General features: G+C 69.3%; 48 protein-coding genes and 1 tRNA gene (1 of these 49 running past the window's edge). 34 read left to right on the top strand and 15 right to left on the bottom strand.

Translation table 11 applies throughout. From position 1 onward, the window contains the following. The 9 genes in view from JW876_04390 to JW876_04350 are tightly spaced (at most 10 nt apart) and all read left to right on the top strand, a layout consistent with a single transcriptional unit that may run on beyond the window. Positions 1 to 133, top strand: the 3' end of a protein-coding gene (locus tag JW876_04390; GenBank protein ID MBN1884747.1) for an ABC transporter ATP-binding protein. 920 nt of this gene lie to the left of the window's left edge; the window shows 133 of its 1,053 coding nt (coding positions 921-1,053); its start codon lies off the left edge, out of view; its stop codon occupies positions 131 to 133. Between the two features lie 4 nt (positions 134 to 137). Then, entirely contained in the window at positions 138 to 506 is a 369-nt protein-coding gene (locus tag JW876_04385; protein MBN1884746.1) for a LysR family transcriptional regulator, read from the top strand. Then, positions 499 to 687, top strand: a complete 189-nt coding sequence (locus JW876_04380; protein ID MBN1884745.1) for a hypothetical protein — start codon at positions 499 to 501, stop codon at positions 685 to 687. The genes JW876_04385 and JW876_04380 overlap by 8 nt, the downstream gene beginning before the upstream one ends. Before the next feature lie 10 nt (positions 688 to 697). After that, positions 698 to 1,183: a hypothetical protein gene (locus JW876_04375; GenBank protein ID MBN1884744.1), complete on the top strand. Its 486-nt coding sequence runs from the start codon at positions 698 to 700 to the stop codon at positions 1,181 to 1,183. Beyond that, positions 1,180 to 2,421: a molybdopterin molybdotransferase MoeA gene (locus JW876_04370; protein ID MBN1884743.1), complete on the top strand. Its 1,242-nt coding sequence runs from the start codon at positions 1,180 to 1,182 to the stop codon at positions 2,419 to 2,421. The genes JW876_04375 and JW876_04370 overlap by 4 nt, the downstream gene beginning before the upstream one ends. After that, a complete protein-coding gene (locus JW876_04365) occupies positions 2,415 to 3,230 on the top strand; it encodes a radical SAM protein (GenBank protein MBN1884742.1) in 816 nt (271 codons plus the stop codon). Before JW876_04370 ends, JW876_04365 begins: the two co-directional genes overlap by 7 nt. A gap of 1 nt (position 3,231) precedes the next feature. After that, positions 3,232 to 3,684: a cyclic pyranopterin monophosphate synthase MoaC gene (gene moaC, locus JW876_04360; GenBank protein MBN1884741.1), complete on the top strand. Its 453-nt coding sequence runs from the start codon at positions 3,232 to 3,234 to the stop codon at positions 3,682 to 3,684. Beyond that, a complete protein-coding gene (locus JW876_04355) occupies positions 3,681 to 4,121 on the top strand; it encodes an MOSC domain-containing protein (protein ID MBN1884740.1) in 441 nt (146 codons plus the stop codon). Before moaC ends, JW876_04355 begins: the two co-directional genes overlap by 4 nt. Then, entirely contained in the window at positions 4,093 to 4,560 is a 468-nt protein-coding gene (locus tag JW876_04350) for a MogA/MoaB family molybdenum cofactor biosynthesis protein (protein MBN1884739.1), read from the top strand. The genes JW876_04355 and JW876_04350 overlap by 29 nt, the downstream gene beginning before the upstream one ends. Before the next feature lie 8 nt (positions 4,561 to 4,568). On the opposite strand, the gene JW876_04345 is transcribed toward JW876_04350, so the two are convergent. Next, positions 4,569 to 5,519 carry a PD40 domain-containing protein gene (locus tag JW876_04345; GenBank protein ID MBN1884738.1) on the bottom strand — a complete coding sequence of 317 codons (951 nt, stop codon included), beginning with the start codon at positions 5,517 to 5,519 and terminating at the stop codon, positions 4,569 to 4,571. 301 nt (positions 5,520 to 5,820) lie between these two features. Here JW876_04345 and JW876_04340 point away from each other — a divergent pair, with 301 nt between their 5' ends. From JW876_04340 to JW876_04295, 10 genes are all read left to right on the top strand, one after another. Beyond that, a complete protein-coding gene (locus JW876_04340; protein ID MBN1884737.1) occupies positions 5,821 to 7,806 on the top strand; it encodes a hypothetical protein in 1,986 nt (661 codons plus the stop codon). Between the two features lie 333 nt (positions 7,807 to 8,139). Next, positions 8,140 to 8,787 carry a hypothetical protein gene (locus JW876_04335; protein MBN1884736.1) on the top strand — a complete coding sequence of 216 codons (648 nt, stop codon included), beginning with the start codon at positions 8,140 to 8,142 and terminating at the stop codon, positions 8,785 to 8,787. Positions 8,788 to 8,858: 71 nt separating this feature from the next. After that, positions 8,859 to 9,428 carry a hypothetical protein gene (locus tag JW876_04330; protein ID MBN1884735.1) on the top strand — a complete coding sequence of 190 codons (570 nt, stop codon included), beginning with the start codon at positions 8,859 to 8,861 and terminating at the stop codon, positions 9,426 to 9,428. Positions 9,429 to 9,622: 194 nt separating this feature from the next. Then, positions 9,623 to 10,165, top strand: a complete 543-nt coding sequence (locus JW876_04325) for a hypothetical protein (GenBank protein ID MBN1884734.1) — start codon at positions 9,623 to 9,625, stop codon at positions 10,163 to 10,165. 179 nt (positions 10,166 to 10,344) lie between these two features. Beyond that, the gene (locus JW876_04320; protein MBN1884733.1) at positions 10,345 to 10,887 is read left to right on the top strand and encodes a hypothetical protein; all 543 of its coding nucleotides are present in this window, start codon (positions 10,345 to 10,347) and stop codon (positions 10,885 to 10,887) included. Between the two features lie 198 nt (positions 10,888 to 11,085). After that, complete coding sequence (locus JW876_04315) at positions 11,086 to 15,087, top strand: hypothetical protein (protein MBN1884732.1); 4,002 nt, start codon at positions 11,086 to 11,088, stop codon at positions 15,085 to 15,087. A gap of 95 nt (positions 15,088 to 15,182) precedes the next feature. Next, positions 15,183 to 15,875, top strand: a complete 693-nt coding sequence (locus tag JW876_04310; protein ID MBN1884731.1) for a hypothetical protein — start codon at positions 15,183 to 15,185, stop codon at positions 15,873 to 15,875. A gap of 28 nt (positions 15,876 to 15,903) precedes the next feature. Beyond that, positions 15,904 to 17,208: a SpoIID/LytB domain-containing protein gene (locus JW876_04305; protein ID MBN1884730.1), complete on the top strand. Its 1,305-nt coding sequence runs from the start codon at positions 15,904 to 15,906 to the stop codon at positions 17,206 to 17,208. A gap of 20 nt (positions 17,209 to 17,228) precedes the next feature. After that, the gene (locus JW876_04300; GenBank protein ID MBN1884729.1) at positions 17,229 to 18,728 is read left to right on the top strand and encodes a glycoside hydrolase family 3 protein; all 1,500 of its coding nucleotides are present in this window, start codon (positions 17,229 to 17,231) and stop codon (positions 18,726 to 18,728) included. 104 nt (positions 18,729 to 18,832) lie between these two features. After that, a tRNA-Asp gene (locus JW876_04295) sits at positions 18,833 to 18,910 on the top strand. A gap of 125 nt (positions 18,911 to 19,035) precedes the next feature. Here JW876_04295 and JW876_04290 read toward each other — a convergent pair. Further along, entirely contained in the window at positions 19,036 to 19,326 is a 291-nt protein-coding gene (locus JW876_04290; protein ID MBN1884728.1) for an RNA-binding protein, read from the bottom strand. Between the two features lie 427 nt (positions 19,327 to 19,753). Between JW876_04290 and JW876_04285 the strand changes: the two genes are divergently transcribed. Both JW876_04285 and JW876_04280 read left to right on the top strand, forming a co-directional pair. Beyond that, positions 19,754 to 21,328: a C69 family dipeptidase gene (locus JW876_04285; protein ID MBN1884727.1), complete on the top strand. Its 1,575-nt coding sequence runs from the start codon at positions 19,754 to 19,756 to the stop codon at positions 21,326 to 21,328. A 145-nt stretch (positions 21,329 to 21,473) separates the two neighbouring features. Further along, complete coding sequence (locus JW876_04280; GenBank protein ID MBN1884726.1) at positions 21,474 to 22,781, top strand: MFS transporter; 1,308 nt, start codon at positions 21,474 to 21,476, stop codon at positions 22,779 to 22,781. Between the two features lie 53 nt (positions 22,782 to 22,834). Here JW876_04280 and JW876_04275 read toward each other — a convergent pair whose 3' ends face one another. Further along, complete coding sequence (locus JW876_04275) at positions 22,835 to 25,945, bottom strand: S9 family peptidase (protein ID MBN1884725.1); 3,111 nt, start codon at positions 25,943 to 25,945, stop codon at positions 22,835 to 22,837. Positions 25,946 to 26,117: 172 nt separating this feature from the next. On the opposite strand from JW876_04275, the gene JW876_04270 reads away from it, so the two are divergent. After that, on the top strand, positions 26,118 to 26,651 hold the full coding sequence (locus JW876_04270) for a thioredoxin fold domain-containing protein (protein MBN1884724.1): 534 nt from the start codon (positions 26,118 to 26,120) through the stop codon (positions 26,649 to 26,651). Positions 26,652 to 26,811: 160 nt separating this feature from the next. Then, positions 26,812 to 27,897, top strand: coding sequence for an ATP-dependent 6-phosphofructokinase (locus JW876_04265; protein MBN1884723.1), 1,086 nt, complete (start codon positions 26,812 to 26,814; stop codon positions 27,895 to 27,897). Positions 27,898 to 27,987: 90 nt separating this feature from the next. On the opposite strand, the gene JW876_04260 is transcribed toward JW876_04265, so the two are convergent. Further along, positions 27,988 to 29,145 (bottom strand): class I SAM-dependent RNA methyltransferase, encoded by a 1,158-nt coding sequence (locus JW876_04260; GenBank protein MBN1884722.1) that lies wholly within the window; start codon positions 29,143 to 29,145, stop codon positions 27,988 to 27,990. Positions 29,146 to 29,317: 172 nt separating this feature from the next. On the opposite strand from JW876_04260, the gene JW876_04255 reads away from it, so the two are divergent. The 5 genes from JW876_04255 to JW876_04235 are packed head-to-tail and all read left to right on the top strand — an operon-like array spanning position 29,318 to position 34,094. Further along, complete coding sequence (locus tag JW876_04255; GenBank protein ID MBN1884721.1) at positions 29,318 to 30,574, top strand: glycosyltransferase family 4 protein; 1,257 nt, start codon at positions 29,318 to 29,320, stop codon at positions 30,572 to 30,574. After that, a complete protein-coding gene (locus JW876_04250; protein MBN1884720.1) occupies positions 30,571 to 31,680 on the top strand; it encodes a DegT/DnrJ/EryC1/StrS family aminotransferase in 1,110 nt (369 codons plus the stop codon). The genes JW876_04255 and JW876_04250 overlap by 4 nt, the downstream gene beginning before the upstream one ends. Before the next feature lie 33 nt (positions 31,681 to 31,713). Further along, positions 31,714 to 32,856: a glycosyltransferase gene (locus JW876_04245; protein ID MBN1884719.1), complete on the top strand. Its 1,143-nt coding sequence runs from the start codon at positions 31,714 to 31,716 to the stop codon at positions 32,854 to 32,856. Further along, a complete protein-coding gene (locus tag JW876_04240; GenBank protein MBN1884718.1) occupies positions 32,853 to 33,767 on the top strand; it encodes a hypothetical protein in 915 nt (304 codons plus the stop codon). The genes JW876_04245 and JW876_04240 overlap by 4 nt, the downstream gene beginning before the upstream one ends. Before the next feature lie 45 nt (positions 33,768 to 33,812). Continuing rightward, positions 33,813 to 34,094, top strand: coding sequence for a hypothetical protein (locus tag JW876_04235; GenBank protein ID MBN1884717.1), 282 nt, complete (start codon positions 33,813 to 33,815; stop codon positions 34,092 to 34,094). Between the two features lie 475 nt (positions 34,095 to 34,569). Here the strand turns inward: JW876_04235 and JW876_04230 are convergent, their stop codons facing one another. The 4 genes from JW876_04230 to JW876_04215 all read right to left on the bottom strand — a co-directional run bounded on the left by JW876_04230 (position 34,570) and on the right by JW876_04215 (position 40,396). Then, the gene (locus tag JW876_04230) at positions 34,570 to 36,159 is read right to left on the bottom strand and encodes a rhomboid family intramembrane serine protease (GenBank protein ID MBN1884716.1); all 1,590 of its coding nucleotides are present in this window, start codon (positions 36,157 to 36,159) and stop codon (positions 34,570 to 34,572) included. Positions 36,160 to 36,405: 246 nt separating this feature from the next. Further along, on the bottom strand, positions 36,406 to 37,071 hold the full coding sequence (locus JW876_04225) for an endonuclease V (GenBank protein MBN1884715.1): 666 nt from the start codon (positions 37,069 to 37,071) through the stop codon (positions 36,406 to 36,408). Next, positions 37,068 to 38,465 carry an MBL fold metallo-hydrolase gene (locus tag JW876_04220; GenBank protein ID MBN1884714.1) on the bottom strand — a complete coding sequence of 466 codons (1,398 nt, stop codon included), beginning with the start codon at positions 38,463 to 38,465 and terminating at the stop codon, positions 37,068 to 37,070. The genes JW876_04225 and JW876_04220 overlap by 4 nt, the downstream gene beginning before the upstream one ends. Before the next feature lie 68 nt (positions 38,466 to 38,533). Continuing rightward, on the bottom strand, positions 38,534 to 40,396 hold the full coding sequence (locus JW876_04215; GenBank protein MBN1884713.1) for an aspartyl protease family protein: 1,863 nt from the start codon (positions 40,394 to 40,396) through the stop codon (positions 38,534 to 38,536). A gap of 204 nt (positions 40,397 to 40,600) precedes the next feature. Between JW876_04215 and JW876_04210 the strand changes: the two genes are divergently transcribed. Next, positions 40,601 to 42,532, top strand: a complete 1,932-nt coding sequence (locus tag JW876_04210) for a hypothetical protein (protein ID MBN1884712.1) — start codon at positions 40,601 to 40,603, stop codon at positions 42,530 to 42,532. A gap of 26 nt (positions 42,533 to 42,558) precedes the next feature. On the opposite strand, the gene JW876_04205 is transcribed toward JW876_04210, so the two are convergent. Beyond that, positions 42,559 to 43,902, bottom strand: a complete 1,344-nt coding sequence (locus JW876_04205) for a TldD/PmbA family protein (GenBank protein ID MBN1884711.1) — start codon at positions 43,900 to 43,902, stop codon at positions 42,559 to 42,561. Further along, positions 43,899 to 45,335 (bottom strand): TldD/PmbA family protein, encoded by a 1,437-nt coding sequence (locus JW876_04200; GenBank protein MBN1884710.1) that lies wholly within the window; start codon positions 45,333 to 45,335, stop codon positions 43,899 to 43,901. Before JW876_04200 ends, JW876_04205 begins: the two co-directional genes overlap by 4 nt. Before the next feature lie 212 nt (positions 45,336 to 45,547). On the opposite strand from JW876_04200, the gene JW876_04195 reads away from it, so the two are divergent. Continuing rightward, complete coding sequence (locus JW876_04195) at positions 45,548 to 47,674, top strand: M20/M25/M40 family metallo-hydrolase (GenBank protein MBN1884709.1); 2,127 nt, start codon at positions 45,548 to 45,550, stop codon at positions 47,672 to 47,674. Positions 47,675 to 47,680: 6 nt separating this feature from the next. Here the strand turns inward: JW876_04195 and JW876_04190 are convergent, their stop codons facing one another. The 5 genes from JW876_04190 to JW876_04170 all read right to left on the bottom strand — a co-directional run bounded on the left by JW876_04190 (position 47,681) and on the right by JW876_04170 (position 52,615). After that, positions 47,681 to 48,265 carry a hypothetical protein gene (locus JW876_04190; GenBank protein MBN1884708.1) on the bottom strand — a complete coding sequence of 195 codons (585 nt, stop codon included), beginning with the start codon at positions 48,263 to 48,265 and terminating at the stop codon, positions 47,681 to 47,683. Then, positions 48,262 to 48,774, bottom strand: coding sequence for a hypothetical protein (locus JW876_04185; GenBank protein ID MBN1884707.1), 513 nt, complete (start codon positions 48,772 to 48,774; stop codon positions 48,262 to 48,264). Before JW876_04185 ends, JW876_04190 begins: the two co-directional genes overlap by 4 nt. Then, entirely contained in the window at positions 48,767 to 49,948 is a 1,182-nt protein-coding gene (locus JW876_04180; protein MBN1884706.1) for an aminotransferase class V-fold PLP-dependent enzyme, read from the bottom strand. Before JW876_04180 ends, JW876_04185 begins: the two co-directional genes overlap by 8 nt. 132 nt (positions 49,949 to 50,080) lie before the next feature. Then, a complete protein-coding gene (locus JW876_04175) occupies positions 50,081 to 50,482 on the bottom strand; it encodes a hypothetical protein (GenBank protein ID MBN1884705.1) in 402 nt (133 codons plus the stop codon). 96 nt (positions 50,483 to 50,578) lie between these two features. Beyond that, entirely contained in the window at positions 50,579 to 52,615 is a 2,037-nt protein-coding gene (locus JW876_04170; protein ID MBN1884704.1) for a T9SS type A sorting domain-containing protein, read from the bottom strand. A 174-nt stretch (positions 52,616 to 52,789) separates the two neighbouring features. On the opposite strand from JW876_04170, the gene JW876_04165 reads away from it, so the two are divergent. The 4 genes from JW876_04165 to JW876_04150 all read left to right on the top strand — a co-directional run. Next, positions 52,790 to 54,121, top strand: a complete 1,332-nt coding sequence (locus tag JW876_04165; protein MBN1884703.1) for a flippase — start codon at positions 52,790 to 52,792, stop codon at positions 54,119 to 54,121. Positions 54,122 to 54,175: 54 nt separating this feature from the next. Next, the gene (locus JW876_04160) at positions 54,176 to 55,504 is read left to right on the top strand and encodes a glycosyltransferase (GenBank protein ID MBN1884702.1); all 1,329 of its coding nucleotides are present in this window, start codon (positions 54,176 to 54,178) and stop codon (positions 55,502 to 55,504) included. Between the two features lie 19 nt (positions 55,505 to 55,523). Next, entirely contained in the window at positions 55,524 to 56,531 is a 1,008-nt protein-coding gene (locus JW876_04155; protein MBN1884701.1) for a glycosyltransferase family 2 protein, read from the top strand. Continuing rightward, the coding region (locus JW876_04150) for a glycosyltransferase family 39 protein (GenBank protein MBN1884700.1) at positions 56,528 to 57,671 on the top strand (1,144 nt) is incomplete at its 3' end. The genes JW876_04155 and JW876_04150, both read left to right, overlap by 4 nt.

Genomic DNA, 57,671 nt, shown 5'->3' with positions numbered 1-57,671 from the left:
GGTGACGGTCGACGTTGGCGTCGAGCTGTCGGCCCTTCTCGCGCACGACCGGGTCGAGGCGCTCGGCCTGCGTCCGGGCGTCCGCGTCTGGGCGAGCGTGAGGGCGGGGGACGTCCGGTTTCTCAGGAGGTGACGCCGTGCGGAACGTGCGGCCGCGACTGAAACTCTACTTGCGCGCTTCCGGCGAGGAGGGGCTTTTCGGCGACGGCACCGTGCAACTCCTCTCCGCCGTGCGGGAGCGGGGGTCGATCGGGGACGCGGCCCGGTCGCTCGGGCGGGGCTACCGGAAGGCGTGGGGCGACATCAGGCGCGCGGAGGCGGCCCTCGGGCGCACGCTCGTCGAGACGTCGCGCGGGGGGCCGGGGGGAGGCTCCACCGTCCTCACCCCCTTCGGCCGGCAGCTGCTCGCCGCGTGGGACGGCTACCGGGAGGAGGTTTCCTCGTGCATGGGAAAGGCGTATACTCTTTATCTCGAGACGCTGGTGGAAGGAGACGACGATGAGTGACGAAACGATCGGCGACGCGGTCGAGGCGGCCGCCGTCGAGCGCGACGGCAAGCGGGTGCTCTACTGCGCGCGGGCCTTCGAGATCGCCGCCGGGCGCGGGGTGGCCGTGCGGGCAATCGGCGAGGCCTGCAACGACCGCGGCGTGAAGATCGTCGGGTGCCAGCTCGGCTGCTTCGACTAGGAGGAACCGCGTGAAGACGATCGTCGTGTCCGGCGCCCGGTCGAACGTCGGCAAGACCGCCCTCGCCGGGGCGATCCGCCGGCTCCTTCCCGGGGCCGTGCACGTGAAGATCGGCCACGGAAAGCGCAAGCCCGGCGGGGGGAACGCCTTCTACCCCGTCGGCACGCCGTGGGAACGGATCGCGGAGGCGCACGGAAACGCGCCCTGGCTCGTCGTCGAGAGCAACCGCGTCCTCGCCGAGATCGACGCCGACTGCGTCGTCTACCTCGCGGCCGACCGGCCGAAGCCATCGGCGGCCCTCGCCCGGCGGCGCGCCGACATCGTGCGGGGGCTGCCCGTCGGCGCCGGCGAGTTGCGGCGCCTCGCCACGGAACTCGGCGTCGACGAGGAGACGATGCGGCGGATCGCGCAACTCGCCGGCGCGACGGAACAGGGCGGGGAGACGGGAACGCGCGTCGCGGACGAAGCCGCGGCAAAACGGAAGCGGGAAACGTGAACACGGGAGAGACGATACCCTTCAACGAGGCCTTCCGGCGCATCATGTCGGCGGTTCCGCCCGGAACGGCGGCTGCCCCGCTCGGGACGGAGACGGTTTCGCTCGATGCGGCGGCGGGCCGCATCCTCGCGGCCGACGTGCGGTCGGACGTGGACATGCCCCCCTTCGACAAGTCGGCGATGGACGGCTTCGCCTGCCGGGCCGCCGACCTCGGCCGGCCCCTCGAGATCGTCGGCGAGATCCCCGCGGGCACGATCCCGCCGTTCGCGGTCGGTCCGGGCGAATGCGCGCGGATCATGACGGGCGGCGTTCTCCCCGGGGGGGCCGACACGGTCGTCATGGTGGAGCACACGGAGATCAGGGACGAACGGATGGTCGTCACGCGCCGGAGCGAAGCGAGGAACGTCTGCCGCAAAGCCGAGGACGTGCGGGAGGGGGAGGTCGTTCTGCGGCGCGGGACGCTCGTCACCTCCGCCGAGACGGCCGTCCTCGCCGCGGTCGGCTGCGTCGAGGTGCCCGTCGCGCGCCGCCCCGTGCTCGGGATCGTCGCCACGGGGAGCGAGCTCGTCGAGCCCGCCGAGCGACCGTCGGGGGCGATGATCCGCGATTCCAACGGAGCGCAGCTCGCGGCCCAGGCGGCGGCGGCCGGCTGCATCCCCCGCTGTCTCGGCATCGCCGGGGACGCGCCGGAGACGATCGGCGCCGTGATCGACCGGGCGCGCGGCGCGGTGGACGTCTTCCTTTTCTCCGGCGGCGTCTCGATGGGGGCGTACGATTTCGTGCCGGCGGTCCTCCGCGGCCGCGGCTTCGAGCTGCTCGTCGAGAAGATCGCCATGAAGCCGGGCAAGCCGACCGTCTTCGGCCGCGGCGACGGCGACTGGGTCTTCGGCCTGCCCGGCAATCCCGTCTCCGTCTTCCTCGTCTTCGAACTCTTCGTCCTGCCCTTCTGCCACCGCCTGATGGGCAGGGAGCACCGGCCTCTCGTCGTCACGGGGGTGCTCGCCTCGCCGATCCGGCGGCGACGGTTTGATCGCCTCGCCCACGTCCCGGTGAGACTCGGCCCGGAGGGCGCCATCCACCCCGTCGAGTATCACGGCTCGGCGCACATCCACGCGTACGCGGCGGCCGACGGTTTCGTGGCCGTGCCCGTGGGGGTCGGGGAGATCCCGGCCGGCACGCCGGTACGCGCGACCGTCATCCGGCTCTCGCCGGCGGGGGAGGAGAAGCGGCCGTGCTGAACGATCAGGCGGGACGGCATATCGACTACCTGCGGATCTCGGTGACCGACCGCTGCAACTTCCGCTGCGTCTACTGCATGCCGCCCGGGGGGATCGCCCTCAAGCAGCACGACGAGATCCTCTCCTTCGAGCGGATCGCCGAGGTCGCCCGCGCCGCGGCCGGGCTGGGCATCTCGAAGATCAGGCTCACCGGCGGCGAGCCCCTCGTCCGCCGCGGCCTCCCCGATCTCGTCGCGTTGCTCGCGCCGATCGAGGGGATCGGGGAGGTATCGATGACGACGAACGGCTCGCTCCTTTTCCCGGAGACGGCTCGGGCCCTGAAGCGGGCCGGGCTCGCCCGCGTCAACGTCTCGCTCGACACCCTCGACGCGGAGCGCTTCCGCGAGATCACCCGCGGCGGGGAGATCGTCGAGGCGGTCGCGGGGATCGTGGCGGCGAGGGAGGCGGGGCTCGATCCGGTGAAGGTCAACATGGTCGTCTTCGACGGGACGACGCCGGAGGAGATCGACCGCATGCGGGGTTTCTGCGGGGCGAACGGACTCGTGCTGCAGACGATCAGGCGGTTCCGGCTCGACGGGCGGCCCGACGAGAGCCGGTGCCCGCACGTTTGCGACCGGCCGCTTCCCTGCGAGCGGTGCAACAAGATCAGGCTCACCGCCGACGGGTTCCTCAAGCCCTGCCTCTTCGACGACCATGAGATCCCCGTGGATTTCGAAGACGTCGAGGGAAGCCTGCGGCGGGCCGTCCGGGAGAAGCCGCGCCGGGGCACGGGGTGCGTGAGCAGGAGCATGAACGAGATCGGAGGATGACGTGACGGATTTCTCGCACATCGACGGGCGCGGCCGCGTGCGGATGGTCGACGTCTCGGGCAAGCCCCCGCTCCGGCGGACGGCCGTCGCCGCCGGCGAGGTGACCATGCGGCCGGAGACGATCGAGCGGCTTCGCGCGGGCGCCCTGGCGAAGGGGGAGGCCCTCGCCGCGGCGAGGATCGCCGGGATCCAGGCGGCCAAGCGCACGGGAGAGCTCATCCCCCTCTGCCACCCCCTTCCCCTCGACCACGTCGCCGTCGACCTCGTTTTCCGCGAAAACCGCGTCGAGATCGAGGCGACGGCGGTGACGACGGCGCGGACCGGCGTCGAGATGGAGGCCCTGACGGCCGTCGCCGTCGCGGCCCTCACCCTCTACGACATGTGCAAGGCGGTCGACCGGGAGATGACGATCGGGCCGATCCGGCTGACGGAGAAGACGAAGGAGGAGCCGTGAGGAGGACCTTCGGAATCGTATCGCTGAACGTCTCGGCCAGAACGGGAACGACGAAGACCCCCGTCGAGCGGGTCGAGCTGCGCGAGGATCACGGGATCGTCGGCGACGCCCACGCCGGGCCGGGAAACCGCCAGGTCTCCCTGCTCGGCATCGAGGACGTCGACTCGATGAGAACGAAGCTCCCCGAACTCGAGCCGGGGGATTTCGCCGAGAACGTCACGACGCGCGGGATCGATCTCCCCGCACTGCCTCTCGGCACGCGGCTCGAGATCGGCGAGGCCCTGCTCGAGGTGACGAAGATCGGCAAGGAGTGCCACCGCGGCTGCGAGATCCTCCGGAAGACGGGGGACTGCGTCATGCCGCGGCGGGGCATCTTCGCCCGCGTCGTCCGCGGGGGGGAGGTGAGACGTGAGGATACTGGTGCTTACGATCTCTGACCGCGCCGCGCGCGGGGAATACGAGGACCGTTCCGGTCCGGCGGTGGCCGGGGCGATCGCCGCGGGGATCCCCGGCGCCGTGATCGAACGCCTCGTCGTCTCCGACGAGCCGGCCGGCATAGAGCGGGTGATCCGGTCGCGCGACGACGTCGACGCGATCCTGACGACCGGCGGCACGGGGCTCGGCCCGCGCGACCACACGCCCGAGATCACGCGCAACCTCTGCGACCGGCTCGTGCCGGGGATCGGCGACTACCTGCGGATGAAATCCCTCGAGCAGACGATCCACGCCGTCACCTCGCGCGGGACGGCCGCCGTGCGGGGGCAGACCCTCGTCGTGAATCTTCCCGGTTCGGTGGAGGGGGCGGCCTACTGCGCCGGGCTCCTCGTGCCGATCCTGCCGCACGCCGTGCGGATGATCCGCGGCGAGGGGCACTGAGAGCGGCGTCAGGGCCCGACGGGCGAGGCGGTGAGCTGCCGCTGTCCCGTGCCGTCGGCGTTCATGATCCAGATCGTTCCGTTGGCCGGCGTGTATTCGCGTATCGCATACCTGACGTATGCGATGCGCGAGCCGTCCGGCGACCAGCACGGCTCGCCGCCTCCGCCGTCGGTCAACCGGAGCGGGTTCCCGCCGCCTGCGTCCACGATCCAGATGTCGCATCCCGCGGACGCGTCGTTTGAACGATGCGCGCAGGCGATCCGCGAGCCGTCGGGCGACCAGGCGAGTTCCCAGTAATAGCCGTGGGGAGTTCCCAGGGGCGTCATGACGTCGCTCGTCATGTCGTACGTCCACAGCGCTCCCTGCGACGAGCCCCACTCGTTGTCGCCGACGAAGACGAACAGCCGGTCATCGGGCGACCAGCTGATGCCGTGCGGACCGTCCTTCCTGAACAGCTCCTCACCCGTCCCGGCGTCGAAGATGCGGATCCCGCCGAACGAGCAGGCGATCCTGCTCCCGTCGCTCGACCAGTCCGGCCAGAGGCATCCGCCCCCGGTGGTCAGTTGTCGCGGGTCGGAGCCGTCCGCGGCGATGGTGAAGAGGTCACGGTCGTGGACGAAGGCGATCCGCGAGCCGTCCGGCGACCATGCCGGTTGCCTGCCGATCGGCGAGATGCGGCGCGGGTCGCCGCCGTCGATGTCGATCAGCCAGAGACCGGCGAGGTCCTCGTCGATACGGGATGTGCCGTCGAGCGGGTCGACGTCCACGACGCCGAAGTGATGATAGGCGATCGTCGAGCCGTCGGGCGACCAGGCCGGACCGGCGTCGATCATCGGGTACACGATCAGCCAGTCCAACAGGCTGTCGGCGGGCTCGACCGCGGACTCGTCGCACCCCGATCCCGTCATCGCGACGCATGCGATCGCGGCGACGAGCAACGGTCGATACGGACGGCGCATCTTCCATCCCTCCCCCGTGGCGCCTGTGGCGCGTATTGTCTGTATGCTGCTGTCATGTCCATGCCGGTGCGCGGGATGCCGATGGACGCGAACCGATCATGTAAACGATTGTTCACATGGTGTTCGTTTCTGCCGATCATGTTGTGTTCGGGGGGATCCCTCTATGCCTAAATGATAAGTCAAATGCAAAAATCGTGTCAATCGGAAAATTCCGGATTGTGTCATTGCCGCCCCCGGGACGGTCTGATGCGGACGGAACCGCTTTCTCCGGCCGCGCGCGGCCGCTTCGATGGAGGACGACATGCGACGACTGCTCTCGCTGCTCATCGCCGGGACCCTGATCCTCGGCTGTTCGGACGACGCCACCGGCCCCGTCGACGACGGCGGGGGCGACACCGAAGAGGCCTTCCTCGTCTCCTGGTCCCTCGACGCGGGACGCGCCGCGTCGTCGACCGTGACCGCCGCGGGGGGCGGGACGCTCGTCGCCACCGACGCCGACGGCGTCTCGTACACGCTCGAGGTGCCCCCCGGCGCCCTCGGCGGCGACACCCTCGTCACGATCACTCCCTTCGCGTCGCTCTCCATAGAGGGGCCGGGGCTGACCGTCTGCGAGGGCTGCGCGCCACCCGACACCCTCTGCTGCGTGCGCGGGGCGCTCTTCGAGCCCGCGGGGCTCGCCTTCGACACGACGGCGGTCCTCACCATCCACTACCCGGTCGCCGTGCCGATGCCTCCCGACACGATGGGTCGTATCGTCCTGCTCGGCGACGATCCGGCCGTCTACGCCCCCTGCTCGACGTCGGTCGACGCGGGGGCGAGGACGATCGAGACGGGGATTTCCCACTTCAGCGGCTACGGGACGGACGCCCCCGACTGCGATCGACTCACGGGCGCGTTCATCGAGGCGCGCGACCGCATGACCGCCCTCGAGGGCACGGCGATGTTCTACGGGGCGGCGGGGGACTTCTGGTCGCTCCGCCGGTCCGGCATCCATTGCGACGGGTACGGGACGTGCGTCGAGGTCTGCCCGGGGCTCGCCGACGGCGTCGACTCCTGGATCGAGCTCTCGGCCGCGAACCACGGCGCGGCCCTCCAGTCCTTCTTCGCCGGGGAACCGGCCGACTGGTCGACGATCGACGCCCTCGTCGGCCACGCGGACGCCGCTCTCCGCCTCGCCGCGGCCTGCCCCTCTGTCGGGCGGTCCGACCTCCGGGCCACCATCCTCGGCATCATCCGGGAGAAGGCCGGCGTCATCGCCGACGAGGCCTGGGCGGCATGCGAAGACGACCGCTGCGACGAGGGGCGCAGCGCCCTCTCCTCTCTCGTCGATCTCGCCGACCGGGGCTACATCGAGGACGCGGCCTTCGCGCAACTCCTCCGGGACCGCTACGAGGACTGTTGCGGGGGCTGGAACCTCTCATTGTCGGTCGACAACACGACGATCCTCCGCGCGATCATCCAGCCGGGGGACGAGACGATGACCTCGGCCACCTTCACGATGACCGTGACGACCGCCTCGGGGGAGCCGGTGGCGGACAAGTACGTCGATCTCTACTGGGACGAGGATCGTTTCATCGGCGGGGGCACGACCGACGAGAGCGGCGTCGCCCGGAAGTCCATCGGGGTGCGCGACCTCGGCTCCGGCGACCGGTTCAATTGCGCCGGAAGCGTCGTGAAGGAGGTCTACGCGAAGATCTATGATTCGTCCTCATCGACGAACTACTTCTCCGATGCGGTTACGATCACCTTCCGGAACTTCGTCGTCTCGGCGACCGTCTCCTATACGTATACCTTCGACGAGTACGAGGACGCCGAGAACTACGGCTCCGGGTCGGCGTCGGTGTCGGGAGGCGGGTGGAACTACGGCAACTCCGCGGCGTTTTATATCTGCGACAATGCGTTCAACGGCACCCTCCGGCGTTCGTACTCCTCGTCGGGCTGCACGAACGGCGAGTGCGGGACGAACACCTTCATCGACGGCCTGGAGTACGAAAAGTGCCTCCTTCGCCCGAACCTGGAATCGGTCCTGCTCGACAACGGCACGGTCACCTACCGTCTCGTCAGCCTCACATTCAACACGGTCGGCGTGCCGGGGCAGGCCTGGATGGAACTGTGCAAGGAGGGGGAGTGCGACACGAGTCTCGTCTACGTGAGCGCCTGGGCGCCGTGGCCCGCCGTGCCCTCCCTCTGGGAAAGCGTCGACGGGGTCATCGAGCCGCTCACCTGGTCGCTGGAATCCGAGACCGAGAACGCGAACCTCTCGATCGTCGTCGAGGCGTACTACTAGGGGAGTGGCGCGAGCGGGGAGGGCGAATGACGGAACGGCCACCCGGATCGTAATCGCCTGTCAATATTGAAGTTGTAAGGCGTGTCGGGGCCGCCTTTGCCGCCCGGCGCCCATCCGTCAAGAACGGGTTGCGGTTCCGTTCGATCTTCGTCGCATCGCCGGCGACCCCAGATTTGCGGTTGACATAAATCGTTGTCGTATGGTACAATTTGCATTGTCGAGTAAGTAAACGGTATCTCCAGCGTTAAGATGCGGAAAGGAGGCCTAGGTTACCCCCGAGTATCGACAACCTTGGGTCCCAAACCTTGCTGTAAGGTTTAGGAGGTTATGAGGATGTTCAAAGGAAAAGTTCTGCTTTTCTCTTTGCTGCTCGTCTTGGCGACTTCTCTCTACGCAGGCGATGTTGACAACTGCGAGAGCGAATGCGCAGTGTCGTGCGTCGGCATGCGGGTTTCGATCTGTCCCGCCGGCGACTTCGAGTTCATTTCGGCCGGTTGTGGTGGCGACAGCGACTACATCGAGGTCTACGTGCGTGACGCCGGCGGCCTGGGAATCGCAAACATTCCCTGGACCGACTACTGGTTGAACGCGTGCGACCCCGCCGAGGAGTTGTGCCTGTGCGCCAACGCCGTCGTTGCTGACTCGCTCACCAACGACGAAGGTCGGACGACCATCTCCGGGCGCATCGCCGGCGGTGGCTGCATCACGACGGGCGGCGTGTACCTCGCCGTACAGGGCAAGCAGCTTCTCGCGAAGCCGGATTGCCTTGATCCGATTTGCATGGCCATGATCATCGTCAGCCCGGATCTGACGGCCGACTGCGAAGTCACGCTGTCCGATCTCGGCGTGTTCGGTCTGAGCTACAACAAGGCTCTGGGCGATGCTGGTTACAACACTTGCTGTGACTTCAACGACGATGATCAGTGCAACCTGAGTGACTTCGCCTTCATGGGCGAGCACTACCTGCACGAGTGCTTCTAAATTGAGTCAAGCGAGTAATCTGCGACCTTGATCATGCATCAGATGGGCTGCAACGATAGGGGAGTTAGATTATGAAGAGAGTATTGCTGTCTCTGGCGGTAGCTCTCCTCCTGCCGAGCATGCTGACTGCCGCGACGATGGGCGCGTACTTCTCGTACACGCCGGGTCAGATGACCTCATCGCCGCCGCCGTTCGTAGCGTTCGACGTCTACCTGTTCATTCACAACGCGGAAGCCTACGTGACCGCGGTTGAGTACAAACTGGAGACGCCGGGAGATCCGACCCACGTGTTTTTCGCGATCGGTACCGTCGAGTATCCCGACAACAAGGCCGTCAACCTTGGCGATCCTTTTTCGGGCCATTCGATCTCGTACTGGCCGCCCCTGAACGGCTACGTTCCGGGGTATAACCTGCTCTGCTCGTTCCCGGCATTCCTCACGGAGCCCTGCTGGAACGATGGCGGGCTGGTTAGCGACTACATGCTCGTGATCGGACCGCACCCGGGCAGCGGAGAACTCCGCGGTACGTATTCCCCGGACAACGACTTCTTCCCGATCATCGGGCTGACCTCACTGCTCTGCCCGAGCGAGATCGCGACGGAAGACGCGAGCTGGGGCGCTATCAAGTCCCTGATCAAGTAGGGGACGAGGGGAAACATCGTTGGGTCTGTGGCTGGGTGAGGATGTGAGTCATCCAGCCACGGAACAACGAGGCGGAAGGGGGTGGTCGGGTAGACATCGTAGCTATGGCTATTCGGCACCACCGCTTTCTGAAACCGATACGGGTTGCAACAATGGATATGTTGGCTGCTTTCTCACCTAGGAGGAACAACAAGATGAGGAAAGCATTACTGCTTGCAGCCGCGATGATGTTCATCACGGGCGCCGCCGTCGCCGGTCCGTGGGGCTACATGGCCCTCTACACCGACGCCAACCACACGGTCTGCGAGGCCATCAGCCCCGGCGGATTCTACATGGCCGAGATGTGGATCTGGTGTCTGCCCAGCGACAACGGCCAGATGTGCGCCGAGTTCTCGATCGGCTACCCTGCCGACATCATCACGAGCACGGTCACCCCGAACCTTGACATCATCTCGGTGACGCTGGGCGACCTGCTTAACGGCATGAGCGTTTGCTACAACGCGTGCCAGGACGACTGGAACTGGCCGTTCCACCAGACGCTGTACCTTACCGGCATGGTTCCCGAGTTCGTGACGATCAACCCGCATCCCGACACGGGTGCGGTCTCCTTCGCGAACTGCCTCGAGGGCTTCCCCATGGAGCCGGCCGTCATCCTGAATCACCTGGCCATCAACCAGGCGTGTGAGATCGGGACCGAAGAGGCCAGCTGGGGCGCGATCAAGGGCATGCTCGAGTAGTCGTTCGCCGACTGCTCAGTGGAGTCTGTCCGAAATTCAGGAGGGGGGCTCCCTGACAACAGGGAGCCCCCGTTCCGTCCGAAAGGGGGTGACAATTCGCCCCGACAGCAACAGATGAGAACACCGGTTCTCTGTCGATCGACACCGTTGGTTCGCTCTACCTCAGGAGGACTTCAGAAATGAAGAGGACTTTACTGCTCTCCGCTGCCCTGCTTCTCGTTTCCAGCCTCGCCTTCGCCGGCCCGGTCGGCTACATGGGTCTCTACGCCGACGTCGACCACTCGGTCTGCGAGGTCATCAATCCCGGCGGATTCCTGCCCTTCACGATGTGGATCTGGTGCCAGCCCAGCGACAACGGCCAGATGTGCGCCGAGTTCTCGATCGCCTATCCCCCGACCGTGATCCAGAGCACCGTCACGCCGAACGCGGCCTTGATCTCGGTCACCCTGGGCGACCTGCTCAATGGCATGAGCGTCTGCTACGTCGGCTGCCAGCACGACTGGAACTGGCCGTTCCAGCAGATGAACTACCTGACCGACACCAGCCCCAACTACATCACGATCAACGCGCATCCCGACACCGGCGAGATCTCCTTCGCGAACTGCCTCGAGGGCTTCCCGATGGAGCTTGCCGTCGTGACGAACCACCTGGCCCTCAACCAGCCGTGCGAGATCGCCACGGAAGAGGCCAGCTGGGGCGCCATCAAGGGTATGCTCGAGTAGTCGGCATCCCGACAGTCCGATCTGCCATACGGGGGACCCCTGCCGGGGGTCCCCCGTTTCGTTCGGCCCGGCGGGATTTTCGCCTTGTCCGGCGACCGGCGGCGGGTTACTTTTAAGACAGGCCGGGGCGCGCGGATCGCGGCCCCGGCCACCTTCGGGCCCCTGGCGGGTATCCCCTGGAAAGAAAGGACCGTCCGCTTGAAGAGGGATCGATTCACGCAGGGCTGGATCGTCGCGCTGCTCCTCTGCGCAGCCGGGGCGGCGTGGGCGGCGACGCCGGGGACGCGCATCCTCTCCTCGACCGCCTCCTCGGTGACCTTCGAGATCGCGCTTCCCGCCCACGAGATCGTCGAGACGGCTGACGGGGCGCGGGTCGTCGTGCCGGGATTCGGCACCTTCTCGCCGCCTGGCTCGATCGAGGTGCCCGGACGGCTCTTTCCCGTCGCCGTGCCGCCGTCGGGGGAGGTGCGCACGAGCTGGCGTATCCTCTCCTCCGTCGATCTCGGCCCCCTCGATCTCGCGCGCGTGCGGGCGGAGCGCTTCGTCCCGGGAGCGGAGGACATCCCCGCCACGGAGAGCTTCCTGCCGGCCGATCCCCGCGCGGGGTTGGGGCTTCCCGCGGTCGTCGACGCGGGCCGGCCATCGATGATGGGACGCCTCCGCGTCCTGCCCGTGCGGGTCAACGCCCTCGTCGGGGAGGCGGGATCCTACGCCCTCGTCACGCGGCTCTCGGTGACCGTCACCTGGACCGCGCCGGCTCCCGGCGGCGGAGGTCTCGATGCCCCGCTCACGGGCGCCTGGCGGAGCCTCTACGACCGGACGCTCGTCAATCCCGGGGCGGCGGCCTCCCTGCGGCGTCCCGTCGACGACCGCCGCCCGCTCGGTCTGCCGGCGGCCGACGTGAAGCGGTTGAAGATCCACGTCGGCGAGACGGGCATCTACGCCCTGCGGGCCGATTCCCTCATCGCGTGCGGGATGAGCCCGGGGCTCGCCGTCGACGGCTTCGCCCTCAGGATGCGCTATCCCGCCGAAAGCGGCGACGACCCGCTCCGTATCGTCGAGGTGCCGGCCTTCGTCCTCGAGAACCCGTCGGCGAACGGGATCCTCGACGGCGACGACCGCATCTTCTTCTACGCAAGGCATATCAAGGACGACGGGGAGGCGATGGACGTCGATGCGCGTTTCACCGACCACAATGTCGTCTGGCTCGACGAGGAGACGGCAGGCGCCTTCATGGCGGAGGGGATCGCGCCCGCCGGCGGCGTGGCGCCCGCTCCCTTCCGCGCGCGCGCGGTCGCGCGGGAGGACGCGTACTATCACAAGCGCAACCGGCCGGGCAACCTCGATTTCTACTACATCCTCTTTCCCGAGCGCAGCGTCAACAACGTGCCCGTCCATCTCCGGAAGCCGGCGGACGCCGTCGCGGCCGTCGCGATCGACATCCAGGGCGCCGATCGCAACTCCGTGCGGCAGCGCCTCGCCTTCTCGATCAACGGCCACGCGCTCGGCACGGACTCGATCTCGTCCTACAACAGCAAGACGGAGGTCTTTCCCGCCGTCCCGGGCGAGTGGCTCCTCGACGGGGAGAACACCGTCACGATCGCGACCGACGAGGACTGGGGAGTGCTCGTCGACGAGGTCCGGGTGGATTACACGGGGCGGTTCGAGGCCGACGGCGACCGACTCGAGTTCGAGACGGGGCTTTCCATCCTCGGCATGACGGCGGTCATCCCCGGGTTCACCGCCGCGGGCGGGATCCTCTTCGACATCACGGAGACCGGGGCACCGACCGCGCGCGTCCTCGATCCCGCCGACTTCGTCGACGCGGGGGGCGGACTCTTCACGCTCACGCTCGATGTCCAGCCCTCCATGGACGTGCGGCGGCGGTTCGCGGTGATCGGCGAGAGGGGCGCGATGCGCGTGCCGAACCGCCTGATCGAGGCGGACGCGGCCTCGCGCCTCCTCGACGAACGGGGCCCCTTCAACGCGATCATGATCGTTCACGGCGATTTCATGGCCGAGGCCGAGGTCTATGCCGAGTACCGGCGAAACCAGGGATACCGCATTCTCGTGGCCGACGTGGCCGACGTCTTCGACGAGTTCAACGGCGGCCGGCCGCACATCGACGCGATCCGGCGCTTCGTCGCCCGGGGGGTGGATCGCTGGGGCGTCGAGTACGTGCTCCTCGTCGGCGACTCCAGCGAGGACCGCAAGGGCACGGCGACGAACTCGCCGCCCGATTTCGTCCCCTCCTACACCTACTGCACGAGCGTGCTCGGCACCTACTTCTACGACGAGGTCGTCTCGACCGACCGGTACTACTCCTTTCTCGACGAATCGCCTCCCGGGGTCGTCGGCGGACCGCTCGACGGCGGATTCCCCGACGTCTTCGTCGGCCGGATACCCGTCGGGAGCGGGATCGAGCTGCGCGCCGTGCGCATCAAGATGGAGCGGTTCGAGACGGCCGAGCCGGGCGAGACGTGGCGCCGCAGGGTGCTGCTCTTCGCCGACGACGCGTGGTCGGGCGGCGGCAACGACTACCGGCGCGTCTCGGGGGAGGATCGCTTCGAGTCCAGCATGGGCCTCGTCGGCGACTCGATCGAGGAGGCCCTGCCCGGCGGCTTCGACATCCAGCGTCTCTGGCTGTCGACGTGGACGGAGACGCCGCACCTCAACCCGGCCGGCGATCCCGGATCGCAGGTCTACAGCCGGACGGTGGATTCGGTGCGGACCTATTTCTCCTCCTACCTCGACCGCAAGCTCAACGAGGGGTGCCTCTTCTACTCCTTCCAGGGGCACGGCAACCGCTCGACGCTGACCACCGAGGCGGCCTTCGCCTCGCTGATCATCTACGACGACATCGACAGCCTCAGGACCGACCGGCAGCATCTCTTCATAGGGATCGGCTGTCATATCAGCGAATTCGCCCGCGCCAGCGAGCTCAGCCGCGCGATCGACGGGAAGAACGGCGACTGCCTCACCGAGCAGCTCCTCTTCAAGCCCCTCGCCGGGGCGGTGGGCACCTACGCGAGCACCGGCTACGAGTATCTCGGGGAGAACGCGATCTTCTGCGAGACCCTCCACGAGGTCCTCTTCGCCATGGTCCCCACCGATTCCGTCCCGCCGGAAAAGGAGTACACCGGGGCCCACTGGACCTTCGGCGAGGCGCTCGTCGCGGCCGAGACCGAGCACATCGTCCGCCGCGGGGCCGGCGCCTACGAGCAGGTCTTCCGCTATCTCCTCCTCGGCGACCCGATGACGAAGATCGACCCGGGCGCGCCCCTGATGAAGCTCTTCGCCGACTGGGGATCGGGATTCGTGGAGACGCATCCCGACTCCTTCCGCGCCGTCGGCGGGAGCAACCGCTGCCGCCTCCGGTTCGAGGCGAGCGACGTCGTGGCCCTCGAGGGGATCGGTCTCGAGATCGACGGTGAGGACGTCACCGATTCGCTGGAGACGGTGCGCCTCGGCGACGAGGATCTCACCTACGCGCGCCGGTACCGCGCGGAGCTCGATTACACGGTCGCTCTCGAGGACGAGGCCCTCCTCTTCCGCGTCTTCAAGCCGGTTGGGATCGAGGCGGGATACGTCGAGGTCGCGCCCCGGACGACGATACGCCTCTTCTTCAACGACGACCTCGAGATCATGCCCGGCGGCAACAGCCCGCCGACGGGGGATTTCCGCGTCGAGGCGGATTTTCCCGCCTACATCGACCAGGCACCCCTCCTGTTCGTCGACGGTGTCCGTTTCGACCGGGCCGTCTTCGCCGTCCCGGATCCCGCCGACTCGCTGCACTGGGAGGCCACGTTCGCGCACACGTTCGCCGGAGGCGAGAACGTGCTCACCGTCCGGGTGGGCGAGTTCTCGCGCGACTTCATCTTCACGACGGGGGGGAACCAGTTCACCCTCGACGGTTTCAACTTCCCCAATCCCTTCGACGGCGGCACGAACATCGTCTTCACGCTCAATCTCGGCGCCGATTCGGGGGAGATCGACATCTACAACGTCAGCGGCGTCCGGATCCGCCGCCTCGCCGTGCCCGCCGACCGGCTCGATCCGGGGAAGCCGAATACGATCTGGTGGGACGGGCGGGACTCGGCCGGCGGCCGCGTGGCGAACGGCACCTACCTGTACATGATCCGCGTGCGTCTGGGCGGCGAGGAGCGGACCGTCACGGGCACGGCCGTCAAGCTCGAGTAGGCGGCGGATATTTTCCTTTACCGGGCAGGCGTCTCCCCCTACAATCCGGCTGTGATCGAACTGGCCGGCGTGTCAGGTTCCGGGGAGGCCATCGCGTGATCGAGCGACTCGACAGGTTGCGCAGCCGGGAGACGAGGATCGTCGTCGGGATCGAGCTCGGCGGCGGCACGGGGCGTCTCGGCGCGGCGGTCGTCGGCGTCAGCGGACGCGGCAACGAGACCTTCCTCGACCTGCTCGGGTTCCGGTCTCTCGCGCTCCCCGCCGAGCTCGTCACGACCCTCTCGAGCCTCGACCGGCACGAGTCCTTCGATTCGGACGAGCTCGCCGGCATCGATTTCCTCCTCTATCACCATCTCTTCCAGCTCTACGAGGGTGTGCTCGACGAGAGCGGCATCGAGCCCGACCGGGTCGATCTCATCGGTGTCAAGGAATTCGAGGCCGGGGAGAGCGTCTTTCCGAAGGATCCGGCGGTGCTCAGCGAGATGACCGGACGGATCGTCGCCTGCCGGTTCTTCATCAAGACGGGCGGTGAGAACGGCGGCGCCGTGCCGGTCGCTGAAAGCCTTCTCGAGCGCATGGTCGAGGGGTTGATCGGGCGGTTCGACCTCGACAAGGAGACGCGCGAGGCCGCGGCCGTCGCCCTGCTCGCCAACGAGGCGCTCTTCCACGAGAGCAGCGAGGCCTGCGAGAACGGGTCGGATCGCCGCCCGCGGCTCAAAACGGTCGGCAGGACGGGTCAAAACGACGGCGATGCCTGTCTCAACGGCGAGTTCTACTTCCCCGAGTGACCGGACACCACAAGGAGCGCGCATTCCCGTGAACAGGAGACGATCGTACACGATTCCGCGCTGCGCCGCGGCCACGGTCCTGTGGTTTCTCGCCTCCTGCGGAGGGCCACGGCCGGCGACGACGCCCGCCGCCCTGCCCGGGTCGGAGGCGGCGAGGCCGGCCGCGCCCGTGCGAACCGGGAAGGAGCCGATCGTCCGGGTCCTCGTTCTCGATGCGCAGAAGAGCGTGACGGTGAGCATCCCCGGCGCCTTCGACGTCGAGGCGGGCGACGGCGGCACGCGGCACCGGGACGGGGCGCGGCTGAAGGTGACTGCGTCCGGCGCGGGCGTCCGCGTGGCGGAGGGCAGCAGGATCCTCGGCGAGGGCGAGTCGGTGACCGTGACGCCGACGGCGGGCGGGCGGATCTACGTGAACGGCAAGCCGTACCGCGGGGGGCTCCGTTTCTACGCGGCCGACCGGAAGGTCCTCACGCTCAACGTGATCGGGATCGACGATTATCTCAAGGGGGTGCTCCCCGCCGAGATCGGCGTGCTCCGTCCCGAGCTCCACGAGGCCTACCGCGCCCAGGCGATCGTTTCGCGCTCGTACGCCATCAGCAAGCTCGACGAGAAGCGGGGGGAGCGGTACGATCTGCGCGCCACGATCATGGACCAGGTCTATCGCGGGGTGCAGGGCGAACACGCCGAGGCGAGCCGCGCGGTCGACGAGACGCGGGGCATGGTCGTCCTCTGGCGGGGAGAGACGGTGCGGACCTACTACAGCTCGTGCTGCGGGGGCATGACCGCCGACATCCGCATCGCCTGGCCCTGGAAGGAACCGTCGCCCTGTCTCGAGGGCGTGCGCGACGCCGCGCCCGGCGACGCGCGTTCCTTCTGCCGTTCGTCGCGGCACTTCCGCTGGCGCGTGCACTGGAGCGGCGACGAGCTCCGCCGGACCCTCCTCGAGACGATTCCGGCCGAGCTCGGCACGCCGCTTCCCCGGTCGACGACGATCCGGGACATCGCCGTGCTCGAGACCTCGCCGAGCGGCCGCGCCATGGCCATCGAGATCGTCACGGACACGGGGCGGTACACCGTGGCGGGCGACCGCATCAGGTGGGTGCTCCGGCCGCCGAACGCGAACGGGGCGATCCTGAAGAGCACGATGTTCAAGATGACGGTCGCGAAGCGTCACGGGACGGTCGAGAGCGTCGACCTCGTCGGCGGCGGCAACGGCCACGGCGTGGGGCTCTGCCAGACCGGGGCGATCGGGATGGCGACGGCGGGGCACGGCGCCGAGGAGATCGTTGCCCACTACTACCCCGGCGCCACCATCGGGCGGGTCTACCACTGAGGGCGGAAACCGGGGCGATCATGCAGAACGAACTGATGCGGCGCCTGTTCTCGCGCGTCGCGGTCGGCCTCGGGGGCCTGGCGCTCACCGGCGACGAGCGACGGCTCCTCCACGCGCTTCGCCCGGCGGGGATCGTCCTCTTCGCCCGGAACGTCGCCGACGGGCCCGGTGTCCGGCGGCTGGTGGAGGAGACGCGGGAGACGGTCGTCGGGGCCGGCGGCGACGCCCCGCTCGTTCTGGCCGACCAGGAGGGCGGCCGGATCTCCGTGCTCGCGGCGGCGGCCGGGGCGCCCCCGACGCAGTCGGCCCTCGCGTGCTGCTCCTCCCCGGTCCGCCTGGCCGTCTACCGCTCGAGCGCGGCGAGGATGCGCGCCCTGGGCGTCGATTTCCTCCTCGGTCCCCTCGCGGACACCGGCGAGGAACGACTCAATCCGGTCATCGGCGTCCGCTCGTTCGGCGCCGGCGAGGCGGAAACGGCCGATCTCGTCCGCGAGGCCGTCGGCATCTACCGGCGGGACGTCCTTTCCTGCATCAAGCATTTTCCCGGCCACGGATCCGCCTCGCGCGACTCGCACCTGACCCTGCCCGTCCTGTCGCGCACGCTCGCCGAGCTGCGCGAACGCGATATCCTGCCCTTCGCCGCGGGGATCGCCGCGGGCGCCGACGCCGTGATGACGGCCCATGTCGCCCCGCGAGGGCGCACGCGGCCCGCGTCCCTCGACCCGGAGATCGTCGACGGCCTGCTGCGGCGCGACATGGGATTCGGCGGGGCGATCGTCACCGACGCGCTCGAGATGGCAGGAGCCGGCGGCGACGCCGCGGCGGCAGCCGGAGCGGCCATCGAGGCGGGGAGCGACCTGCTCCTCTTCTCCGCGCCGATCGGGCAGGCGGCCGCCGCTCTCGAATCGGCCCTAAAATCGGGGACCCTCGATCCCGCCCTCCTCGCGGGGCCGCGGCACGAGGACGCGCTCGGGCGCCTGCACGCCCTGCGGCGGCGCGCGGAGGGCCTGCCGCCGGCCGTCGAGACGGGCGACGCCGCGGCGATTCCGGCGGCCGATGACGAGGCGGCCGCCGAGGCGATCGAGGTGCGCGGCCCGCTTCCGACCGTCAGCTCCTTCCGGTTCGCGGGGGAGGAGGAGGATCTTCGCGGCCCCGTGGTTTCACGGTTCGCGAGGCTCCTGCTCGGCGCGGCGAACTCGGCGGGCGCCCTTCCCGCCGGTTCGAAACCGCCGGGCACGGTCGGGCCGGTCTTCCGCGCCCCCGAAACGGGCGAAACGAGGCGGCTCCGTATCGTCGACCTTCCCGGCGGCGCGTCACCCGACGCATGCGTGCTGTTCTGCCGCCGGCCCGTCACGCCGGCCGCCGTCGAGGAGGCGTGCGGCTACGCGCGCGTTCTCGTGGTCGCCGGCTGGCCCTGGGCGGAAGGAGAGCGTCGCCGGACGGTCGTCGTGACGCGGGGGACCTGGGACGCGGCGGCCGCCGCCGTCGGGAGGCTGCTGGGAAAAGAAAAATCAGATTGACAGGGGTGGGGGCGACTGTTATACAATAGAGGCGATTGGCAGGGAATAACTGCCAATTTTTGGTTTACCCCGGCGGCGCCGGGAATGGAAACGAAGATACGGGCGGGGTCGTAGTTCAGTTTGGTTAGAACGCCGGCCTGTCACGCCGGAGGTCGCGAGTTCGAGTCTCGTCGGCCCCGCCATGAAAACGAGCGTCCCGCGGGAGACCGCGGGACGCTTTTTCGCTGTGCAGACGAAGAACGGGCGCGGGTCGATAACCCGCGCCCGTGAGCGTTCGTGCCGGACGGTGTCCAGACCGGCGGCGATCCTAGTAGTTGCGTCCGCCGCCGCCGCCCATGCCGCCGCGGTCGTTGCGCGGACGGGCCTCGCTGACGCGAAGCTGGCGGCCGTCCATTTCCTTGCCGTTCGTCTCGGCGATGGCCTTCTCGGCCTCGTCGTCGTTGTCCATCTCCACGAAACCGAAACCGCGCGAGCGGTCGGTCATCCGGTCGCGGATCACGCGTGCGGAAGAGACGGAGCCGTAGGGACGGAAGACGTCGCCGAGCTGGTCGTCAGTGGTATTGAAGGGAAGGTTCCCGACATAGATGTTCTTGGACATCGTGATTCCTGGCCTTTCGAAAGAACATGCGAACGGAACGATTGAATCGGTTACTCGCTGACGTCAAGGGTCTCGGCGATAGGTCTCCTCTCTGCGATCGGTCGTGCAGCACGTCACCCGCCCGATATGGTCCGGCATGCGCCGATTCACCATCGATATCGATACGCGTGGCCCGGGTGCATCTGTGGCTTGGTGTTACGACGGATCGATCGTTCGGGTGGGTGAATCCATTCTGAGCCGTTCGGGTCCTGTGCGTGCACGCTCCTTGAAGAAAAAACGGTTACGGAATAATTATAACGGATAATCCCTGGACGCGCCAGAGACAATTCGTCGATCCTACGCCCATGTCGGGCTTGGCGTTCCGGCCGGCGGCTGGTATCCTGATCCAAACAGGCACGAATCGTTCTCAACATCGGGAGGTGGATCGATGCGCCAGCGTCTCCGGATCTGCGCCCTCGCGATCCTGGTTTCAACCCTCTGCGCCGTGGCGGCCGGGCCCGCGTCGGCCTGCACGAGCATCATGGTCGGCCGCGCGGCCTCGGTCGACGGCTCAGTCTCCACGTCGCACACCTGCGACAGCCGGATCGATCGCACCTGGTTCGATATCGTCGAGCCGGCGACCCACCCGGCGGGCGCTCTCGCGCCGGTCTTCACCGGCCTCAGGTTCGTCACCGATCCCGGCGACTACGCACGCCTCGAGCCGAGCGGCTCCGTGCCGCAGGTGCCCGAGACGCGGGGGTACATCAACACGTCCTATCCCTGCATGAACGACCGCCAGGTGGCCATCGGGGAATCGACCTTCGGCGGCCGCAAGGAACTGCGCAACACGGGCGCGCTCTTCCCCTGCGAGGAGCTCTGCCGGTTCGCCCTGGAGCGCGCCTCGACGGCGCGCGGGGCGATCGCGGTGATCGACGAGCTGACCCGCGAGTACGGCTACAACGACGGCGGGGAATGCCTGACGATCGCGGACGGGAACGAGGTGTGGCACCTCGAGATCGCCGGGTGCGGATCGGATTGCATCGGCGCCGTCTGGGCGGCCGTGCGCATTCCCGACGACCACGTCGGGGTGAGCGCGAACGCGAGCCGCATCATGGAGCTCGATCTCGACGACGCCGAACGCTGCCTCGCCTCGGACAACGTCCTCGACGTCGCGATCGACCGCGGCTGGTGGGATCCCGCCTCGGGCGAACCCTTCCGTTTCTGTTACGCCTACGATCCCGAGGGCAGGACGAGCATGGGATCCCGGCGCCGCGAGTGGCGTGTCCTCGATCTCCTCGCCCCGTCGCTGGGCCTCGATCCGAACGCGGAGAACTACCCCTTCTCGGTGAAGCCGGACACCCTCGTCGACCTCGCCACGCTGATGTCGATCTTCCGCGACACCTTCGAGGGCACCGAGTACGACATGACCAAGTTCATGTACTACGAGAAAAAGCCGGGGGTCTTCGAGAAGAGCCCCTACGCCAACCCCTTCATGCACTACGACATGATGCCGCTCTTCAAGATCAACGGCGGATGGGACCGCATGGGCGAACGCTGCATCGCCCGGTACTACTGCACCTACGTGACGATCACCCAGTCGCGGAGCTGGCTCCCCGATCCGGTCGGCGGCGTCGTCTGGCTCGGGTGGGACAACCCGGCGATGACCGCCTTCGCGCCGATCTACTGCGGGATCACCGACGTGCCCGCGTCATGGAAGATCGACGGGCGCAAGCGCTTCGGGCGCGACTGCGCCTGGTGGGCCTTCAACCGCGTCGCCGATCTCTCGGCCCAGAAATGGCAGCACATGCGCGTGGACGTCGATTCGGTGCAAAGCGCGTTCGAGACAAAGGTCTTCGCCGACCGGGCGGCTCTCGAAAAGGAGGCGGCGCGCCTCTGCGCGAAGAGCCCGGAGAAGGCCCGCCGGTATCTCACCGACTACGTCGTCGACTACTGCGGGCGCATCACCGAGGCATGGTGGGAACTCGGCGACGCTCTCTGGGTGAAGTACACGGGGAAATTCTGACGGGCCCCGCGACCCGAACAGAACGGTTGCGCGACGAGGCGCCGGAATGTATGCTGCCTGAAACGACCCGCTGGCCGCCGGGCAGCCCGCCGGGCGGCGCCGCGCTTCCGTGACACGGCATCGAGACGACGGAGGTCACCCGAACATGAACGCAACGGACGTCGGCATATTCCATCCTTCGAGAAAACCGTTCCGATTCACGATCCTGATTTTCGTCAGTTTGCTGACCTACGGGAGCTACTTCGCCTACGACGGGCTGTCGGCGATATCGCCGAACATGATCGCCTCCCTCGAGGTGACGAGGGCGGCGTGGGGCGCCACGAAGACGATCTACTCGGTGGCGGCCATCCTCTGCCTGCTCGTCGGCGGAATCCTCATCGATCGCATCGGCACGCGGCGGGCGAGCCTGCTCTTCTCGTCCTTCATCGTGTTCGGCGCCCTGATCATGGCCTTCGCCCGCAACATCTGGATGATCTACATCGGCATGTTCTTCTTCGGGGCCGGCTCGGAGACGCTCATCATCGCGCAGAGCTCGATCATCTCCCGGTGGTTCAAGGGGAAGGAGCTCGCCCTCGCCTTCGGCATCGCGCTCACCGTGAGCCGGCTCGGCTCCCTCTTCAGCTACAACACCGAGGCGCTCATCGTCGAGTATTTCGGGCACTATTCCTTCGCCCTCTGGGCCGGGTTCGTCTTCTGCCTGCTCTCCCTTCTCGCCAACGTCGTCTACTGCGTCCTGGACCGGCGAGGCGAGCACGTTCTCGATCTCGAGGAAGGGGCGGTCGAGGAGAAGATCGTCGTTTCGGACATCAGGAAGTTCAACGCCTCGTTCTGGTACGTGACGCTCCTCTGCTTCACCTTCTACGGTGCGATCTTCCCCTTCCAGCACCTGGCGGCGGATTTTTTCCACGAGAAGTGGGGGATCCCCCTCGAGGCGGCCACGGGGGGAGGGTTCTTCACGCAGGTCTTCTCGAACTTCATCCACATGTTCTCGACGGCCTCGGGCATCACGGGAATCATCATCTTCGCCTCGATGATCTTCGCCCCGCTCGCCGGAGCACTCGTCGACCGGATCGGCAAGCGGGCGACCCTCATGATCTTCGGATCGCTGATGATGATCCCCGCGCATCTCCTCATGGGCATCACCCACGTCAACCCGGTTTTCATGATGTTCGTGCTGGGCGCCGCCTTCGTGCTCGTGCCCGCCGCCATGTGGCCGTCGGTGCCGCTGATCATCCCCGAGAACCGCGTGGGAACGGCCTTCGGGCTGATGACGATGCTGCAGAACATCGGGCTCGGGCTCTTCCCCTGGCTCAGCGGCCGGCTGCGCGATGTCACGGGTGATTACACGGCGAGCCAGGTCATGTTCGCCCTGCTCGGGCTCCTCGGTCTCGTCTTCGCGATCCTGCTGAAGATCGCCGATTCGCGGAACGAGCGCGTGCTCGAGAAGCCCTGATCCGTCGGCCCCGCCGCCCGGCGCGCCGGGCAACGGGGCCGGATGCTCTCTTCCTACTTCGCCGTTCCGTTCGTTCCGGCGAGGATCCTCGCCAGGTCGGCGTCGATCGACTCGTCGGGGGTCTCGACGATGCGGCCGATCTCCTTCCCGTTCCGTTTCACGATGATCGTCGCCACGCGCTCGACGTCGAAATAACGCTTCACCGCGTCCGACCACGCGAGGTCGCGGACGTCGAATCCCATCGCCGTCGTATGCCTCGACGAGGCGACCGCGTACATGGAGATCTCCGAGAGCGGGTAATCGAAGGCGTCGAGGATCTTCCACAGGCGGGGCACCTCGCGGCGCGAGTCGGCGCACCACGAGCCGAGGACGACGACGAATCCGGCGTCGTAGACGTGATCGCCGATTGCGGCGGCGTGGTCGGGATCGGGCTCGTAGACGGCGTATTCCTCGTCCCAGCCGGGGTCGACCGAGAAGAGATCATCGCGCGTCACCTCGCCGAGAAGGACCGCTCCGCCGCCGGAGAGCTCGATCCGTTTCGCCTCCATCGGCCGGGGCGGCGGCGGACCGCCGGTCTCGTCGGGCGGATACATGTCGTTCCACCACGCCGGCTCGTCTTTCAGCCAGCGGTCGAACCAGGCGACGATCGCGTTCGACCAGGCGACACGCTTGTCGTGGTCGAGGATGAAGTGGTTCTGGCCGTCGAACTTGATGTACTCGACGGGGCGCCCGAGGAGCTTCAGCGCGGTGTACATCTGCTCGCTCTCGCCCGGCGGGACGTTCGTGTCGCTCGCGCCGTGCAGGAGGAGCAGGGGGGTGCGAACGCGATCGGCGGCGAAGAGCGGGCTCTGATCGACGTAGATGTCGCGCCGGTTCCACGGGAAGCTGTTGGCCGCGGCGACCGCGTTGTAGCCGAATCCCCAGTAGCCCTCTCCCCAGTAGCTCGCGATCATGCTGATGCCGGCGTGCGAGACGGCCGCCGCGAAGAGATCGGTGCGCGTCACGACGAGCTGCGTCATGAAGCCGCCGAAGGAGGCGCCGATGCAGCCGACGCGGTGCGGGTCGACGAAGGGGTGCGCCTCGAGGAACTTCCCGGCGCCCTCGATGATCTCGCCGGCGGTCGTCTTGCCCCAGTCGTTGACGTGCCTGGCCGAGAACTCCTGGCCGAAGCCCGTCGCCCCGCTCGGCTGGAGGCAGTAGACGACGTAGCCTTCCGCGGCCCAGAGATCGAGGGGGTACCGGCCGCCGAACGAGCGGTCGACCGGAGAGGTGCCCCCGTAGTAGTAGACGATGCACGGCCAGATCTTCTCCGCGTCGAAATCGGGCGGGTAGTGGACGCGGCCGACGATCGTCTTTCCCGACGAGGCGTCGAAATTCCACGGTTCGACGTGGCCGATCCGCACGTCGGCGAAGAGGTCGGCGGCGGGGTCGAAGAGGAGGCGCGGCTTGCCGCGCCTGAGGTCGAGGGCGTAGAGCCGGGGGGGCGATCCCGCGCCCGACCCGACGTAGACCGACGCCGTCGCCTTCCCGGCGAGGTCCCACGTCCCGACGACCTCGACGCCCGTCTCGATCCGGTCGAAACGTTTCTTCGAGGGGTCGTAGCGGTAGAGGCGGACGTACTCGCCCTCCTCGGCCTTCAGGTAGATGCGTCCGTCGGCACGCGACCAGACGGCGGCGACGACGGCCGGGTCGAAGTCGCGCGTGATCGGCTCGACGTCCATCGTTTCGGCGTCGACGATGAACGCCTGGCCGTCGTAGTCGTTGGGGATCGTGCCGGGGGGCACGGCGACGCCGGCGTCCCCGAAGGTCGACGGCCCGCCGGTCGCCAGGATCCGCGAGCCGTCGGGGGAGTAGGAGACCGAGCCGAGCCAGTGGCCGCTCCAGAGTATCTCCGTTTCGCCGTTCGCCACGTCGAAGCGCACGAGCTCGATACGGCCAAAGGGACGCTCGCCGAGCTCCTCGATGTACCTCGTGAAGAGGAGCGTTTGCCCGTCGGGGTGGATGCAGGCGAGATGGGCGTCGTGCCTGCCGGCGGTCAGACGGCGGGTCGCGCCGCCGGGGACGGCGGCGAGGCAGAGGTAGGACCGGCTCCGCGCCCCGTCACGGCGGTCGTAGAGACCGCGCAGACGCTTGACGCCGGTCGCGTCGGGGGCGGGGGGCTCGTTCACCGAGTAGACGACGTAGGAGTTGTCGGGCGCCCAGGCATGGCCGCCGAGGTGCTCGATTCCCTCGACGATCGTCGTGACCTCGCCGCTTTCGACGTCGATCGCGCGGATCGTCCCCTTCTTGCCGTCGCGGATTGTCCAGGAAAGGACGGCGCCGTCGGGCGCCCATGACGCCGAGGAGAGGCCGTCGACGTCGATGATCGTGCGCACGAGCGATCCGTCCCCGAACCGGCGGATCTCGAGGCGCGTCTCGCGCCCCTTCTCCCCGTCGACGAAACGGGAGACGAGCGCCGCGACGAGCGAGCCGTCGGGAGAGATCCCGACGCGGTCCACGCGGGGAGCGTCGATGATGTCGCCGATGCGGAGGGTCCGCCGCGGGGAGATCGAAGCGACAGGCGCGGGGGCGCCGCCGCGGGCCGAGACGGACGCGTCGATCTGCCAGGGGGGCAGCGTGTCGGAGGGGACGGCGACGGTGCGGACGAGGACGAGGTGTGCGCCGCGGGCGAGCTTGGCCGTGCCCTTCTCCTCCCCGCCGCCGGCGCTTTTCTTCGTGATGATGCCCGTGCCGTCGACGATGAGCTCGAAGGGGCGGGTGGCGGAGGCGCGGAACTCGACCTCCGTCCAGCGGGAGACCTCGACCCAGGCGGCGAGCCAGACCGCCGCCGGGACGTCAGCCGGCGCGGAAAAAGTGGCGCCGCCGGAATCCGCCTCGACCGCCGTCCAGACGGCCCGCCAGCCGGGTGCCTCGACCGCCGCTTGCTCGCGGGGGAGCGTCTTCGACGGATCGACGCCCGTCCACGAGAGGAGGAAGGCGGCGTCCGGCGGCGTCTTCTCCTCGTCGGCGAAGGCCGGGAGGGGGAGCGGGTAGGGGCCGAGCGCCAGCCACGAACGGATGCCGACGACAGCGCCCTCTTCCGCCGTCGCGGCGGGAGCCGCCACGAAAAGGAGGGCGGCCGCGACGAATGCCAGTGCCGCTGCGGTGCGGATCCTCGACGTCATGCGTATCCTTTCGAAGGGGTGGCCGTCCGTGCCGCCCGCGTCGGCGGCGTCCTTGAATGATAGAGCCTCGGGGGCGCCCGGCGCAAGGCCCGGGAGAGGACGGCCCTTGAGCGCCGGCGCCCGGCGATGCTATGATCAAGTTGGACGTCAACGGCACGGAAAGGAGCACTCGATGCATCGAACGGCGATCGCGGCATGCGTGGCCCTCGCGGCCGCGGCTCTTGTGACCGGTTGCGGACACGTCGACGAGGCGCCCCCGGCGCCCCCGGCGCCGCCGGTCGTCTGGCACGGCTTCGACGAGGGGCTCGCGCTCGCCGCGAAGGAGAAGAAGCCCGTCGTGATCGACTTCTACACCTCGTGGTGCGTGTGGTGCAAGCGCATGGACCAGCGGACCTTCTCCGATCCCGGCATCCGCTCCTACCTCGCGGAGCATTTCGTGGCCGTCCGTCTCGATGCCGAGGCCCGGGGCGCGCGGCATACCTTCGAGGGCCGCGCGTACTCCGCCGTGGAGCTGACCCGCCGTTTCGGCGTGCGCGGATTCCCCTCCCTCGGCTACCTCGGCCGGGACGGAACGATCGTGACGGTCGTTCCCGGGTTCCAGACACCGGGACAGCTGAAGCCGATGCTCGAGTACGTGGAGAAGGAGTGTTACCGGAACCAGATGTCCTTCGAGGAGTTCCTCGAGCGGCGGGGCGATTGCGACTGATCTCGCGCCCTGTTCCCGCCGCCGCCTTGGCGCCTGCGGATTTTTCTGGATTTTCCTTTCCGAAACGCTCATTTCTATGTCATGGCGTCCCGGAGGCCCGCGGGCCGGGGGCGCCCCATGGATTCGACCAATACGGCCTCACGACAGGAGGAGGAAGGACATGCGCATCGGAGTGCTCACGGGAGGCGGCGACGCCCCCGGTCTGAACCCGGCGATCGCGGGGGTCGTCGAGCGCGCCCACGAACTCGGCTACGAGGTGATCGGTCTCAAGCGCGGGTGGGAGGCCCTGAGCGTCGAGGAGAACGATTGCCACGTCGTCCCGCTCGGCCCCGAGGTCATCCGGGAATACAGCCGGTTCGGCGGAAGCAAGCTGCTCTGCAGCCGGACGAACCCGGTCTCCGAGGCGAACGACCGCACCGAGGTCGTCGCGGAGAACGTCAAGAAGCTGAAGCTCGACGCCGTGATCGCCATGGGCGGCGACGACACGCTCGGCGCCGCGGCCGCGCTGTGGGACCGCATCGAGCTTCCCGTCGTCGGCATCCCCAAGACGATCGACCGCGATCTCGCCGGCACGGAGTATTCGCTCGGCTTCGACACGGCCCTCAACGTGATCTGCAACTCCGCCGAGCAGATCGCCCACTCCGCGCAGTCGCACCAGACGATCTTCTTTCTCGAGGTGATGGGGCGCCACGCGGGCTGGCTGGCACTGCGCGGCGGCGAGGCGGCATTCGCCGACATCGTCCTGATCCCCGAGCAGGCCTTCACCGTCGACCACCTCGCCGACGTCATCCGCCGGCGTCTCGACGAGAGCAGGCGGATCGGCTTCGAGCACATGTACCAGATCATCGTGGTCGCCGAGGGGGCGCACATCATCGGCGAGGACGAGGTCCGCAAGGACGCCAAGCTCGACGAGTTCGGCCACTACAGCCTCGGCGGCGTCGGCAACTACCTGAAGGGGCTGATGGAGCACGAGTTCCATCATACGAGGACCTCGGCGCTCGCGTACCTGCAGCGGGGCGCTCCCCCGTCGCAGAAGGACCGGCAGATCGGCCGGCGATTCGGCAAGAACGCCGTCGAGATGATAAAGAACAAGGATTACGGGTACATGGTGGCCGTGCAGAAATCGCGGCTCGCGAAGGTGCCCCTCGATGCGATCAAGGCGTCGCCGCGCCTCGTCGACGTGGATCGCTACTACGACAGGGAGAATCTCAACGTCAGGATCGAGTGGACGATCATGGGCGAGTGAGATTGTGCAGCGAACGAACGAACGCCGGCCGCCCGCGGGGGCGGCCGGTTTTTTTTCGGCCCGCGCCGGGTGGCGACTGCCGGAGCGTCCTCAGCCCCGCGTGAAGAGGGCGACCGTCTCGACGTGGTAGGTGCCGGGGAAGAGGTCGACGACGTGGAAGCCGCCGGGAACGTACCCCGCCTCGACGAGCCGCGCGGTGTCGCGCGCGAGCGTGGGCGGATCGCAGGAGACGAGGATGACGACGGCGGGGCGCAGCCGCAGGATGCCCGCCATCGCGCGTTTCGGGATCCCCGACCGCGGCGGGTCGGCGATCACGGCGTCGATGTCCTTCATGCGTCCCACGAGATCCTCGGCGCGTCCCGCGCGGAAGCGGACGTTCGAGACCTTGTTGAGATGCGCCGCCGCCGTGGCGTCCTTCACCGCCTCGCGCAGGCGTTCGACGCCGATCGCCTCGCCGACGATCCTCGCCGCCGGCAGCGTGAAGAAGCCCACGCCGCAGTAGAGATCGAGGAGCCGGCGCCGTCCGCCGAGGCGGAGCGAGAGGACGAGGCTGATCAGCTCGTCGTTGAGCAGCCGGTTGACCTGGAAGAAGGCGTCGGCGGAGACGGGGAAGAGCATCCCTCCCGCCTCCATGAGGACATCGGGCGGGTCGACGCGGTCGAGCAGGCCCCTGAAATTGATCGCGCCGAAACGGTCCATCCGGACGCGCACCTCTCCGCCGGGAGGGAGGGCGTCGGCGGGAAGGGCGGCGATCGCCTCGCGCATCTCCTCGGGGAGGAGCAGGCAGCCCCCGGGCGGAAAGGCAACGACCTCGTTCGATTCGCGCCGGAGAAAGCCGGTTCGCCGCTCGGCGTCGACGTGCACGACGCAGTGGTTGCGGTAGCCCGACCTGGACGGCGAGGCCACGACCGACGCCGCCCCGGTCCGGATGCGGGCGATCCGGGAAAGGTTCTCGAGCACCGTCTCCGTCTTCACCTGCAGCTCGTTTGCTTCGTCGAGGTGGAGGAAATGACAGCCCCCGCAGTCCCCGAAGACGGGGCAGGCCGGTTCGCGGCGCGCGGGAGACGGTTCGACGACGCGGTCGATGCGGCCGAACAGGCAGTTCTTCTTCCGCTTGACGACGGAGAACTCGACGACGTCGCCGGGGGCCGCATAGGGGAGGAAGACCGTCTCCTCCTCGTGGAAGGCGAGGCCCAGGCCGCCGTAGACGATCTTCTGTATCTCCGTCGTGTAGACGGTCGATCCCATCGCGAACACTCCTTCCGGAGCCCTATGATAATCGATCCGCTCCGTGACGGCAACGTTTCACTTGTTCGGGCCGCGCTCCGACGCCTATACTGGACTGTCCCGCTTCCCCGCCGGGAGGCGGGTTTCCCCGCCCGTCCGGCGGGGCGCACCCCAGACGCCGGGATGTCGTATCATGCGTATCGGAATGGTGCTGCAGGAACGGATACCGCCCAGCGATATCCGCGTCGCCAAGGAGGCGCGGACGCTCGCCCGCGCCGGGCACGAGGTCCATCTCCTTCTCGAACGCGGAGACGGGCAGCCCGTCGAGGAAACGATCGGCGACATCAGCCTCGCGCGCCTCGTGCACATGGGTTCGCTGCGCCGAAAATATCATCGCTACACCTTCAACTTCACCTTCCGCGACGCCCTCTGGCGCCGCGCGATCGACCGGTTCGTCGCCGAGCGCGGGATCGAGGCCCTTCACGTCCACGATCTGCCGCTCGTCCGCGAGGGCGTCGAGGCGGGCCGCCGCGCCGGGATCCCCGTGGTGGCCGACCTGCACGAGAACTACCCCGACGGCCTCCAGGTGTGGTACACGGGCCGCCTCAAGAAGAAGACGATCTACGACCGGCGCCGATGGGCGCGCTACGAGCGCGAGGTGCTTCGCGAGACCGACGCGGTGATCGCCGTCGTGGAGGAGTCGCGCGACCGCCTCGCCGCTCTCGGGCTGCCCCGCGGGAAGATCGTCGTCGTGCCGAACACGGCCGACATGCGGATGACGCACGCCGCGGTCGATCCGGCGATCGTCGAGCGGTACCGGGGGCGGTTCGTCGTCTCCTACATCGGCAAGTTCTCGGCCCACCGGGGACTCGACGTGGCGATCAGGGGGGCCGCCGCGCTCCGCGGACGCGTGCCCTCGCTGCTGCTCCTCCTCGTCGGCGATCGGAACCGCCCCTGCATGGAAAGACTCGAGCGGCTCGTCGCCGAGCTCGGCGCCGGCGACCTGGTGGAGATGCCCGGGTGGCAGCCCTACGAGCGGATCTGGAGCTACATCCAGGCGAGCGACGTCTGCCTCGTGCCGCACAACCGCAATCCGCACACCGATACGACGATCCCGCACAAGATCTTCCAGTACATGCTCATCGAGAAGCCGGTGATCGTCAGCGACTGTCCGCCGCTGGCGCGGGTAATCGAGGACTCGGGAGGCGGCCGCGTCTTCCGCTGGAACGACCCGGCGGATCTCGCCGGCCGGATCGAGGAACTCGCGGGAGACGAGGCGCTGAGGAGGCGGATCGGCGCGGCCGGGCGCGCCGCCGTCATCGACCGGTACAACTGGGACAGCACGAGCGGCGGGCTGGTCGCGCTCTACGACCGGCTCGCCGGACAGGCGGCCCGCTCCGCCCCCGACGGGGCCGGAAACCCGGGCCGGGAAAGGACCGATCAGTCGTGAAGCAGGTGCCGATACTCGATCTCGTCGCGCAGTACGAAACGATACGCGAGGACGTGGAGCGGGAGGTGCGCGAGGTGTTCGAGACCCAGCGGTTCGTCGGCGGACCGAAGGTGAACGAGCTCGAGGCCCGGGTCGCCGCCCTCTGCGGCGTCCGCCGCGCCGTGGGAGTCGCTTCCGGCTCCGACGCCCTCCTGCTCGCCTTGATGGCCCTCGGCGTGGGGCCGGGCGACGAGGTGGTCACCACGCCGTACACGTTCTTCTCGACGGTGAGCGCCGTCACGCGCCTCGGCGCACGTCCCGTCTTCGCGGACATCGATCCGGCGACGTGCAACGTCGATCCGTCGGCCGTCGCCGCGAAGCTGAACGATCGCACGCGCGCCGTGATCGTCGTCCACCTCTACGGCCAGCCCGCGGAGATGGATCCGATCCTCGACGCGGCCGCCTCCCGGAACATTCCCGTCGTCGAGGACGCCTGCCAGGCGATCGGCGCCGAGTACAAGGGCCGCCGCGCCGGGTCGATGGGAGCCGCCGGGTGCTTCTCCTTCTTCCCGTCGAAGAACCTCGGCGGCGCCGGGGACGGCGGGATGATCACGACCGGCGACGACGATCTCGCCGATCGCCTCGCCGTGCTGCGCAACCACGGGGCGCGGCGCCGTTACTTCCACGACGAGGTGGGGGTCAACAGCCGGCTCGACGCCCTGCAGGCCGCCGTGCTGCTCGCGAAGATCGGCCGCCTCGACGGGTGGAACGACGCGCGCCGGCGCAACGCGGCCCGCTACACGGAGGCCTTCTCGGCCGTCGAGGGGGTGCGGCCGCTCGCCGTGTCGCCCGATGTCCGGCACATCTTCCACCAGTACGTGGTACGCGCCTCGCGCCGCGACGAGTTGAAGGCGCACCTCGATGGCGCCGGCGTCGGGTGCGAGATCTACTATCCCGTTCCCCTGCACCTGCAGACGTGCTTTTCCAAACTCGGCTGCTCGCCGGGCGACTTCCCCGAGGCGGAGCGCGCCGCGGCGGAGACACTGGCCTTGCCGATCTACCCCGAGCTGCCGGATGCGGCGCGGGAGCGCGTGATCGGGGAGATCGCGGCCTTCTGCGGCGCGTGAGGAGGACGGAGCCACCGAAAGGCGGACAGGGCGGTGAAGCTGGTCTGTTTCTCGGAGATCCAGTGGCGCTACGTGCAAACGCGCAAGCAGCAGATCCTCACGCGGTTGCCCGGCGACTGGGAGATACTCTTCCTCTCGAGCGTCGTCAGGGGGAGACGCAACAACCTGCTCCCCGAGCGTGACGGCCGCGTCGTCCATCTCTGCGTGCCGGTCTTCAAGAACGTGCCGCAGGCCTGGCTCCGCCGGCTCTTCTCCGTGCCCCCCGTGCGATTCGCCTGGAACGTGCTGCTCTACCTGTGGCTGCGTGCCGTCTTCGCGCTGACCGGTTTCGGCGGCCGCGACCGCGTCTTCTGGGTGTCGAACGTCTACTACGCCGCGCTCCTGCCCCTGCTCGGCCGCCGGCTGCTCTTTTACGACTGCAACGACGATCCCCTCGCCTTTCCCGACACGCCGGCGTGGGCGGGGGGGTATTTCCGCAGGCTCGCGGGCGACGCCGATCTCGTCACGGCGGTCACCGGCGGGCTCGCCGACCGGCTGCGCGACGCGGGCGCGGCGGAGGTCGCCGTCGTCGGAAACGGCGTCGACGCCGATCTCTTCGAGCGGGCCGCCGCGGGCGGTCCGCCCCCGGAGATGCGGGATCTTCCGAAACCGGTGATCGGCTACGTGGGCGCGATCGCCGACTGGTTCGATTTCACCCTGGTCGAGGAGATCGCGGCGCGCTGGCCGGACGGGACCGTCGCCCTGGTGGGGCCGGTCTTCCGCGCGGCCGCCGCGCGGGCCGACGAACTGGCGCGCCGCCCGAACGTCCGCCTCTTCGGGGCGCGGCCCTACGAGGAGCTGGGCGCCTGGGAATCGGCGATGGACGTCTGCCTCGTTCCTCTCGTGCCGAACGAGCTGCGGCGCCTCGCCGATCCGAACAAGATCTACGAATACGCCGCCGCCGGCCGTCCGATCGTCACCTACGACTACTCGCCGGAAACGCGGGCGCTCGGCGATCTCGTGTACCGGGCCGATACGCGGGAGGCGTTCGTTCGCCAGGTCGAGCGGGCGCTCGGTGAGACGATCGACGGCGAGAAACTCAGGGCCTTCGCCCGTTCCCGGAGCTGGCAGGCGAGGGCCGGGGAGATCGAGGCGCTGATCCGGGAGGCGCTCGAGCGAAAGGAGAGCGGAAGATGAGAGGAATCGTCGGCGCATGCATCGCCGCCGCGGCGCTGGTCGCGCTCGCATCGGCGTCCTGCTCGGGACCGGGCGCGGTCTCCGATCTCTACGTCCTCGAGGAGCTCGAGGCGGCCTCGGCCGTCGACGATCCGGGCGAGCGGGTGGAACGGCTGCGGATCTTCCTCGCGAACAACCCCGGCCATCCATGGCGGACGATCGCCGTGCGGCGCGTCTACGAGACGACGGCGGGGGAGCTCGGCGACCCGGCCGGCGCAGCCGCGTACGTCGACGGCGTCCTCGCCGGGGAGACCGATCCGGGGATCCGCGGCCGCATCCTCTACCGGCGGTTCGCCTGGCTCTGGAAGGCGGACCGGGCGGGAGCCGTCGCCGAGGCGACGAGGCTCGTCGACTCGGCGGAGACGGATTTCCGCCTCTTTCTCTACCTGGGGTATTACTGCGCCGGCGAGGAGGATCTCTCCGAACTGACCGAGCGCCTCCTCGCCGCCTCTCTCGCCCGCGCGAACGACGAGGCGGACCGGCGCATCGTCCTCGGAGCGTACGGCGAATTCCTCGCGGAGCGCGGACGCGAGCGGGAGGCGGAGGCCGTCCTTCGCCAGGCGGGCGGGAGCGCGGCGTCCGAACCGCTCGGCCGCATCCTTCTCCTGCGCGGCGAGCGGGAGGCGGCAATCGACGCCTTCGTTCTCGCCGCAGCCGGCATGCCGGGCGCGCGAAAGCGCGTCTCGCTCGACAGCCTGTACGCCGCCGTCTATCCCGGCCGCGGCGATCTCGACGAGCGCCTCCTCGCCGCGCGCATCGTCGACGGCCCGGTCCTCGATCCGGTCGAATTCGTGGACATCGACGGCGGGAGGCATTGGCTGGGCGGACGCCGGGACGGCGCGCAGGTCGTCGTCGCGTGGAGCCCCACCTGACCGCCATGCGTTGCGGAGGTTCCGCAACTCGGCGAGATCGCGGCGATGGAAGAGGAGCTGGGATTCCGGTTCCGGGTTCTCGAGGTGACCGGCAACCTGGCAGGCACGCGCGACGTCGTGGAAGAGACGGGACTCGAGGCGCCCGTGCTCCTCGACTGCCGTTCGTGGGCGAGGGGCGTGCTGCATATCGCGGGGACGCCGTCGACGATCGTCATCGATGCCGACGGGCGCGTGCGGGCGCATCTTCTTGGCGTATCGGAGGATCTTCCCGCGGTGGTCGCGGGCGTGCTGCGGCGAATCGGCGGTACCCTGCAGGGGGATGAATAGGGGAATCCCCGCCGATGTGTGTACCAGGCGACTGGTCGAGGTTGCATCCCTGGCGGGGATTCCGTCTGTTTCGGGTTCCCGTCGCTCCGGTGCCGGTGCCAGCGTCGAATCCGCCTGAAAGCAACGGGAACCCGTCTCGTTCGAGGGGTTCCCGTTTTCGTGCGCCAGCCGGGGTGTTCAGCGAACAGTCCCTGAACGGGAACCCGTCATCTATGTCAAAGCGGGTTCCCGCCAATGATGTCATCCGAGAAGTGAGTCGTGGCGGGAACCCTGGAGGGGTCCATCGTGGGGGTCGCCGCGTGTTCGTTCCGTTTCGACCCCCGTCGGGTCCGCCCGGTGTCCCGGGCCTCTGATACAAAGATACAAGGTAACGGTTACTAGTCAAGAATAATTCCTATTATTAGGCGTGGATGACTGAAAATAGGGGGTTTACACTAGTTCGGAATCCTGCGGGAGGTGACAGGGGAACTGATATTCAGACAGGCAGTTCCGCCATCGAGCCTCGCTCGATCGAGGTCCGGAGCTCCCCGATGCGCGCGCGCCACTCCTCGTCGAGATCGAGGTCGAGCGCCTCGTCGAGCACCCGCCGGGCGTCGAGTGGATATCCCATCGGGCCGCCGAGCAGCCGGGCGAGGGTGATCGAGGCCTTCGCCGTCACCTGCGGGGAGCTCTTCGCCAGAATGACGGCGCGGAAGACGTCGCTCGCCTCGCCGAAGCGGTTCTCGCCGGCGAGCCAGTGCCCCGCCCGCATCAGGTACTGCGGGTTGACCCCCGGATTCTCGGGAATACTGGCCACGTCGAGGGCGAGGATCGACGCCTCCTCGTTTCGCCCTGCCACGAGCAGTCCGCGCAGCGCCCGGGAGACGAGTCCGCCGTATTCCTCCATGAGGCCTTCCTGCCGGTAGACGGCTGCGACGTCCTGGAGCAGTCCGGGATCGTCGGGGGACGCCTCGAGGAGCCGGTCGAAGAGCGTTCTGGCCTGCTGGATGCGATGATGCTGCATGAGGGAGCAGGCGCGTTCGAAACGCGGATCCTTCGCGACGCCCTCGCGGATCCGCCGGTCGCGCACCCGCGGCGCGAGGACGTTCTCCTCGACGCCAGTCGCCTTGAAGGCGAGGGCGGTGACGACGCCGACGAAGTAGCCGGCGATGTGGGCGAGGTAGGCCACCCCCGTGCCGCCCACGGCTTCGGCGATCGATCGCATCACGATCTGCTGGGCGAACCAGAAGGGGAGGAAGACGCACGCGGGCAGGAAGAAGGTGCCCCAGAGGGGCCGGAAGAAGAAGATGACGAAATAGAAGAACCGGATCCTCGTCATGAAGTGGCGGACCGTGAACGCGCCCATCGCCGCGGCGATCGCCCCCGACGCGCCGATCAGCGGGATCGTCGCCGAGGTGTCCTGGAGGCAGTGCGCGAGCCCCGCCAGCGCGCCGCCGCCGAGGTAGAAGGCGAGGAAGGGCGCCCGGCCCCAGCTGTCCTCGAGCAGGCAGCCGACGACCCACAAAAAGAGCATGTTTCCGAGGAGATGCATCAGCCCGCCGTGGACGAACTGGTGCGTGAGAAAGGTATGGACCCGGTGCATCCTGCCCGGCACGAGCCCGAGCGCGAAGTTGACGTGGGTGTCGAGAATGCGCTGCTGCTCGGCGCGGCGGGCTTCCCACGCGCGGAAGGCGGCGCTCGATCCGTCGTCGCGGTTCACGAAATCGAGATCGGTCCGTTCGGTCAGTTCCCCGCCGAAGGTCTCGTAGTCGGCCGGATCGGCGCCGGCCGCGGCGATCGCCGTCCACAGCGCCTTCTCGAGCTCGCGCCAGTCGCCGGCACGGCGGACGTCGAAGACGGCCGCCTCGACCGTGCCGCCGTACGGGATGTTTTCCGGGTGTTCGAGAAGGAAGAGGGTGAGCTGCTCGGCGCAGATCTCACGCTGGACGTCGAAGAGCTTCGATTCGTCGGGGCCGGCGGCCACGAGCGTCAGGGCGAAGACGATCGCGTTGACGGCGATGAGGCCGATGGTCACCGCCGGTTTCAGCGCGAGCGTGGCCTTCGTGCCGATCGGTATGATGAACATCCCGTATTCCCCCTGGAGGCCCGCACGCGGCCGGGGCGTTGCAGAATGACACGTCCGGGGCGGGCGGCCGGCCTGGCGCGGATCGGCGGATTCGCCAACACGCTGTCATGACGTATGATGCGCTGTCTCAACGATGCGTCGCCGTCCCCGCGGCGGTACGCTGCAAGAACGGTTCCAGACGGGGCGGGGCGGCGCCCGGGACGCGGCGCGGAGAGGCCCGCCGGCGCGCGCGCGGGAGGGGCAAGGTCAGCGGCCGCCCGCGAGGCGGTGCGCCGCGCGGGACGGTTCGGGGAGGCGGAAAAGCGGAGCGCAGGCGAGGACGATGCGGGCGGCCGCCCGGAGGTCGATCATGTGGCCGACGGACACCCAGACGGGGCGGACGCCGGCGCGCGTGCGGAGACAGTAGCCGATCGTTTGGCCGGCGGCGTCGAGGACACGGCTCCGGTCGCCGCGATCCGCGCCCGGCTCCTCCCAGCGGCCGCAGAGGGGGGACTTGGCGCATCCCACCGCCGGCAGGTCGAGGGCGAGGCCGAGATGGCTCGCCAGGCCGAAGCCGCGGGGATGGGCGATCCCGTGGCCGTCGCAGATGACGAGGTCGGGGCGGGAGGACAGGTCCTCCCACGCAGCGAGGATCGCCGGGATCTCGCGGAAGGAGAGGAGGCCGGGGATGTAGGGGAGGGGGCAGGGCGCCTCGCGCGTGACGGTCTCGATCGTCTCGAGGGCGGGAAAGGAAAGGACGGCGACGGCGGCGAGGGCCCGGCCCGGCGAGGGGAAATGGACGTCGGCGCCCGCGACGAGCGTCGGGGCGCCCCCGGGCCAGCGGCGGGAGACGAGGCGGCGGAGGCGTTTCTGGAGCGCGACGGCCCCGGCGGGGGTCACGTGGAAGCGTCTCGCATCCGGCGTCGCCTTCAATCGATCTCGAGCTCCTCGTCGGGGACGGGGACGTGGACGTCGAATCCCCGCTCCGCGAGGAGCGCGGCCAGCGTCTCCGACTGTTCCTCCTCGCCATGGACGACGAAGATCCGTTTCAGCGTGCCGCGGAGGGGCTCGACGTACTCGAGGAGGTCCCGCTGGTCCGCGTGCGCGCTGAAGGCGTCGATGACCCGCACCTCGGCGCGAAGCGGGTATTCCTCGCCGAAGATGCGGACCGTCTCGTGCCGCTCGGCGATCCGGCGCCCGAGAGTGTTCTCCGCCATGAACCCGACGATGAGCACGGTGTTCCGCGGGTCGCCGATGTTGTTCTTCAGGTGATGGAGGATGCGTCCCGCCTCGCACATCCCCGAGGCGGAGATGATGATCTTCGAGCGTGGATCGTCGTTGAGTTCCTTGGACTTCTCCACGTCGGTGATGTAGTGGAACATGTTGGCGCCGAGCGGGTCCTCACCGGCGCGGAAGCGCTCGTACATCTCCTTGTCGTAGCACTCCGGGTGGCGGATGAAGACCTCGGTGACGTTCACGGCGAGTGGGCTGTCGACGTAGACGGGGATTTCGGGGATCGCGCCCGCCTCGATGCCCGCCTTGAGGTTGTAGGCGATCTCCTGCGTGCGCTCGAGGGCGAAGGAGGGGATGACGATCGTGCCGCCGCGCTCGACGGTGGCGTTGATCGTGTCGATGAACGTCTTCCGGGCCTTGTCGATCTCGCCGTGCAGGCGGCCGCCGTAGGTGCTCTCGAGAAAGAGGTAGTCCATGCCGGGCGGCGTCTCGGGATCGTTGAGGATCGGGATGTTCTTGCGGCCGAGATCGACGGCGTACCCGATCCGGACGGGCGCGCCACCGTTGGCGAACTCGATGAGCGGCGTGGCCGAGCCGAGGACGTGGCCGGCGTCGTAGAAGGTCACCGACACGTCGTCGCCGATCGCGAGCTTCTGGCGGTAGGGGTGCCCGGCGAAGAACTCGAGGCTCTTGTCGGCGTCCTTGCCCGTGTAGAGGGGTTTCCGCGGGGGAAGCCCCTTGCGGGCGTGGATCTTGTTGACGAACTTGATGTCCTCTTCCTGGATGTGGCCGCTGTCGGGGAGCATCGCCATGCAGAGATCGCGCGTGGCGTCGGTGGTGAGGATGCGGCCGGTGAACCCCTTCTTCACGAGCGTCGGGATGTTGCCGCTGTGGTCGATGTGCGCGTGGGAGAGGACGAGGGCGTCGATGCCGGCCGGATCGAACGAGAAGCTGGCGTTCCGCTCGAAGGCCTCGTCTCGCCTTCCCTGGTAGAGACCGCAGTCGACGAGCAGGCCGGTGTCGCCGTCGCCGAGGAAATGGCAGGAACCGGTGACGGTTCTCACACCGCCGAGGAATTTCACCTTGACGCTCATGATGCTCCTTTCGCCGGTGCGGCGTCGCGCTGGAGAAGCTCCGCCGCGGGCCGGCGGGGCGCGTATCGTTAAATGTACGAGGAGAGGCGGAGGGATGCACGCATTTTCCTGCCGTTGCGGCTGCAGCGGATCTCGACCGTCGTCCCCTCCTCCGCCGAGAGCGCGTCCTCGATCCTGCCCGCGACGGCCTCCCGCGACGCCGGTTCGCCGTCGACCGAGAGGATGACGTCCCCCGGGCGCAGGCCGGAGACGGCCGCCGGCGAGCCGGGGACGATCCAGCGGACGACCCAGCGTCCGTTCGCGTCGAAGGAGGCGTGGATGCCGCTCTTGTCGCGGTGGAAGGGCTCGCCGACCTGGTCGTTCGGCACGAGCGTCACCTGCTGGTCGCGGTAGTCGAGAATGAGGGTGAAGCGCTCGAGGATGTCGTTGCCGACGACACCGTCGATCCCGCCCAAGGCCCAGACGCCCTCCGCCTCCCCGGTGACCGCCACGACGGGCTCCTCGAGCCTCGTCTCCCCGATGTCGACGGAACCGAGGCGCAGCAGGAACGCCTCGCTCGAGCCCCCGGCGCCGGTGATCGAGATCGACGCGCGCCGCCGGCCGGCCAGCAGGCCGTGGGTTTCGAGGAAGCCGCGGCGGACGGCGGTGGTGTTCGCTCCCGTGTCGAGAAGGAACAGCCCGTCGGCCGCGCCGTCGATCCGGACGGGAAGGGAGAAGATGTTGTTGACGAGGGGGGCCTCGACGGCGGCCGGGCCGCCGGGCGCGTGGAAGGAATCGGGATCGGAGACGGCGAGGAAGCGGTTCTCGTAGTCGATCACCACGGCGAAGCGGCTGAGGAAGTCGTATCCCAGCACGCCGCCGATCGGCAGGCCGGTCAGCTGCCCCACGAGCCGGTTCGCCGGGTAGACGATGACCGTCTGCTCGTCGAATTCGATTCCGGCGACGCCGAGCCCCGGCAGGTGCGTCATGCGGAATTCGGCCATGCCGCCGGCCCCGGCGCCGGCGATGCGCCCGCCCTCCGGCAAGGCCATGGCATGGGCGAGGACGGAGTCGACCACCGTCATCCCCGCGCCGGAATCGAGCAGGAAGAAGGGTCGCTCCGCGACGCCGGGAAGCTCGACGGGCACGTAGAGGTGCCGGAGGTGGTAGGTGAAGGGGATCGTCGCCCCGGCTCCCGAGGCGAAGCGGTAATCGCGCGCGTCCTCGGCGGGGGGGAAGAAGAGCGCCGGGTCGATCGACGGGTTCAGCTCGATTTGCTCGATGCGCGTCGCGAGGCGCTGGCCGATCGCCACGTGCTCGGTGACCGTCTCGAAGGGGAACATCACGCCGTCGACCTCGCGCCAGTCCCCGAAGGTCATCCAGACCGTGCCGGCGGGCGATTCGATCTCCGCCCGGACCGTGAGGAAGCTCTCCGCCGAGATGAGGAGGCGGCAGGGGGAGCCCCCCGCCGGGCGCAAGAGGAGCGTTTCGCAGGGGACGCCGTCGACCGTGTCGAGGCCGGCCGCTTCCCGTTCGGTGTCGCTGCCGGCGCAGAGGTAGTCCCGGCTCTCGAGCAGGCAGTCGGTCACCCGGTCGTTGAGGGAGGCGGGATCCTCCCGGTAGGCCAGCTTGCCGTTCTGGTCGACCGTCCACAGCCGCTCGCCGTCGTATCCGCGCCGGATGGCGAGCATCCCGAGATCGATCTCGGTGCGCGCGAGGCAGGGACGCATCGTCCACGAGCGGATGCGGCCCTCGAGGCCGGTCGATTCCATGCGAATCGTCGACTCGACGTAGCGGGCGCGCACGGCGGCGATCTGCCCGAGCCCGCCGAGGGCCTCGGCGTGGAGGGCGAGGAGCGAGTCGGCGTCGAGCGTCGTTGCATTCGGCAACGCGGGCAGGAGGAAGGAAAGGACACCGACCGCCGCCGCCACGAATTTTCTGAGCGCTTTCACCGTTTTTCCGGTCCGGTCCCGAGGAGGGTTTTGAGGGCTTCGTCCTATTTCATCGTTTCCCGTCGGTCGGTATATTACCACGGCGAAAGGGCCTTGTGAAAGGATCCATTCGCGGCCGGGTCGGAGGGGGCTCCCCGGTGGAACACGAGTTGCAATCCGTATGGTGCTCGACAGCCGACGCACCAGCAACGAGAGGTTATGGGGATGACATCCAACTCGCTCGCCGCGCTCGCCGCCCTGGCCATTGCCTGCCTGTTCGTTCCTGCCGCCGCCGACGCCTCCTGGTCTTCCGACGAGATCGAACTCTGCGCCGAGGGCGGGTGCCAGTGGTACCCGAGCGTCGTCTCCGACGGGCTCGGCGGGGCGATCATCGTCTGGCAGGACTACCGCGCCGGCAACGGCGATCTCTACGCCCAGCGGGTGACCTCGGCCGGCGATCCCGGATGGGGGGCCGCCGGCATGGCCGTCTGCGACGATCCCGGCCAGCAGGAGTTTTTCCGCCAGACGATCTCCGACGGCGCGGGTGGCGTCATCGTCGTCTGGATGGACCATCGCGACGGTGGCACCGACGTCTACGCGCAGCGTATCGACGGCGCGGGAAACCGCGCGTGGGCCGCGGGAGGCGTCGCCGTCTCGAACGGCGCCACCGACGATTTCTTCCCCCTCGTCGCCGCTGACGGCGCGGGGGGCGCGATCGTCGCCTGGCAGGTCGGCCAGGGGGACGAGAGCGTCGTCTGCGCGAGCCGGATCCTCGCCGACGGCACGCCCGGCTGGGCTGGCGACGTCGTCGTCCGCGGCGGCGGCGCGCCGCGCGTTCCCGTGATGGTCCCGGATGGCGCGGGGGGCGCGATCGTCGCCTGGATCGAGGACGGATCGGGCGCGGGCGCCATCGTCGCGCAGCGGATCGACGCGGACGGCGCCGCGCGCTGGGGCGGCGGCGTGGCCGTCTGCGTGGAGGGCGACGTCCGCTCCTCATTCGACGCCTGCGGCGACGGGCTCGGCGGGGCCGTCTTCGTGTGGCACGACCTGCGCGGCGGCGACTACGATATCTACGCGCAGCGGATCGACGCCGCGGGCGCGATCCTCTGGGCGTCCGGCGGACTCGCCGTCTGCCAGGCCGCGAACGACCAGTGGTTCCCGCGCGTCGTCCTCACCGACCCGGGCGGCGTCGTCGCCCTGTGGACCGATCTCAGGGACGAGGGGAACGACGTCTACGCGCAGCGGATCGCCCTTTCCGGAAGCACATCGTGGATTGCCGGCGGGCGGGCCGTCATCGCCGCCCCGGGCCACCAGGTCAACCCGCGCCTCGTCGCCGACGGCGTGGGCGGCGCGTGCGTCGCGTGGCAGGACGGCCGGTCCGGCGAATACGACGTCTACGCGCAGCGGATCGACGCCGCGGGAGAACCGTTGTGGGAAACCGGTGGCGTCGCGATCTGCACCGACCCCGGCGACCAGCGCCTCCCCGAGCTCGGCGCGGACGGCGCCGGCGGCGCGATCGTCGCGTGGGAAGGCGAATCGATCGACGCGGACGTCTTCTGCACGCGCGTCACGGCCGACGGTGACTTCGTCGCGACCGCCGTGGCGGCGTGGTCGGCGTCCCCCTCGGACGGCGCGATCGTCGTCTCCTGGGCCCTCGCCCCCGGCGGCGACCATCCCGATTTCCTGCTGCTGCGCCGCGAGGCCGCCTCGGAGATCTGGATCGATCTCGCCGCGGCGGCGATCGACTTCGACGGCGAGGCATACGCCGTCCACGACACGGACATCGTTCCCGGCCGGTCCTACGTCTACCGGCTCGACGCGATCGAGGACGGCGAACGCGTCATCCTCTTCGAGACCGGCGCGGTGAGTGTTCCCGCGGCGCCCTTCGCGCTCCGCCAGAACACCCCGAATCCCTTCAACCCGGTCACGACGATCCGCTACAGCCTCGCCGCCAGCGGATTCGTGCGGCTCGCCGTCTACGATGCGGCCGGCCGGAGGATCGCCGTCCTCGTCGACGGCGTCGAGAGGGCCGGTGACCACGCCGTCGAGTGGTGCGGCAGGGATGACCGCGGCGGCCGTGCGGGCTCGGGCGTCTACTTCGCCGTGCTCTCGTCGGGGAAATCGCGGCTCTCGATGAAGATGGTGCTTTTGCGGTAGGATCGGGCTCGCGGCGGATCAGTTGGTCAGGTGCCGCTCACCGTCATCGCGTCGACCATGAAGGTGGGGGCCGCCACCGGCTTCCGCCAGACGAGGTCGTCGGCGATCGCCGCGATCCCGCCGAGGATCCCGTCGAAGGTGCCCGCGATCGTGAACTCGTTCACCGGGTAGGCGAGACGGCCGTCCTCGATCCAGAGCCCCTGCCCCCCCTGCGAGAAATCCCCCGTCGACCAGTTCGCCCCCGGCCCGAAGAGCGAGGTGAGGTAGAGGCCGCGCCCGATCCCGGCGATGATCTCCTCCGGGCTCCGCTCGCCCGGCTCCATGTAGATGTTCGAGTGGCCGCCGGCGCTCCCGGTCGTCTTGAGCCCGAGCTTGCGGGCCTGGTAGACGCTCATGAGGTAGGTCTCGAGGACGCCACCGGCGACGACGACGGTTTTCCGCGTTCGCACGCCCTCGCTGTCGAAGAGGCGGCTGCCGAGCCGCCGCGGCAGCAGCGGATCCTCGACGATCGTCACGCCCGGCGCGGCGATGCGCTCGCCGAGCCGGTCGACGAGAAAGCTCGATTTCCGGTAGATGTTCCCGCCGCCGACCGCCGAGGCGATGTGGGAGAGGAAGGCCGTTGCGGTGATGGGGTCGAAGACGACGGGAACCTCGCAGGTGGCCGGTTTCCGCCCGCCGAGCTTGCGGATCGTCCGCTCGACGGCCCGCCCAGCCACCTCCTCGATCGATTCGAGATCGTCGAGGTGCGTGCCCGCGGTGTACCAGTACGAGGACTGGCGCTTGCCGGTGTTCTCGCCGCCTCCGCCGGCGTCCCCGGCGGCGAGGGAGAGCGACATCGCGGCGAAGGTCTGCGTCTGCGAGCCGCAGAAGTCGAGGGAATTGGCGAAGGCGACGCTCTCCAGCCCCGAGGTGAACGAGGCGCCGTCGGTGATGACGCGGTCGTCCATGCCGATGGCCGTTTCCTCGAGTCGTCTCGCGCGGGCGATCTTCTCGTCGGCGGGCAGGCGGGCGATCGAGTCGTCGACGAGATCGAGTTCCGCTGGCGTCTCGCCGAGGTCGGCCGGGTCCGGCAGGCCGAAGAACTCGTCCTCGTCCATGAGCCGGGCCAGCTCGACGCTGCCGGCGACGAGGCGCGCGATGCTCTCCCGGGAGAGGTCGCTCGAGGTGACCGAGGCCTTCCGCCGGTTTACCGAGACGCTCAGCGCGATCCGGCTCGACCGGGACTCGGTGAGGGTCTCGATTCCGCCGCTCCGCACCGTCGTGTCGAACTGCTCGCTGTCCACGACGGCCGCCTCGACGGTGTCCGCCCCGGCGGCGAGGGCCGTTTGGACCGCGCGGCGCGCCGTCTCCTCCATCGCGTCGATCCTCATCCGCCGCCTCCCTGCGCCGAGAGATCGCTTCCGCCCACGGTGATCTCCGATATCTTGATCGTCGGCAGCCCGACGCCGACCGGCACGTGCTGTCCCTTGCCGCAGGTCCAGCGGCCGTCGCTGAACGCGAAATCGTTTCCCGCCATCGTCACCCGGGAGAGGGCGTCCGGCCCGTTCCCGATGATCGTGAGGTTCTTGACCGGCGCGGTGATCCGTCCCCCCTCGACGAGGTAGGCCTCGATGGGGACGAAAACGAAGTCGCCGTTGGAGATGTCCACCTGGCCGCCGCGGAAGGACTTGCAGAAGATCCCCTTTTTCGTCGAGCGCAGGATCTCCCCGGGATCGCTTTCGCCGTTGGCGAGATAGGTGATCGTCATCCGCGGGATCGGCGGGCTCTTGTAGGAGTCGCGGCGGCCGTTCCCCGTCGGCTCCACGCCGAACCGGTTCGCGCTGATGCGGTCGTGCATGAAGCCCTTCAGGATCCCCTTCTCGATGAGGACGGTGCGGCGGGGAAGCGTGCCCTCGTCGTCGAAGTTGATCGCGCCGCGGTCGTTGGGGATCGTGCCGTCGTCGATGACCGTCACGAGCTCGCTCGCCACGCGGTCGCCGACGCGGTCGGTGTAGGCCGAGGTTCCCTTCCTGATGAAGTCGGCCTCGAGGGGATGTCCCACCGATTCGTGGAGCAAGACGCCCGATTCGGCGGGGGCGAGGATCAGTTCCATCGGGCCGGCGGGTGCGTCGATCGCCTCGAGGAGGAGGAGGGCCTGACGGGCCGCCTCGCGGCCATGCTCCGCCGGGGAGGTGCGCGTGTCGAAGTACTCCGTGCCGATCCGGCCGCCGCCGCTCGAGATGCCGATCTGGCGGTTGCCGTTCTTCTCGGCGACCACCGAGACGGAAAAGCGAAGCATCGGGCGCATGTCGCGGAGGATGCGGCCGTCAGAGGTGGCGATCATCACCGCGCTCAGGCTGTCGGCGAGGACGGCCGTCACCTTGACGATCCGCTCGTCGCAGGCGCGCGCCGCCCGCTCGGCCTCCTCGATCCACGCGATCTTCCGCCGGAGGGCCGCGCCGGTGGCCGCCTCGACGACGGGGTAGCGGTTCTCGAAGTGGACCGGTTCGAGGGCCACCGGGCCCGGGGACGCGCCCGACTCGGCGATCGCCGAGGCGGTGAGGGCCGCGTCGCGCATCCGCCCGGCGGTGAGCTCCTCGGTGTAGGCGTAGCCCGTCCCCTCTCCCTTGACGACGCGGATGCCGACGCCGTGCGAGATGCTCTGGTGCCCTTCCTTGACGATCCCCTCCTCGTGCACGATCTGGTTCTCGATCGTGTGCTGGAAGAAGAGATCGCAGAAATCGCCGCCGCGGGACAGGGCGGTCCCCAGGATCGCCGCGATCCGCTTGTCGTCGACGCCGAAATGGTCCTGCCACGCGATCACTCGCCGATGCCTCCCCGCGACCGTTTTCCGTCATGTATTCGTGTCGCGCCGCCGCTCGCCGGCGCGGTCACCGGGAGAATGTAGCAGATGCTCCACCGCCGACAAAGAAAAAAGGCCACCCGCCGCACGCGCGTCGGATATGCCGTATTGACCTCGGGAATGCGCCTCTGATATACTCTATCCACGCTCTCGATCTGCGAAGGGAAAATTTAATGCGCACCACGGGTTCCGCGCTCCGTCGCGGACTGTGCCTGTGTCTTGTCGTATTCGCGGTCGACGTCTCGGCCGATACGCCACGGTGCGTGCCCTGCGACATCGTCGGGCGCGTGAGCCGGGATGCGATCGAGCAGACCGTCCGGCATCTCTCCGGCGCCGATTCCTTCCGGATCGACGGCGTGGCCGCGCGCCTCCACACGCGTCACGCGACCTCCCCCGAGAAGTACCTCGCCGCCGCGTACCTCCTCGACCGCGCGCGGGCCGCCGGCTACGAGCCGGAGATCCGCGAGTTCCTCCTCTCGATCGACCGGCCCGACCTCACCGGTGTCGCCCTGGCGACCGGGTGCGACACCGTCTGGGCGGGGAATCTCGACGGGGGCATCTGCATGGCGACGGCGGCCGGCGGGTGGGATCGGTTCGAGGCGTGCTGCGCGCTGGGGCACCGCGTCATGGATCTCGACGTCGATCCGTCGGGCCGGCTCTGGGCGGCCGTCGGCCTCTCGGGGGGCGGTCTCGGCGCGCTCCTCGTCTCGACCGACGGCGGACGCTCCTTCGAGGAGCGCGCGCAGGGGGCGAACGTCTTCACCCTCCACGAGGTCGATCTGGCCTTTCCCCCCTTCGGCGTCGCATGCGGCTCGGTCGGCACCTTCCTCGTCACCGTCGACGACGGGGGCTACTGGTTTCCCGTGCCGGCGCCCAGGTTCTCCTATCTCGGCCTCAACGGCTGCGCGATGACCGGGCCGATGCACATCTGGGCCGTCGCCGACGGCGGGCGGCTCTTCGAGAGCGTCGACATGGGAGGCAACTGGACGAGCCGGAGCCTCACCTCCCAGCCGCTCCGGGACATCGATTTCCACGAGAGCGGGCGGGGCGTGATCGTGGGGCTCGAGGGGGCCTGGCACACCGCCGACGGCGGTGTCACCTGGACCTCCTCCCCGGTCCCGGAGGCGATGCGCGCCGTCGAGATGGTCGATTCCCTCACCGCCGTCGCTGCCGGGGAAAACGGGACGGTGTGGCTGAGCGAGGACGGGGGCGCCACGTGGGCCTCGATCTCGGCGGGCGAGCCGGGCGTCTGGCGGATCGCCGCCGACACGGCGTGCGTGTGGGTCGTCGGCGGGGAGATCGCCCGGCGGGTCCGTCTCGATCCGCCCGCCGTCGAGGGGCGCTGGGATCTCTCCGATTCGCTGTCCGGGATCAACCTCGTCTTCCGCCTGCCGGGGCTGCGGGAGCCCGACCGGCGGATCGTTCTCTGCGCGCACTACGACAGCCAGTCGAGCACGCCGCTCGTCTGCGGGCCGGGGGCCGACGACAACGCCAGCGGCACGGCGGCCGTCCTCGAATCCGCACGGGCCCTCGCCGGGGAGCGCCCGGAGAAGACGATCGAGTTCGTCTTCTTCGACGGCGAGGAGATGGGGCTCCTCGGCAGCAGGCATTTCGCGGCGCATCTCGATGACGGCGCCGTCTACGAGGCCGTGGTGAACATCGACATGATCGGATGGGACGAGGGGGGGGACCGCTCGGTCGAGGTCGCCGGACGCGCCGGCTTCGCTCCCGACTCGCTGCTCTTCGTCCTCTTAGACGAGACCGCAGAGGCGATCGGCAGCCCCCTGTCGCCGCATCTCCTCGTGAACGAGATGCCGATCAGCGACCACGTCTCGTTCTACGACCTGGGGATTCCGAGCGTGCTCGTGATCGAGGGGAAGAAGAACGAACTCACGCCGCATTACCATTCGTGCACTGACGTCGCCGCGTACGTCGATTTCGAGTACGCCGCCCACTGCACGCGGGCCGCGCTCGGCGCCGTCGTCCTTCTCGCGGGGGTGGAGGCGGCGGCCGACTCGATCGGGGTTGTCGTCCTCCGCCGGAACGTTCCCAACCCCTTCTCCGCCGCGACGGCCATCTCCTTCGACCTGCCCTCGCGCATGCGCGTCGATCTCGGCGTCTACGACGTGCTCGGGCGCCGCGTGGCCTCGCTGATCGGAGGCGAGATCGGCCCGGGGGAGATCGCCTACCGCTGGGACGGGGTCGGCTCCGGGGGGCGCCGCCTCGCGAGCGGCGTCTACTTCCTCCGCTTGCGCGCCGGCGCCGCCGAGCAGGTCCGCAAGGTCGTCATCGTCCGGTGACGCCGCCTACTGCATGACATCGACGTCCCCGAAGACGCAGGAGACGGTCAGGCGTATGCGGTCCGGCGCCGCGTCGAAGCCGGGGCTCGCGTAGGCCCGCCCGTGGAGCCGCTGGCCGTCAGGCGCGGCGGTGTGTCCGAAGGAGCTCTTCCCCTCGATCGTGTACTCGGCCCCGCGCGGCAACCGGACGCGGATGTCGCCGAAGACGCACTTGACGAGGAGGCGCGCCTCGCCCTCCACGCGGACGACGCCGTCGAGATCGACGAGGACGTCGCCGAAGACGTTCGACACCGATCCGCCCCGGAAGACCTCGCTCGCAGCCGTGACGCGGATGTCGCCGAAGATCCCCTCCTGCGAGATCGTCTCCTCCGTCACGTTCACCGTGCGGTCGCCGAAGGCCTCGAAGGCGGCCGCCGAGTCGCCCCGGCGCTCGCGGCGGATCAGCCGGATCCCCCACCAGACGAGCAGGAGCGGCCAGAGCTTCCAGAAGGTCCACCAGAAGTCGAAGATGCGGAAGGCGTCGAGGAGGAGGATCACGCCGAGAACGACGAGGATGATCCCCCATGCGGCGTGCCTGTGCGAACGTGTCATCGGGCACCTCCCCGATCGTCGCCGCTTTCGCCGCGTGCCCCGCGGAGCAGGAGGAGGGCGCCGAGGACGATGAGGGCGATCGGCCAGACGTAGCGCATCCCGTAGTCGGCGCTCTGCATGAGGAAGACGACGCCGATCACCGTCAGGATGGCCGCGGGAATGAGCAGCCCCCGGTCGCGCCCGCCGAGCAGGTACATCGCGTAGAAGCCGAAGGCCGGCGCGAGGATGAAGAAGGGCCAGATGTTCTCCATCACGTACCAGTCGGTCCGCGCGGCGTAGTAGAACATCAGGCCGATCGTGAGGAGGATCGTGCCGGGCATCAGCAGCCCCGGCTTGCTCCGGTCGAAGAGGAAGCCGATCCAGAAGATCCCCCCGAGGAAGATCAGGATGTAGGTCCAGAAGACCTCGCCGTCGATCCTGAGGGCGCCGAAGTTGCCGAGCAGGAAGAGGACCCCGAGAAAGATCAGGATCAGCCCCGGCACCGGGTTGAAGCGTTTTCGCTCAGCCATGGCTCCGTCCTTTGTGCGAGCGCCCGGCCGACCGGTCGAGCGCGGTGAAGAAACGCGACATGTCCATTTCGTCGTTGAAGAAATGAGGGCTCAGCCGGATGGCCCCCTCGCGGAGGCTCGCCACGACGCCCGCCTCCCGGAGTGCGGCGAAGGCCTCGTCCGTGCCGCCGCCGGCGAGGCGGAAGCAGACGATCCCCGCCCGCCGGTCGTCTTCGCGGGGCGTGACGAGCTCGTGGCCCCGGTCGGCGAGGCCGTCGGCGAGCGCGCCGGCGAGATAAAGCACACGCTCCTCGACGGCGGCCGGCCCGATCTCGAGAAAGCGGTCGATCGCCGCCCCCAGCGCGGCGACGCCGAGGAGGTTCGCCGAGCCCTCCTCGAAGCGCGCCGCGTCGGGACGCCATTCGAGCCTGTAGTCGAGGAAGTTCCACGCGTCCTTCACGCCGAGCCAGCCGGGATTCCACACGTCGAGCTCGTCGAGGAGCCCGCGCCGGCAGTAGAGGAGACCGATCCCCGGCACGGCGAGGAGCCACTTGTGCCCTCCCGCCGAGAGCAGATCGATCCCCAGGCGCTCGACGTCGCAGGCGAGGGCGCCGAGTCCCTGGATCGCGTCCACGTGCAGCAGGATCCCGCTTTCCCGGCAGAAGGCGCCGAGCCGGGCGAGATCGACGCGGTAGCCGGAGGAGAACTGCACCCAGGAGACGGTGACGGCGCGCGTCCGGCCGTCGCAGGCCGCCTCGATCATCTCCGTCGTCACGATGCCGTCGCGGGGCTCGACGAAGCGCAGTTCGACGCCGCGGCGCCGCTGCGCCATCCACGGGTAGACGTTCGCGGGAAATTCCACGGAGGGGAGGACGACGTTCTCGCCGGCGCGCCAGCGGATGCCGTTCGCCGCGATCAGGACGCCCTGCGTGGTGTTGCGGGTGAAGGCGATCTCCTCGGGGGCGGCCCCGATGAGCGTCGCCGCCGCCTTCCGGATCTCGCCGACGCGCCCGAAGACGCGCTTTTCGCAGAGGATCCCCTCGCGCTCGAAGGCGGCCGCGACGGCGTCCGCGGCCGACCGCGCCCGCGTGGAGAGGGGGCTGATCGCCGCGTTGTTGTAATAGACGAGCCGCTCCGTCGCCGGAAAATCGGCGCGGTAGCCCTGCCAGTCGATCGATCCGGAAGCCCGGTCCATGCGATCCTCCGTTTCCGGTCCGCGGGCAGAGTATACACGCGGCGGGCGAGGGGGGATACAGCATTTCCCCACGGGGGGGCAAACGGTCTACGGGGACCGGCGGCGAATGGTTGCGCCCGCGGCCGGGCGCGGTCAGCTTGCGGCGGCGAATCCGGCGGCGCGGGCGAGGAGGCCCGCGATCAGGTTGGCGACGCGCACGGCGCGCAGGATCCGCCGTCCCGGGCCCGATCGTCCGCTCGGGTGCGGCGCGTCCGGCCGACGGGCGAATCCGACTTCCTGCCGCCTGGCGACGGCCGATCGGTCCGGTGCGGCGCGGTAGACGACAGAGGTCACCGTGGGACCGCCGTCGAGCGCGATCGTCATGTGGAGCGTACGTCCCGAGTGGAGGGCCGTCCGCAGGGTGACCGATTTCCCGCCGACCTCCACGCAGTGCCCGCAGGGGCGCGCGCCGTCCGCGGAGCGCCCGGCCGGGGCGGCGCCCGAGAAGATGATCGCCGCCGCGGCGAGAACCGCCGGCATGGTGCGTCGGTTCATGTGCATCTCTTTCCCCCTCGAATGGAGCCTTCACAGGGTATACACGCCGACGGGGCGATCCATTCGAAAAAGCATGCGGCGCCGGTCGCGGGGGGATCAGCGGGCGAGGACGATCTTCGAGGTGAAGGTCTCTCCCGCGGCCCGGAGGCGGCAGAAGTAGACGCCCGCGGCGAGGGGGCGCCCTGCGTCGTTCCGTCCGTCCCAGGCGATCTCCCATCCGCCGGTGCCGAGGCGCTCGTCGAGCAGGACGCGCACGAGGGCGCCGCGGACGTCGTAGAGGCGCAGGGCGACCCGCCCGGGGGAGGCGAGATCGAAGCGGATCGTCGTCGAGGGATTGCAGGGGTTGGGGAAGGCCCCGCGCAGGGCCGTCGGCGCGGGGATCTCCGCGGCGGTCGCGCCGCCGGCGATCCGGTCGCAGAGCACCCAGTGGCCGTCGTCGAGACGGATGTCGATCGCCGGCCGGTCGAGGACGAAGGTGAATGTGTCGGCCGGCGAGTAAATCCAGATCCGCTCCTCCGTCGTGCCGGACGTCGTCTCGATGGCGCAGTCGATCGGCATCGTGTAGGCCGTCGACTGGAGCTGGGTCACCAGCAGGGTGAGGACGATCTCACCGGCGAGGAGGCTCTGGCTCCACTCCCAGCGCACCTGGAGCCGGTCGTCGCGGATGAGCCACTCGTCGAAGAACCAGTTGAGGGAATGGCCGTACAGTGCCTCGCACACCGCCCGGAAATCCTCCGTGCGCGCCGTCGCGTAGCGGTAGCGAGGGTCGCCGGCGTAGCTCTCGAGGGCGGCGAAGAAGACCGCGTCGCCGACGACGCGACGGAGCATGTGGAGCATCCACGCGGCCTTGTTGTAGACGACGTCGTCGAAGTAGTACATCGGGTCGTCCACGTCCGGGTCGCGGAGGATCGGGCCGTGCCACCGGTCGGGGCGGTCCTTCGCGTCCATGTAGTCGCGGAGCGCCGCCGGGCCGTCCACATGCTCGAACCACAGCGCCTCGGCGTAGGAGGCGAACCCCTCGTTCAGCCAGATCTCGCTCCAGTCATGGCAGGTGACGGCGTCGCCGAACCACTGGTGCGACATCTCGTGGACGAAGACCCAGTCGTAGCGGTGCGTTCCGTCGGCCAGTTGCCAGCCGTAGCTCGTCAGGGTCTGGTGCTCCATGCCGCCGCCGATGTCGCAGAGGGCCGCGCCGTACTTCTCGTCGGCGAAGGGATAGGGGCCGAAGATCGAGGAGAAGAACCCGAGGGCCGGCACGGTGATCGAGAAGTCCTGGCGGCACACCCATTCCCGCGACGGGAAGACGTAGTGGACGACGGGCATCGTGTCGCCTGGCGCGTATTCGAAGACATCCTCGATCGTCGTGTACGGATAGGCGGCCACCGAGGCGAGGTAGACGGCCATCGGGTGATTCGTGCGCCACCGGTACACGTCGCAGGGCTCTCCCCGCAGTGTGTCGGGCCCGCTCTCGACGAGCACGCCGTTCGACGCCGCGACGAGCCCGGCGGGAACGGCGAAGGCGAGATCGAAGGTCGCCTTGTCCTCCGGGACGTCCTTGCAGGGCCACCAGGCCCGGGCGCTCCACGGCTGGCTGAGCGAGAAGACGAGCGGCTCGCCGAGATACTCGCGGAAGAAGAGCCCCGGCTCGTCGGCCGCCTCGGGGCTGCCGGTCCAGTGGACGACGACCGTCGTTTCCTCGCCCGCGGCGAGGGGCCCGGCGAGATGGATCACGACGTGGTCGCCCGGCCGGGTCCGTGCGAGTGGCATGCCGCCGGCGTCGGTCGTCATGAGGACGCCATAGGAGGGATCGAGGTCCAGCTCGATCGAATCGAGTCCGGCGGCGAGGCAGGAGACGGTCACGGCGACCGTGCCGTCGATCTCGCGGACCCCGGGGAAGATGGCAACGTCGAGGTCGTAGTGGAGGACGTCGTACGCCAGCTGCCCCGCCGTCGGGGGCGGGGCGAGGAGCCGGGCGGCGTCCGGGGATTCCGCGTGCCGGAGGATGTCGCCGTGGATGAGGCGATAGGGACCCTGCGCCGCCGCCGGCGTCGCCGCCGAGAGGAAGGCCGCCGCCAAGAGCGCGGCGGGGACGTGCCACCGGAACCGTGTGGGTCGGAAACAGGGTCTCATCATGATGATTATAGCATTTTCCGGCGGGCCGTTCCAGCACCCGGCCCGGGGATTGGGGCTTTCATCGCCGCGCCTGCTCGCGTATACTTCCGCCCGACCGGCCGCGGGGCGCGGGGCGGGGGTCGCCTCCGCGCACCGGGCCGCGCGCGGAACGGCCCGGCGCCGGAGGCGGGAGCGATGAAGGACAGCGGATTCAGGATCACCTCGGCCCTCAGGAAGATCATCGTCAACACCGGCTGGCTCTTCTCGCTCAAGGTGCTCAGGATCCTCATCGGCCTCTTCGTCAGCGTCTGGCTGGCCCGCTATCTCGGCCCCGACCGTTTCGGCGCCTTCAGCTACGCGATCGCCTTCGTCACCCTCTTCACGCCGATCGCGCAGCTGGGCCTCGAGGGGCTCGTCGTGCGGGACATCGTCCGCGAGCCGGCCGAGCGGGGCGAGATCCTCGGCACCGTCTTCTTCCTGCGTCTCGTGGGGGGCGCGGTCGCATTCGCCGCCGCCTCCCTCTCGATCGCGCTCGTCCGCGACGACGCCGCGATCAGGATCATGACGGCGATCATCGCCTTCGGCATCCTCTTCCGCGCCTTCGACTCCATCGACCTCTGGTTCCAGTCGCAGGTCGAGTCGAAGTACCCCGTCATCGCCCGCGCCGTCGCCCTCCTGCTCGCCTCGGCGGGGAAGGTGGCGATGATCCTCGCCCGGGCGCCGGTCGTCGCCTTCGCGGCGGTGGCCACCTTCGAGATGGTCGCCGTCGCCGGCGGGCTCGTCGCCGTCTACCGGCTGCGCGGCCTGCGGCTCTCCGCGTGGCGGTTCCGCCTCGCCCGTGCCCGCGATCTCCTCGGCCAATCGTGGACCCTCATCCTCTCCGGCGTCCTCTCGATCCTCTACCTCAGGATCGACCAGGTGATGCTCGGGGGGATGATCGGCGACGAGGCGGTCGGCATCTACTCCACCGCGGTGCGGCTCTCCGAGGTGTGGTACTTCGTGCCCGTCGCCATCTCCTCCTCGGTCTTCCCCGCCCTCGTGCGCGCCCGCGAGCGCGACGGCGATCTCTACCGGCGTCGCCTCCAGCAGCTCTACGATTTCCTCGCCGCGACGGCCCTCGCCACGGCGGTCGTCTTCACCGTCGGCGCCGGTCCGCTCGTGCGCCTGCTCTTCGGCGCGCAGTACGCCGGCGCCGCCCCGATCCTGGCGATACACATCTGGGCGGGGCTCTTCGTCTTCCTCCGCGCCGGCCTCGGCCGGTGGCTCCTCACCGAGGGGTTCATGACCTTCTTCTTCTACTCCAACGCGATCGGCTGCGCTGCGAACGTCGCGCTCAACCTCGTCCTCATCCCGCGCTACGGCGGGATCGGCGCGGCGACGGCCACGATCGTCACCTACGCGCTGGCCACCTTCGGCGCATGCGCCGTCTACCGGCCGGCCCGGTCCGCCGGGCGGATGATGCTCCTCGCCCTCGCCGTCCCGCTGCGCATACCGTCGATCCTCGCCCGGAGACGGCGCGATGGCTGAGCTGGGCGGGAGAGGAGGCAGGCGAGGTGCCGGCGCCGCGGGGGAGGGATCGAAATGACGCCCGCTGCGCGCCGCGTCCTCATGCTCTGCTACCACTACCCGCCGATGGCGAACGGCGGCGTGCCGCGGAGCGTTTCCTTCGCCCGGCGCCTGCCGGCGCTCGGCTGGGAGCCGGTCGTTTTCACGACGGGGCGATTCGGCGGCGGACCCGGCGCGGCGGGAGAGCGCGTCGTGCGGGTCTCCGAGCCGCACGGCGCCGTGCTGAGCCGCGCCGCCGCCGGCGACGCGGACGCGGGTGGCGAGGGCGCCGGTGCGGCCGGCGGCGGCGTGATCGATCGGGCGCGCCGGGCACTGCTTCGCTTCGCGGACCGGCGGCTCATGATCCCGGACAACAAGATCCGCTGGGCGCTCCGCGCCCGCGGCGAGGCGCGCAGGATCGTACGGCAGGAGCGGATCGATCTCGTCTACTCCACCTCGCCGCCGCACTCCACCCACCTGCTCGCCCTGCGCCTCGCCCGCCGGAGCGCGCTGCCCTGGGTGATGGATCTGCGCGATCCGTGGACGATCGAACCGATCATCGACGCCGCGGGCAGCGACCCGCTCCGGCGGCGGATCGAGGAGGGGATGGAGGCGGCGTGCGTCGGTGCGGCGGCCGCCGTCGTCCTCAACACGCCGGAGGCGGCGGCGCGCTACCGCGAACGGTATCCCGCCGCGGCCGGCCGCATCCACTGCGTCACGAACGGCTGGGACGCCGACGAGATGGCGGCCGCGGACGCACTCTCCGGGCGCAGCGCGGAGGCGATCGGCGGCGCCCGCTTCGTCGCGGCCCATATCGGCACCTTCGAACGGCGCGCCGGGCGGAACCGGCCGCCCGCGGCCCTTCTCGACGCGCTCGTCGTCCTCGTATCGCGGGGGGAACTCGTGCCCGGCCGCGATCGCGTCCTCTTCGTCGGGGAGGCGGGCGGGGAGGCGCCGGCGCTTCTCGAGGAGGCGGGGCTCACCTCGCTCGTGCTTCTCACCGGCCCGCTGCCCCGCCGCGACGCCCTCGCCATCGCGCGCCGCGCCGATCTCCTGCTCCTCGTCGAGACGGCCCGCGACTCGCGCTTCTACGTGCGCGGCAAGCTCTACGAGTACATCGGCGCCGGTGGCTGGATCCTCGGGCTCGTCTCGCCGGGGGCCACGCGCGACCTGCTCGAGGCCTCGGGGCGCGGCGGCGCGGTGGACCCGGGCGACACGGAGGCGATCGCCGCGGCGATCCGGCGGATACACCGCGAACCCGCACGACCACCGACAAGACGGGGATTCGACGCCGGCCGCTACGAGCGGGGACGGCTCGCCGCGGAACTCGCCCGCATCCTCGACGAAGCGGCGAAGGGGAGGTGACGGCGTGCTCTCGCTCGACATCGTCATCGTCAACTGGAACACCGGCGGGCAGCTCCGCGACTGCGTGGCCTCGATCCCCGGCGCCCTGGACGGCGGGGTCTCCCTCCGGCGGGTCGTCGTCGTCGACAACGCGTCGATTGACGGCTCCGACCAAATCGATGCACCCCCGGAAATCGCGCTCGAGATCGTCCGCAACGAAGAGAACCGCGGGTTCGCCGCCGCGTGCAACCAGGGAGCGCGGGGAAGCGTCGCCGATCTCCTCCTCTTCCTCAATCCCGACACCCGGCTCCTCGCCGACTCGCTCTCCGTGCCCGTCGCCTTCCTCTCCGGCGCCGCGGGAGAGCAAACGGCGGTCGTCGGGATCACGCTCCTCGACGAGGCGGGCAGGTCGAACCGCGCCTGCGCGCGGTTCCCGACGCCGCCTCTCCTCCTCCACCGCATGCTCGGCCTCGACCGGCTCTTTCCGCGGCTGTTTCCCGGCTACCGGATGGAGGCGTGGGATCACGCGGAGAGCCGCGACGTCGACCAGGTGACCGGCGCCTTCTTCCTCGTCCGGCGCGCGCCTTTCGAAGCGGCCGGAGGGTTCGACGAGCGCTTCTTCGTCTACATGGAGGAGCTCGACCTCTCGCTCCGACTCGCCCGCGCGGGCTGGCGAAGCCGCTATCTCGCCGAGGCCGCCGCTTTCCACCGCGGAGGCGGGGCGTCGGGGAGCGACGTGGCCGCGCGGCTCTTCTACGGGGCGCGCAGCCGCATCCTCTACGCGCAAAAGCATTTCGGGGGGGCAACTGCCGCCGGGCTCCTCCTGGCCGCCTGTCTCCTCGAGCCGGCGGCCCGGTTCGCCGCCGCCCTCGCGCGGCGCGACGGGGCCGGCTTGAAGGCGGCGGCGCGCGGGTATACAATGCTCTGGCGCGACCTGCCGCGGATCGTCGCGGCGGGCCGGCAAACGCGGCCCCGCCGCGGGCAAGCGGAACGAAACGGGAACGGGTGCGGCGGGCCGGCGCCGCGGAGCGGAAAGGACGGACGATGACCATCGGGGCGCGACATCGACGGACGGGCCTCCTGTTCGCCGCGATCCTTCTCGTCGCCGTCATTCTGCGGATCGTCTTCTTCGTCGAGCTGTCCCGTTCGCCGCTCGGCGACATCGAACCGCTCGACGTGCGGTTCTACCGGGAGACGGCCGCCGCCATGGCGTCCGGGAACGGATTCCCCGCGGGGCCGCTCACCTTCAATCCCCTCTATCCCGTCCTCCTCTCCGTGCTGTTCCGGCTCTTCGGCGCGGGATTCCTCGCGGCGAGGATCCTCAACGCGGCCTTCGGCGTCCTCACGATCGCGCTCGTCTTTTTCGCCGCCAGGCAACTCGCCGGCGGGGCGGCTGGCGGGGAGACGAACGGCGGGGACGCGTCCGCGGCGAGAGCCGGCACGGGCCGCGCCGACGCTGCGGGGCTCGTCGCGGCCGCCGCGGCGGTCCTCTATCCGCAGTTCGTACTCTACGAGGGGAGCCTTCTCGCCACCTCCGCCGTGACCTTCCTCTTCGCGGCGGCCTTCTGTCTCGCGCTCGGGATCGACGAGGTCCTCGGCGGCGGACTGGCGGGCGGCCGGACGCCGGGCGACGGGCCGGCGGCCACACAAACGCCGGGGCGCCTCCGCATCGGGCGGCGGTCCGTGTCGCTCCGCGGCGCGATCTTCCTTCTCGGGATCGTCGCGGGGCTCGGCGTTCTCGGCCGCCCGAATCTCTTCGGGCTCCTCCTGCCCCTTCTCGCCGCGCGTTTCCTGTTTCTGGCCGCGCAAACGGGGGCGGCGGGCGGGCACGACGCGGCCGCGGGAGGCGCGCGCAAAGCGGCCGCGATGAACTGGAAGGCGGGGGCGGCGGCCGCCGCCCTGCTCGTCGCCGGCGCGATCCTCCCGGCGATCCCCGCCGCGATCCACAACGCGCGCGCCGGCGGCCCGCCGCTGCCCCTCCCCGCGCACGGCGGGATCAACCTTTACATCGGCAACCGGCCGGGCGGGACGGGGGCCTTCGAGCCGCCCGAGGGGATGCGCGCGGACATGCGGGGGCTCGTGGCGGACGCCCGGCAGATCGCCTCGCGCGAGGCGGGCCGGGAGCTCTCCGACGCCGAGGCGTCTGTTTTCTGGTCGGCGCGGGCCCGCGACGTGATCGCGGCGGACC

Source organism: Candidatus Krumholzibacteriota bacterium (assembly GCA_016931295.1).
In the GTDB taxonomy this organism is placed as follows: Bacteria; Krumholzibacteriota; Krumholzibacteriia; order Krumholzibacteriales; family Krumholzibacteriaceae; genus JAFGEZ01.
This window is presented reverse-complemented; position numbering and strand designations above follow the sequence as displayed.

Excerpts from the sequence above, each read along its gene's own strand:
- JW876_04335 (MBN1884736.1), top strand. The coding sequence starts at position 8,140 with ATGTTCAAAGGAAAAGTTCTGCTTTTCTCTTTGCTGCTCGTCTTGGCG.
- JW876_04285 (MBN1884727.1), top strand. The coding sequence starts at position 19,754 with ATGCGCCAGCGTCTCCGGATCTGCGCCCTCGCGATCCTGGTTTCAACC.
- JW876_04345 (MBN1884738.1), bottom strand. The coding sequence starts at position 5,519 with ATGCGCCGTCCGTATCGACCGTTGCTCGTCGCCGCGATCGCATGCGTC.
- JW876_04180 (MBN1884706.1), bottom strand. The coding sequence starts at position 49,948 with ATGGACCGGGCTTCCGGATCGATCGACTGGCAGGGCTACCGCGCCGAT.
- JW876_04240 (MBN1884718.1), top strand. The coding sequence starts at position 32,853 with ATGAGAGGAATCGTCGGCGCATGCATCGCCGCCGCGGCGCTGGTCGCG.
- JW876_04205 (MBN1884711.1), bottom strand. The coding sequence starts at position 43,902 with ATGAGGATCGACGCGATGGAGGAGACGGCGCGCCGCGCGGTCCAAACG.
- JW876_04160 (MBN1884702.1), top strand. The coding sequence starts at position 54,176 with ATGACGCCCGCTGCGCGCCGCGTCCTCATGCTCTGCTACCACTACCCG.
- JW876_04270 (MBN1884724.1), top strand. The coding sequence starts at position 26,118 with ATGCATCGAACGGCGATCGCGGCATGCGTGGCCCTCGCGGCCGCGGCT.
- JW876_04185 (MBN1884707.1), bottom strand. The coding sequence starts at position 48,774 with ATGGCTGAGCGAAAACGCTTCAACCCGGTGCCGGGGCTGATCCTGATC.
- JW876_04210 (MBN1884712.1), top strand. The coding sequence starts at position 40,601 with ATGACATCCAACTCGCTCGCCGCGCTCGCCGCCCTGGCCATTGCCTGC.
- JW876_04195 (MBN1884709.1), top strand. The coding sequence starts at position 45,548 with ATGCGCACCACGGGTTCCGCGCTCCGTCGCGGACTGTGCCTGTGTCTT.
- JW876_04275 (MBN1884725.1), bottom strand. The coding sequence starts at position 25,945 with ATGACGTCGAGGATCCGCACCGCAGCGGCACTGGCATTCGTCGCGGCC.
- JW876_04330 (MBN1884735.1), top strand. The coding sequence starts at position 8,859 with ATGAAGAGAGTATTGCTGTCTCTGGCGGTAGCTCTCCTCCTGCCGAGC.
- JW876_04280 (MBN1884726.1), top strand. The coding sequence starts at position 21,474 with ATGAACGCAACGGACGTCGGCATATTCCATCCTTCGAGAAAACCGTTC.
- JW876_04255 (MBN1884721.1), top strand. The coding sequence starts at position 29,318 with ATGCGTATCGGAATGGTGCTGCAGGAACGGATACCGCCCAGCGATATC.
- JW876_04165 (MBN1884703.1), top strand. The coding sequence starts at position 52,790 with ATGAAGGACAGCGGATTCAGGATCACCTCGGCCCTCAGGAAGATCATC.
- JW876_04190 (MBN1884708.1), bottom strand. The coding sequence starts at position 48,265 with ATGACACGTTCGCACAGGCACGCCGCATGGGGGATCATCCTCGTCGTT.
- JW876_04220 (MBN1884714.1), bottom strand. The coding sequence starts at position 38,465 with ATGAGCGTCAAGGTGAAATTCCTCGGCGGTGTGAGAACCGTCACCGGT.
- JW876_04260 (MBN1884722.1), bottom strand. The coding sequence starts at position 29,145 with ATGGGATCGACCGTCTACACGACGGAGATACAGAAGATCGTCTACGGC.
- JW876_04235 (MBN1884717.1), top strand. The coding sequence starts at position 33,813 with ATGGAAGAGGAGCTGGGATTCCGGTTCCGGGTTCTCGAGGTGACCGGC.
- JW876_04380 (MBN1884745.1), top strand. The coding sequence starts at position 499 with ATGAGTGACGAAACGATCGGCGACGCGGTCGAGGCGGCCGCCGTCGAG.
- JW876_04230 (MBN1884716.1), bottom strand. The coding sequence starts at position 36,159 with ATGTTCATCATACCGATCGGCACGAAGGCCACGCTCGCGCTGAAACCG.
- JW876_04170 (MBN1884704.1), bottom strand. The coding sequence starts at position 52,615 with ATGATGAGACCCTGTTTCCGACCCACACGGTTCCGGTGGCACGTCCCC.
- JW876_04175 (MBN1884705.1), bottom strand. The coding sequence starts at position 50,482 with ATGAACCGACGCACCATGCCGGCGGTTCTCGCCGCGGCGGCGATCATC.
- JW876_04290 (MBN1884728.1), bottom strand. The coding sequence starts at position 19,326 with ATGTCCAAGAACATCTATGTCGGGAACCTTCCCTTCAATACCACTGAC.
- JW876_04325 (MBN1884734.1), top strand. The coding sequence starts at position 9,623 with ATGAGGAAAGCATTACTGCTTGCAGCCGCGATGATGTTCATCACGGGC.
- JW876_04340 (MBN1884737.1), top strand. The coding sequence starts at position 5,821 with ATGCGACGACTGCTCTCGCTGCTCATCGCCGGGACCCTGATCCTCGGC.
- JW876_04320 (MBN1884733.1), top strand. The coding sequence starts at position 10,345 with ATGAAGAGGACTTTACTGCTCTCCGCTGCCCTGCTTCTCGTTTCCAGC.
- JW876_04265 (MBN1884723.1), top strand. The coding sequence starts at position 26,812 with ATGCGCATCGGAGTGCTCACGGGAGGCGGCGACGCCCCCGGTCTGAAC.
- JW876_04300 (MBN1884729.1), top strand. The coding sequence starts at position 17,229 with ATGCAGAACGAACTGATGCGGCGCCTGTTCTCGCGCGTCGCGGTCGGC.